Genomic DNA, 57,671 nt, shown 5'->3' with positions numbered 1-57,671 from the left:
TCCGGCCGCGGCGAGCGGTACGAGTTCTGGCGCACCGGGCGTCGTGGAAGCCATTCGCGCCGAAGGACTTCGGGTTTTGCCCCTGGATAGCGGGGTCGCCCGGAAGAGACTGCTTGGTTGACGTTCGGTGTACGCCTGTGCACAATCGGCCGAGTTGGTTTACGGGGGGTGGAGGTTTGGCATGCGCACGAAAATAGATATTCACTTCACCGTCGATGCGACACCGGCGCATGTGTTCGAAGCATTGGCGAACGTCGAGATGCTGCCCGAATGGTCGTCGTACCAGGACGCGCGCGTGGCCACCCGGGACAAAGATCGCCGGCCGACCAAGATCTACGTGACCGCCGACGTCCACGGCAGCTCCGACCTGCAGGCTCTGGAGTGGCGCTGGACCGAGGACCGGGTCACCTGGCAGATCGTCGACAGCTCGCGCGGGATCCGCGGCGGCGGCTGGTTCGAGGTCACCGAGGGCGACGGGGAGACACAGGTCTGGTACCACGCGGAACTACAGACCAAGATCCCGCTGCCCGGGCTGCTGATGAAGCGCACCCAGCAGCGCTGGCACGAAACCATTGTGGAGAACTTCATCGAGTTCGCCGAAAGCTACCCCGAGGCCGACACCTACGGGGCCTATCTGGACCCGGTCTACACCGACCAGGGCTAGCCGTAACGCCGTGAGCGAAATCGCTCCGGCCGCAACATCTCCGGAGCGCACGCAGCACGACGAAGTGCGACGATAGGCGCCATGATCGGTAGCAAGCGCGTTCGGTTCCAGCCGATGGCCGAAGGCAGCTCGGTAACCCAGCTGGAATTGTTCTTCGACCTGGTCCTGGTATTCGCCTTCACCATGGTCACCGCGATCGCCGCGAAACCGACCAGCGCACAGAACATGTTGCGGGCACTGCTGGTGCTCGCGGTGATGTGGTGGGTGTGGATCGCCTACTCCTGGCTGGCCAACACGGTGCGCGCCGACGAGGGACTCACCCGGCTCGCGATGTTCGTGGCCATGGGCGGCGGGTTCATCGCCGCGCTCACCATCCCCGAGGCCTTCCAGGACGCGCCCGGCGGCTGGAGCGGCCCGCTCGTCTTCGCCATCGCCTACCTGGTGGTGCGGGTGGTCCATCTGAGCGTGTACATCATGGGCACCGCGGACGATCCGACCCTGCGCGCACAGGTGACCAAGTGGGGAATCGGGTCCATCGCCATCGGCACCACCCTGCTGATCATCGCGGCGATGACCTCCGGCACCGTGCAGATCTGCCTGTGGATCGGCGCCATCGCCGGTGACATGATCTGGACCAGGCTGGCCGGGCTGGAGTGGCGGGTGCGCTCGGCGCGGCACTTCTCCGAGCGCTACGGGCTGATCATCATCGTGGCTCTGGGCGAATCCATCGTCTCGATCGGCATCGGGGTGGCCGGGCAGCCGATCTCGTGGCCGATCACGGTGGGGTCGATGCTCGGGCTGGCCGTGTGCGGGCTGCTGTGGTGGAGCTACTTCGATACGGCGGCGCTGTCGGCCGAGCACGCGCTCGCGCATTCCGACAAGGAGCGACAGGTCCGGATCGCGCAGGACGGCTACACCTACTGGCATTTCCCGATGATCGTCGGCATCATCGGGCTCTCGCTCGGACTCAAGAAGGTTCTGTCGTATGTCAGCGACGCCTCGCATCATTCGCTCACCGACGCGCTCTACGGGATTCCGCTGTTCGCGCTCTACGGCGGTGTCGTGCTGTACCTGACCGGGCTGGTCGGCTTCAAATACGCCGCGACCGGGCATGTCACGCTGTCCAACGTGGTCGCGGTCGCGGTACTGCTCGCGCTGATCGCGCCCGCCACGGCACTGCCCGCGCTGGCTTCGCTCGGGCTGCTGTGCCTCGTGCTGGTCTGCCTGGTCGGCTGGGAAACGGTGCGCAACGCGCAACCGCGCCAGCAGATCCGGCACGCGCACGGGGCGTGAGTCAGGCGTTCCGCAGGATGTGCGCCACCGTGTGTTCGGTGGCGGTCGGGCCGTAGGCGGAAGGTGCCACCCGCACGCCGGCGTGCACCGCGTCGCGGATCTGATCGACGTTCTCGCGGATGGCGTCGGAGACCAGTTCATCGGTGCGCGGATCGGCGAGGACGCCGAACAGAATGCGGAAGACCGTGTCGGCGACGAGCCGCAGGATGTCGTCGTGGAACGGGATGTAGCGGACCTTGCCCGCCTGCGGATCGCTCTTGATCAACTCGACGATCATCGCGTCCATCTCGGCGCGGTTCTCCGCCAGCGCCGCGGCGATATTGCGGGTGTAGTGACCTGTGCGCAGGACATGGGCCACCTCGTCCATCACCGCGATCGTCATCGGGCGCCTGGTCAGCTCGATGATGGTCGGCAGGAATCGGTTCACCACCGCCGTCACGACCGGTTCGGCGAAAGCCCGATCCGCGGCCCGCACCAGCCGGGCAAGGATGACCGCGATCCGCAGCAGACGGAAACCACGCAGCCAGGGGCTGGTCACCGGGACCAGGCCCAGCACGTCGTACCAATAGAGGAACGGGTACGTCCACCGCCAGCCCGCCCGGCCCCAGCGCCAGCCGAACTCGATCGCGAACACCGCGCAGATCGCGAAATCGACGGAAACGACCGTGCGCCGGGTGTTCTCGTCGACGGACCAGAACGTTATCCAGACCAGCAGCGAGACGGAAACCACGGCCAGCGCCAGCATGAGGACATCGGCCCACAGCGGCAGTGGCTTACGCGGGTAGACAACACGAGCACCCACAGAAGGATCCCTTCAACGCCGAACGGTCCCGCTGAGCCTAATCCGCACTCCCCCGTTCGCGCCGGATCCTCAGCGCCCTGCGCGAATGATCGCCTCGATGTTGCGTTCCGCCAGCGCGGTAATGGTCAAAGACGGGTTGACGGTGCCGGTGCTGCCGGGGATGGCCGCGCCGTCCATCACGTAGAGACCCGGGTGACCGTGCACCCGGCCGTAGCCGTCGGTGGCCCGGCCCAAGACCGCACCGCCCAGCGGGTGGGCGGTGAAAAGGGCGTTGGCGTCGTAGCCGAGGGCGCTGTATTCGACCATGGCGCCGGCCTTTTCGGCGATGCGACGGTCGACGGCGCGGGCCACGCCGACCACCTCGTCGCGGTTGCGCGTGGACCAGGTCAGGCCGACCGAGTTGGCGGCCTTGTTGTAGCCGAAGCGGGTCCGGGTGGAGTCGAGGACCATGCCGAGCGAGGCGAGCGCGCCGGTTTCGAACGGGATGCCGGGGATGTACCAGCTCTCCAACGTGATCGGCAGGCCCGATTCGTCGAAGATGCGGCTGGCGCTCGGCACCCCCTGGCCGAGACCGGCCAAATGGCTTGCGCCACGGGCGAGTACGACGTCACCGTTGGTGCCCCAGCCGTCGCCGACATGTTCGTTGAGGTTCGGCAGTGCGCCGGTGCCCTGGGCCCGGACCAGCAGCTCGGAGGTGCCGACCGAGCCCGCGCCGAGGAAGAGTTTGTCGCAGGTGAGGGTGCGGGTGCCGAGGACGTTGCCGGTGGGAGCCAGCTTGCTGACGGTGACGACGAAGCGGCCGGATGCTTCCTGCGCGATCGCGTCGACGCGATGGCCGGGGTAGACCCCCGACCTTCCGGTCTCCTGCGCGTATCTCAGGTAGTTCTGGTTCAGGTCGAACTTGGCGCCGTTGGAGTTGCCCAGGTTGCTGCGCGCGGCGGTCGCCGAAGGTCGTGCGCCGCCGGACAATTCGGCGCGCAGCACATCCCAGTTGAAGATGGAGTCGTTGGCCTGTGGCTGGAAGCCGGCCTTGCGCACCTGATCGTCCCAGGCCCGCGAATGCGTGAACGGCGAGGAATTGTAGATGTCGGCCGGAATCGGGCTGAGCCGCAACATCTCTCGCACCCGCGGGTAGTAGACGCGGTCCAGCTCGCCGTAGTCGACGACGCCGCCGAAGACGTGATCGAAGAACCGCTGCTCCGGGGCCACCATGGCGCCGGTGAAGATCACCGACCCGCCGCCCACCGCCGCCGCGCGCCAGACATCGATGCCCGGATAGTTCGTGCAGTCCAGCACGCCACCGAATTTGGTGAACGCCATCGGAACCTTGGTGACACCGGTGAAGCTGGTGCGATGCCAGAAACCGCGGCCGTCGGGCAGATCGTCGCCGGTGAAGATCTCCCGCCAGGGATCGCTGGGCCACCGGGAGCCGCGCTCCAGCACGGTGTTGGCGATACCCGCCTGGGCTAGTCGCAGCGCCGTGACGGCGGCGCCGAAGCCGGAACCGACCACGATGGCCTCGGTGTGCTCCGGCGGATCCGCCAGGGGCGCAAAGATTTCCGGCACCCACTGCTGGAACTGCCCAGGCCCGGACGGGTTTGCGGCCCGCGCCGTGCCCGCACTCAGCGTCGGCCCGGCGGCACCCAGTACCGCGGCAACACCCGCCGCCTTGAACAGCGCACGTCTACGCACCAGGCCACCTCCCTCATCACGCATGGCCGAGCGCAGATTACCTGGAAGACATGGCCCGCCCCAACCGCTCGGCCCGCCAATTTCGGGCGGGCTCCCCGGCCGCTGCCAGAAATCAGTCGACGAACGGCTGGGTCTTCACCTCGCAGGTCGCGCCGGGGGCCGGAAGTTGCAGGTCGACGAGGTAACGCTCATGCAGGCGGCTGACACAGTCGCCGCCGGGTTCGTGGCCGTATCCGTCGGTGACGACGACCAGGCGGGCGTTCACCATTTCCTGCTGCGCCCGCTGCGCGAACACCAGCGGGGTGACGGGGTCGTAGCGGTTGTTGATCAACAGCGCCGGTTTGTCGGAGCTCAGGGTCCACGGGCCGGTGTACCGCTGGGGGTAGCCCTCGGCCGACGCGGGCCAGGCCGCACACGGCTGATGCTGGTACAGCCAGAACGGGCCGTACATCGCTGCGGCGCCGGTGAATTCGCGGGCGATGGCCGGCCACTGCTCCGGCTGCCGCAACATGCTGTTGTCCGCGCAGGTGATCGCGGTGTAGGAGTCGAGGAAGTCCCAGTCGACGCCGCTGGCGAGGATCGCCCGCACCGTCTCGGAGTTGCCGCCCGCGCCCCGCTCCAGTTCGGTCAGCAGCTGCGCCAGTGCGGGCCAGCCCTCTTCGGAGTCGTAGAGCAGCAGCGAGCGCGCCTGCATGACCTCGGTGTGGTGGACCTGAATCGCGCGTTCCCGCTCCCCGACCGTGATCGGGCCCTTGACGAGCTGGTCCATCAGCGCCGAATCCCGCTGCTGCAAAGCCTTTTTCGCTTCCAGCGCCGGACTGGGGGTGGTCGGGTTACCGGTGGCCGGCGCGCTGGTGCCCACCTCGGTCGGCTGCGCACTGCCCTGACCCCGGCGTTCCTCGGTCCGATCCGGCCCACCCGCGAAGCTGCAACGCAACCGGCCGGCCTCGGCGCACAGGCGCAGGAATTCGCCGAACACCTCCTCGGTGCCCACCGCGGTATCGGTGACCTGCCGGCGGGTGTCCCCGGTGTAGACCTCCGGATCGATCATCGAACCGAGCAGCAGCGCCCGCACTCGATCACCGAACAACGCGCCGTAGACCTGCCCCAAATAGCTTGCGTAAGAGCCCCCGGCGTAGGAAATCTTGTCCTCGCCGAGGGCCCGGCGCAGCAGATCCATGTCCCGGGCGGCGTCCACGGTGGTCAAGTGCGGCAACAGGTCGGCGCTGTGGGCCGCACAGCCCGCCGCGAGCGTGCGGCTGGCGCGCTCGGTGGCCGCCTCCTGCTCCGGATTCACCGGCGGGATGGTGGCGGCCAGCCAGAACCGTTCCTGCTCTTGGGCATTGGGGAAACAGCGCACCTGCGCGCTGCGCCCGATCCCGCGCTGGTCGAAGGTGATCACGTCGAACCGGCGGCTGATCTCCCCGGAATACATCTCGCCCTTGCGGGCCCAGTTCAGCCCCGACCCACCCGGCCCGCCCGCCGCGGTGAACAGCGTGCCGATCCGACGTTCGGGGTCGGTGGCGAGCTGGCGCACCAGCGCCAACTCGAGCACCGGCCCGTGCGGCTGCTTGTAATCGCGCGGCACCTTGGCCACCGCGCAGTGGAATCGGCGCAATTCGGCGTCGGCGCACGGCGCCCAATCCAGTTGCGGCGCCGGTGCGGCGTCGGCCTCGGCGACCAATCCGGTCACCGCCGAATCCCGCTGTGCCGACAGCCCGCAGCCACTCAGCACGGGCAGCGCGACCGCGAGCACTCCCAGGACCACCAGCTTGCTTGCACGCATACGGATCATGGTGTGCCCCACGGCCCTTGGGCGTCATCATCCTTAATGACGAGATCCTCCTGAACGCACCCCTAGACCTTTCTCCTTCAGGACATCAGCAATCGCACCACGGCGATGGTGCCGACCACCACGATGACGCCGCGCAGCACGTTCGCCGGCATCTTGCGGCCCACGGTCGCCCCGAGCTGGCCGCCGATGATCGAGCCGACGGCGATCAGCGCCGCGGCCCGCCAGTCGACCGTGGCGATCACGATGAAGATGACCGCGGAGACCGCGTTCACGATCAGGCCGAGCACGTTCTTCACGCCGTTGAGACGCTGGATGTCCTCGTGTACGAAGACGCCGAGCAGACCCATCAGCAGCACGCCCTGCGCCGCGCCGAAGTATCCGCCGTAGACGCCCGCCGCGAAAATACCGGCGAGCAGGATCGGGCCGCCGTGCGCGGGCGGGGCGACATTGTTGCTCTCCCGCCGCTGCTTGACCCAGCGGGCCAGGCGCGGCTGCACCATCACCAGGATCAGGGCGGCGATGATCAGCACGGGCACGATCGCCTTGAACGCGTCCGCGGGTAACCGCAGCAGCAGGATCGCGCCGGTGATGCCGCCGATCAGCGACGCGGACCCGAGTTTCAGCAGCCGGGCGCGCTGCCCGGCCAATTCCTTCCGGTAACCGATGGCGCCGCTGACGCCGCCCGGCACCAGGCCGATGGTGTTGGACACGTTCGCGGTCACCGGCGGCAAACCGAGAGCGAGCAGAACCGGGAAGGTGATCAGGGTTCCCGAACCCACGATGGTGTTGATGCAGCCCGCGGCGATTCCCGCGCCGAAGACGGCAAACATTTCTAGCCAGGTCATTTGACGTTTCCTCACGTCCCGTCGGGGCTGGGCCCCGTACAAGCGTTCGTTTCGTGAGCGACGCTATCCTTTTGCCCGCTTGCGGGCAGCAACCGGGACCGGCCTTTCCCGGTCCGGTCACCGCACGGTAAACTCCTGATCATCATGCAGCGGACGCTTCTTCTCGACCGCCGCGACGGGGTCTGATCAGACCGGCCCCCCGTCGCGGGGTTTCGCCGCGTCGGTCGACTCCATAACGCGCTCCCTCAATTGGATGCAGCCACCACACCCTGGAGAAAATCGCATGTCTTCCGCTGACGCCTTCGTATCGGGCAACGCGCGCACCATCACCGCGCCGTCCAAGCCCGCCCCCGCCGACCAGCCCGCCTGGAACACCCAGAAGAACTCCTCGATGCCGGCCTTCCGGTACCGGCCCTACGCCGAAGAGGTCGAGCCCATCACGGTGCCCGACCGCACCTGGCCGGACAAGATCATCGACAAGGCCCCGGGCTGGTGCGCGGTCGACCTGCGCGACGGCAACCAGGCCCTGATCGACCCGATGAGCCCGGCCCGCAAGCGCCGCATGTTCGACCTGCTGGTCCGCATGGGCTACAAGGAGATCGAGGTCGGCTTCCCCGCCGCCAGCCAGACCGACTTCGACTTCGTCCGCGAGATCATCGAAGACGGCGCCATCCCGGCCGACGTCACCATCCAGGTGCTCACCCAGTGCCGCGCCGAACTGATCGAGCGCACCTTCGAGGCCTGTGCCGGCGCCGCGAACGTGATCGTGCACTTCTACAACTCCACCTCCATCCTGCAGCGCAAGGTGGTCTTCCGCGCCGACCGCGACGCCGTGAAGAAGATCGCCACCGACGCCGCGAAGCTGTGCCTGGAGATCGAGAAGAAGTACCCGGACACCGACTGGCGCTACGAGTACAGCCCGGAGTCCTACACCGGCACCGAGCTGGACTACGCCAAGGACGTCTGCGACGCGGTCACCGAGATCATCGCCCCGACCCCGGCCAAGCCGATGATCATCAACCTGCCCGCCACCGTCGAGATGGCCACTCCGAACGTCTACGCCGACTCGATCGAGTGGATGAGCCGCAACCTGGCCCGCCGCGAGTCCATCGTGCTGTCGCTGCATCCCCACAACGACCGCGGCACCGCAGTCGCTGCCGCCGAACTGGGTTATCAGGCCGGCGCGGACCGCATCGAGGGCTGCCTGTTCGGCAACGGTGAGCGCACCGGCAACGTCTGCCTGGTCACCCTGGGCATGAACCTGTTCTCCCGCGGTATCGATCCGCAGATCAACTTCTCCGATATCGACGAGATCCGCCGCACCGTCGAATACTGCAACCAGCTGCCGGTGGCCGAGCGCCACCCGTACGGCGGCGACCTGGTCTACACCGCGTTCTCCGGTTCGCATCAGGACGCCATCAACAAGGGCCTGGACGCCATGAAAGCCGCTGCGGACGCCTCGGATTCCGATGTCGACGACATCACCTGGGAGGTCCCGTACCTGCCGATCGACCCGAAGGACGTGGGCCGCACCTACGAGGCCGTGATCCGGGTCAACTCGCAGTCCGGCAAGGGCGGCGTCGCCTACATCATGAAGACCGATCACGGGCTGGTGCTGCCGCGCCGGTTGCAGATCGAGTTCTCCCAGGCGATCCAGCGGATCACCGACGGCGAGGGCGGCGAGGTCACCCCGAAGGAGATGTGGGACGTCTTCTCCGACGAGTACCTGTCGCCGATCCGGCCGCTGGAACGGATCCGGCAGAAGGTCACCGCGTCCGAGACCGACGGCGGGGTGGACTCCATCAGCGCGGTGGTGAAGGTCGACGGTGTCGAGCAGGAGATCACGGGTGCGGGCAACGGCCCGCTCGCCGCGTTCGTCGACGCCATCGCGAATGTCGGCTACGAGGTAAGGGTGCTGGATTACTCCGAGCACGCCATGTCCGCCGGTGACGACGCGCAGGCCGCGGCCTACGTCGAGTGCGCGATCGGCGACAAGGTGGTGTGGGGCGTCGGTATCGCCACCTCGATCACCACCGCCTCGCTGCGGGCCGTGGTGTCCGCGGTCAACCGCGCTTCTTAAGGGACAGTAAAGGCCCGGGTGTTCGGGGCATTCGGGCCTTTCCTTTTCCGCATATACCACCGTCAATACCTCGGCGCGGGCGAATGAACCGCGTGCTAGCGTGGATTCGCACTCAAAGCGCCGAGCTCTCTGCTCGATTTCCGAGCAGATGGGGGAACTGTGACAAACAACGACCACAACCCGACCTCTCCGCCCTGGCTGCAGAGTCCGGCGGCTGGGCCTGCCACAGACATGGCGGAAGAGACCAGCGAGTCGCACGCGGCGCCGGAGGAGATCTCCGAGCCGGCCGCCGACACCGCATCCGAGGCGAGCAGCGCCGAATCGGCGGTCGAGCCGTCGTCCGAGATCTCCGAAGCCGAGCCCGAACTCGCGGCGCAGCCGGAGGCCGGGCAGTTCGCCGGGTTCGCGGCCGGGCCGTCGGACCAGACCCAGGTCTACGGGGGCGGAGCGCCCCAAAGCTATGGGCCGCCGGACGGTTTCGCGCCTCCGCCGCCGCCCGAGGGTTTCGCGCCACCGCCGCCGCCCGAAGGCTTCGCGCCGCCGGAGCAGCCGCAGTTCAACACCGGGCAGTTCGCGCCGCCCAACCCGTACCAGCCCGTCGCACAGCAGGTTCCGGATACCCATCAGGGTCCGCGTTACGGCGACGAGTACCGCCAGGAGATCGGGCCCGACGGCCTGGTCCGCCGGGTGCCGCAGGACAGCGGTCCGCCGGAAAACAGTGCGCCGCAGGAGCCTTCGGACGGCCCGATCTACAGCTGGGCGCCACCGCCGCCCCCGCCGATGCAGCAGCCGTCGTTCCAGCAGCAGCCGCCGCCGGGCATGGGCGATCCGAACGGCCCCGGCCAGTCCTGGCAGGGCGGGCCGCCCCCGCAGCAACAGCAGATGTTCCAGCAACCGCCGGGTCCGAACGGTCCGGGTGGATTCTCGGCTCCCGATGGTCCGGGTGGATTCAATCCCCAGGGTCCGGGTGGATTCTCCGGTCCGGAAGGCCCGGGCGGGTTTTCGGGTGGCCCCGGCCAGCCCTGGCAGGGCGGCCCGCCGCCCGCACAGAATCAGCCGTTCCAGCCGCAGCACATGACGCAGCCGGGTCAGCCCGGACACTCGGTCAACGACCTCAACCTGCTCAAGCGCGCGCGTAAGGCGCCGCGCGGCGGCTGGCGGCGTGCGGTGCACAAGGTCTCCGGTGGCGTGATCAACCCGGGTGAGTCCGCGGCCGACGTGGTGCACCGGGACCTCGTCGAACGGGTGAACCAGCCGGTGCGCGGCGACTACCGGATCGCGATCCTCTCGCTCAAGGGCGGCGTCGGAAAGACCACCACCACGGTCGGTCTCGGCTCCACCTTCTCCTCGCTGCGCGGTGACCGCGTCATCGCCATCGACGCCAACCCCGACCTCGGTACGCTCGCGCACCGAGTGCCGCGGCAGACCCGCTCCACCGTGCGCAACCTGCTCGAAGACGACCACATCTCCCGGTACTCCGACGTGCGAGCGCACACCTCGCAGGCCCCGAGCCGCCTGGAAGTGCTTGCCTCCGAACAGGATCCGGCGGTCTCCGAGGCGTTCAGCGAGGCCGATTACCGCAAGGCGATCGGCATCCTGCAGTCGTTCTACAACATCATCCTGACCGACTGCGGCACCGGCCTGATGCACTCGGCCATGTCCGGTGTCCTGGATATGGCCAGCTCCCTGGTGCTGGTCACCTCCCCCGCCATCGACGGCGCCCGCTCCGCATCGGCCACCCTGGACTGGCTCGACCATCACGGCTACGGCAAGCTCGTCGAGCGAACCGTGGTGGTGGTCAACGCTTCCCGCCGCGGCGCCTCCACCGTCGACCTGGACCAGCTGCGCAAACTGTTCCTGGACCGCACTCGCGCGGTACAGGTGGTCCCCTTCGACGATCATCTGGCCGAGGGTGCGGAAATCGACCTGGAGCTGGTCAGCAAGCCGACCCGCCGGGCACTGCTGGAACTCGCGGCCATGGTGGCCGATGACTTCGGTTACGTCGGGCAGCAGTACCGGCCGGGTCCGCCCATGGGTCGGCACTGACACCTGACGAAATATGAAGCGCGGCTCGGCGATCCACTGCCGGGCCGCGCTTCGTTCGTTCGCCCGGGCTCCTGGAGTCAGTGGGCGGTGATCTTCGCGGCGGCGTGTTCGAAGGCGGCGAGGACGGTGGCGATGGCGGGGCTTTTGTCGGCGTGGGGGCGGGTGGCGAGCTCGTACAGGCGGGCGGCGCGGACACCGGCGAGCGGGAGCATGACCAAGTCCGGGTGGGCGACGGCGAAGCGGGGCATCAGGGCGATGCCGTAGCCGGAGAGCACCAGGGTTTCGATGACGCGGAAGTCGTTGAGGCGCTGGGCGATCCGGGGTTGCACGCCGGTGAGGGTGGCGATGGAGCGGAGTACGTCGTCGACGGGGAAGCCGCCGCGGACGCTGATCCAGGTTTCGTCGGACAGTTCCGCGGGCGTCACCTCGGTGCGGTGCGCGAGCGGATGATCCGGCGCGACAAGGACATCCGTGGGTTCGCGCATGAGCAGCCGGGTGGTGACGCGGGGGCCCGCCAGCGCCGGGGCACGTTCGTCGCGGTGGGTGAGGACCACGTCGTAGTCGGCGAGCAAGCGCGAGACCTCGCTCGGCGGAGCGTCCTCGTCGGCCGCCATCACCTCGACGCCGCTGTCGGCCAGCGCGGGCAGCACATGCGGCAGCAGGAGCGCGGCGCCGGAGGGAAACAGGGCGACGCGCACTCGTCCGCGCGGCGAGGCCCGGTAGTGCGACATCTCGGCGATGGCGCGGTCCATCGCGGCGAGCACCTCGTCGGCGCGCACGACCAGTGCGTGGCCCGCGTCGGTGAGCCGGATCCGGCGGCCGTCGGGTTCCAGCAGGGCCACCCCGGCCTCCTTGGCCAGCACCTTCAGCTGCTGGGAAACCGCGGACGGAGTCATCGACAGCGCGTCGGCGACCCCGCCGATGGTGCCGCGGTCGGCGAATTCGCGCAGCACCCGCAGGCGATCCACCGACATCTGCGACATGACAGACCTCACTCTCAGCTTCCTCTTATGCTTCCTACCTGCGCTGTGAAGCATAGCTACATTGATAGTCCAGATTAATTCGATTGTTCTGAAGGTTCACGAATCAGACGATTGGTGCGTGACCAACCGCGACCGCCTGATCGGCCTCTCCGTCGTCCTGCTCTGGGGCGTGAACTTCATCGCCATCCGAGTGGGCCTCGACCACTTCCCGCCGTTCTTCTTCGCGGGCCTGCGCTTCGCGGTGCTGGCGATTCCGGTCGTGCTGTTCGTGCCGCGGCCGCAGGTGCCGCTGAAGTGGCTGCTGCTGTACGGCTTCGGCTTCGGCACGCTGCAGTTCGCGTTCCTGTTCAGCGCCATGCGAGCGGGTATGCCGACCGGGCTGGCGTCGCTGGTGTTGCAGTCCTCGGCGCCGTTCACGGTGGTGCTGGGCGCGATCTTCCTGCGGGAACGGCTGCGGCCGATCCAGCTGGCCGGTCTCGGGGTCGCGGTGGCGGGCATGGTCGTGATCGGCGTCGACCGCGCCCAATCGGCCGCGCTGTTGCCGCTGCTGCTCACCCTGGCCGGCGGCTTGGGCTGGGCGTTCGGCAATCTGGGCTCCCGCAAGGCCGCCGCTGGGGGCGGGGTGAACACGATGCACCTGACGCTGTGGATGGCTGTGGTGCCGCCGCTGCCGCTGTTCGCGCTGTCCGCCTTCGCCGAAGGGCCGACCGCGGGCCTGCACGCGCTGACCGACTTCTCGAACGCGAGCTGGTGGCACGCGCTGATCGCGGTCGCCTACATCGCGGTGCTGGCCACCGTGGTGGGCTCGGGCATGTGGACCTATCTGATGAGCCGCTACCCCGCGGGCACCGTCGCTCCGCTGACGCTGCTGGTTCCGATCGTCGGAATGGGTGCGGCCTGGGCTGTACTGGGCGAGACGCCCTCGGCCTGGGAGGTGATCGGCGGCCTGATCGTCATCGTGGGCGCGTTCACCGCGACCACCGCCGGGGCCCGGGCGAAAGCCGTGCCGCCGGAACAGGTCGCGGCGCTGGACCCGACCCCCGCCGCGGATGTCGAAGCGAGTCCGGCGCTCGCCAAAGCCTGACCTTTCAGCCCCGCCGACCGTTCGGCCAGCGGGGCAACCGGGCGAAACGGTCATAGCGGATTAGCATGGCGCGGTGCTGGAACAAACCCTGTCCGCCCGAACCTTCGTCGGCACCGCCACCACGCTCCTGGTCGCGGCGACCGTCGGGTGCGCGGAAGCCGAACGCGTGCAGGACAATCCGATGCCCCCCGAGATCGTCCGGTTCGCACAGTCGGAGCAGCCTCCACAGAAGATCGGCGAGCCGCCGATCGGGAAAGGCGCCACTCCTGGCAGCTACGCCCTGTACCGGATGGGTGACCAGCCACTGACCGACGTCACCTTCGGCGTTCGCATCAGCACGGATCCCGGACTCGGAAATGTGTTCTGGTCCAATAAATTCGGGTTCACCACGCACGGCGGGTACGTCGGTCTGCAAGCGAATGCCGACGGCGGCGGAATGTTCCTCTATTCGATGTGGGGCGCCGAGGACGCCCGGCCCGGCGACAACGGCGCGCACTGCATCGGCGACATCGACGGATCGCCGGGTCGAAGCTGTCGCATCGACAAGCGATTCGTGCCCGGCCATCAGTACCTCTTTCACCTCCGGCCCGATGGCGAGGGCTGGTACCAGGCACAGGTCGAGGACACCACCGACCGCAAGACCATGACCATCGGCAGCATCGAAGTCGGCGCGGGCGCGACAATCAAGCCCGACGGAATGGTGAGCTGGGTCGAGTACTGGGACTGGAACAACCGCGCGGCGACTTGCCTCGACGAGCCCTACTCGGTGGCCCGATTCGAGGTGCCGCGGGCCAACGCGGGCGGCGTCACGGGCACCGTCGCCAGCACCGAGATCGGGGGCGCCTGCCCGAAACAGGTGGAGGTCACCGTCGGCTCGGACGACCGCGGACAGGCCAGCATCCACCGGCTCGCGATCGGCAACTCGGTCGGCGGGCGCCTCACCGTCCCAAGCGGCAAATGCCTCACGGCCAGCGCCTCGACCCACGAGATCCGCGTCCAAGGCTGCGAGAAGAAGCGCAACCAGGCCTGGGTCGCCGCGGCGGACAAGACTTTGCGTTCCGACTTCACCTGCCTGACCGCAGCAGGCTCGGCCGAAGTGGAGGCCGACACCTGCGACGGCTCCCCCGCCCAGGAATGGAACCGCGTCCCCAACGGACCGATCACCAACAAAGCCACAGAGCGCTGCCTCACCGCGCTAGGCGAATTCGCCGCCCTCCGCCCGTGCGACGGATCTGCTACCCAGCAGTGGAAAGGCCCGGGCGACAAAGGCTGACGGCAGCCAGGTGTTGTGCGTGTCGCCCGGTGGGCCCTGTCCGGTATGCCATGAATCGACTCACCCGCGCGGTTGATCCCGGTAGGGTCGGTCGCCGTACACCTGGAACGGCTGGAGCGCTGTATTCACCCACCCCGTCGGCTGGCGCCTCCTGCCATCCCCCCGGCGGCCGGGTGCGGCGGAGCGGGAGGGTGGGTCCCGGAGCTTCGGAATCGCCGCTTTACAGTGGTGCGTCGGGGGATGTAGTGACGCGGCGAGGCTAGGCAGCAAAGAGGCTCATGGCAGAACAGCGTTGGACCGTTTCGCGGCGTTCGGTGCTGCGTGGGGCGGCGGCAGTGGGAGTTGCTACGGCTACCGGCGCGGTGGGCGCCGCAGGCGCGGGGGCGAATCCGAATGGGCCGCGCGTCGCGGTGCTCGGTGGTGGCGTGGCCGGTTTGACCGCGGCGCACGAACTGGCCGAGCGCGGGTTCCAGGTCACCGTCTATGAGCGGCGGGCGCTCGGCGGGAAGGCGCGCAGCATCCCGGTGCCGGGCACCGGGTCCGGCGGACGGCCGGACCTGCCCGGCGAGCACGGCTTCCGTTTCTTTCCCGGCTTCTACCAGCACATTCCGGACACCATGCGCCGGATTCCGGTCGCGGGCAACGCGGATGGCGTCTGGAACAACCTGATCAACGTTTCCGAGGCCCGCTTCGCCCGCCGCGACGGCGACGACTTCCGGCTACCGCTGGGGCGGCGCGCCAAGATCGAGCCCACGCCGGAGGCCTTCCAGGAAACGGTCGGCGCCGCGCTCGCCACCGCGCTGAAAATGCCTGCCGCCGAAGGGTTGTACTTCGCCAACCGGCTGCTCGTGTACTACACCAGCTCCGACGCCCGCCGGTTCGGGCAGTGGGAGCACATGTCCTGGTTCGACTATGTCGGCGGGCACAAGCGGTCCCACGAATTCCGCGCCCTGCTCTCGCGCGCGCTGACCAGCATCATGGTCGCCGCGAAGGAAGACGTGGCGAGCGTGCGCACCATCGGCAATATGGGTGAGCAGTTCCTGGGCAATCCCTTCGAGGTCGGCAACGACGGCGCGCTGGACCGCGTACTGAACGGGCCCACCAATGCCGCCTGGATCGATCCGTGGACACACCGATTGACCGATCTCGGCGTGCGATTCGCACTCGGCGCGGAAGTCCGCGGACTCGAAGTACGGGACCGGCGGATCAGCGCGGCCCGGATCGTCGAGAACGGCGTGCAGCGCACCATCGACGCCGACTATTTCGTGGTGGCGCTGGCCGCCGAGCAGGCGCGCGCCCTCTGGTCGCCCGACGTGCTCGCCGTCCAGCCCGAATTGGCCGCGATGGACCGGCTTTTCGTCGATTGGATGGCGGGCATCCAGTTCTATCTGCGCACGCCCTCGAATATCTCGCGCGGCCACACCGCCTACGTGGACGCGCCGTGGTCGCTGACCTCGATCAGCCAGAACCAGTTGTGGACTTCGAAACTCACCGCATTCGGTGACGGTTCGGTGCAGGACTGCCTTTCGGTGGATATCTCCGATTGGAACACCCCCGGGGTGCTGTACGGGAAAACCGCCAAGGAATGCACGCATCAGGAAATCGCGCGCGAGGTGTGGGCGCAAATGCGTGCGCACGTCGGCGACGCGCTGCGCGATGACGCGCTGCACTCCTGGTTCCTGGATCCCGGCATCAGCCGGCAAGGTAACCGCAATGCCAATGCCGACCCGCTGCTGATCAACACCGCCGGTTCCTGGGAGTGCCGTCCCGAACCGCACGGTGCGCTCGAAAATCTCTTCCTCGCAGGCGATTACGTGCGAACCAACGTGGACCTGGCGACCATGGAGGGCGCCAACGAATCGGCCCGGTCCGCGGTGAACGCCCTGTTGGATGTCGCGGGTTCGAACGCGGAACGCTGCCGGAAGTACACGCTGTTCCGGGCGGCGGAACTAGAGCCACTGCGGTTGCTGGACGCGGGCCGATACGCGGCGGGTCAGCCGAACATGTTCGACACGCGAATGTAAGGAATCACCTATGCGCGAGCTCACCGACACGAACGAGATCACCGACCCGGCGGACCTGCGCCGCCTGCTCGGGGATCCGGTCCCCCGCGCGATCACCAAAGAGCGTGTCGCCCTGCACCCCAGGGACCGCGACTGGATCGCCACCTGCCCGTTCCTGATCCTCGCCACCAGCGACGCCGACGGCAATTGCGACGCCTCCCCGAAGGGCGACCCGGCGGGATTCGTGCACGTCCTCGACGACCGCACCCTCGCCATTCCGGAACGCCCCGGCAACCGCCGCGCCGACGGGTACCTCAATATCCTCGCCAATCCCCATGTCGGCCTCATCTTCCTGGTCCCCGGCCGCCGGGAAACCCTGCGCATCAACGGTCGCGCCCGCCTGGTGCGTGACGCACCGTATTTCGACGAGATGGTGGTCCGCGGCCACCGCCCGATCCTGGCCGTGGAAGTCGAAATCGAGCAGATTTTCTTCCACTGCGCCAAAGCCTTTATGCGCAGCCACCTCTGGGAACCGGAGAAGTGGCCGGTCAGCTCGCTGCCGTCGCCCGCCCAGCTGGTGAAGGAGCTGCAGCCGGAGGTCACCGAATCCGTCGAAGAACTCGAGCGCTACTACCGCCCGGAGAATTACGAGCCCAAGCTCTACCAGGGTTGACCCGCCGCGCCACGGCGGCGGAATTCGATACCTCCTAGACTCGCCCCCGTGGCAGAGATAACGGTACGTGGGCGGATCGCCCTGCGAGCTGCGGCGGCCGCGTCGTGGGCATCGCAGAAGGCCGGTCGTGGCAAGGGCTCGATGATCGGCGGTTTGATCGCGCTGAAAATCGATCCGACGATCATGGATCAGCTCGGCCGGGACCGGCGGACGGTGCTGGTCACCGGCACCAACGGCAAGTCCACCACCACCCGGATGACGACGGCCGCGCTGGGCACCCTGGGCAAGGTCGCCACCCAGGCCGACGGCGCCAATATGGATGCCGGCATCGTCGCGGCGCTCAGCGTGCACCAGGGTGTGGCGCTGGCCGCGATCGAGGTCGACGAGCTGCATCTGCCGCACGTCACCGATTCTTTGAACCCCGCCGTCGTCGTGCTGCTGAACCTGAGCCGCGACCAGCTGGACCGGGTCGGCGAGATCAACATGATCGAGCGCAAGCTGCGCGCGGGCCTGGCCCGGCACCCCGACACCGTGGTCATCGCCAACTGCGACGACGTGCTGATCACCTCCATCGCCTACGACCACCCGAATGTGGTCTGGGTGGCGGCGGGTAGCGGCTGGGCCATGGACGCCACCAGCTGCCCGCGCAGCGGCGAGCCGATCCTCTGGGAAGGCGAACACTGGCGCAGCACCGGGACCGACTTCCAACGGCCGCAACCGGACTGGTGGCTGGAAGGCGATGACCTGCTGGGCCCCGACGGTGTCCGCCTGCCGCTGACGCTCGCGCTGCCCGGCCGCGCGAACCGCGGCAATGCCGCCCAGGCCGTCGCCGCCGCCGTCGCGCTCGGCGCCGAGCCCGCGAAGGCCGCCGAAGCCACCGGCACCGTGCGCGAAATCGCGGGCCGCTACCGCACCGTCCAGGTCGGCGACCACGATGCCCGCCTGCTGCTGGCCAAGAACCCGGCCGGCTGGCAGGAAGCGCTGTCCATGATCGAACCCACCTCGGCGGGCCTGGTGATCGCGGTGAACGGGCAGGTGCCCGACGGCGAGGATCTGTCCTGGCTCTGGGATGTGCGCTTCGAGCACTTCGAGGGCGTCCAGGTGGTGGCCGCCGGGGAACGCGCCACCGACCTCGCGGTCCGCCTGACCTATGCCGGTGTCGAGCACACCACGGTGCCGGATCCGTTGCGCGCCATCGCCTCCTGCCCCGCCGGGCACGTCGAGGTGCTGGCCAATTACACCGCGTTCCGCGACCTGAACCGCGATCTGGAGGCGCGCAAATGAGCGCTGCGACAGCCAACGACTCGACCGTGCGCATCGGCCTGGTGCTGCCGGATGTGATGGGCACCTACGGCGACGGCGGCAATGCGCTGGTGCTGCGCCAGCGGTTGCGCATGCGCGGCTACAAAGCCGAGATCGTCGAAATCACGCTGGCAGACCCGGTTCCCGACTCCCTGGACATCTATACCCTGGGCGGCGCGGAGGATTCGGCGCAGCGCCTGGCCACCCGCCATCTGCAGCGCTACCCCGGCCTGCAGCAGGCGGCCGCGAAAGGCGCTCCGGTGCTGGCGATCTGCGCCGCCATCCAGGTGCTCGGCCACTGGTACGAGACCTCCACCGGGGAGCGCGTCGACGGCGTCGGCATGATCGACGTCACCACCGCGCCGCAGACCGACCGCGCCATCGGCGAGGTGACCACCACGCCGCGACTGCCCGGTCTGACCGCCGCGCTCACCGGCTTCGAAAACCATCGCGGCGGAACCACACTCGGTTCCGATGCGACCGGGCTGGCCCGCGTCACCCGCGGCGTCGGCAATGGCGTCGGCGACGGATTGGAAGGCGTGGTGCAGGGTTCGGTGATCGGCACCTATATGCACGGTCCGGCGCTGGCCCGTAATCCGGAATTGGCGGATTTGCTGCTGGCGCGCGCATTGGGTGTGCAAGACCTGGAACCGTTGCGACTTCCCGAAGTTGAGCAACTTCGTCGCGAACGGTTGCGCGCCTGACGAAATAATCGCCGAAATCTCATTACCCTCATCGTTTATGACGACGAGCACAGATGAGCGAGCAACCGCGAACAGTGAGCAACTCGTTACACCGAGTCGTCAGCGGTTGTTGAATCGGCTATGGGATTTCCGGTTGCGCCCGCTGCACGCCTCGGCAGCCGTTTCAGCTGTCGTGGCGTACAAGGCATTCGAGATGTCCTTCGCGGCACTGCACAATCTCGCGGTACACAACCTGGTGGAACCGCGCCTGGCATCGAATGTCCCCTTGGCGATCGACGGTTTGATGGTCGGCGCCATTGTGGCCACCGCATCGTTCCGCAAGAACAGCCTCGGATGGTGGTACGCGACAATCTTGTTCGCGCTGTCCACGCTGGTGTCGGTGGCCGGCAATATCCAATACGCCCGCGAGATCGGCGGCGGCGTAGTGGCTGTGGCGATTTACGCGGGCATGCCGTTGACGATGCTTTTCGCCGTCCACCTCACCCTGCTGCTGTGGTCGCGGAGCCGAGAGGCGAAACTGGACGCGGCCGCCGCGCTGAATGCGGTGCCCGAAACCGCAGTGCCGGAAATGACCACCGATCAGCGACTGGCCGCCTGGGTGGAAACCAATACCGGCGAAATGCGGTTCGATGAGGCTTTCGAGGCCGAACACGCGGCGCTGGCGGCAGCCGTCGTGCCCAGTATTCCGGTGGGAATCAGCCCGTTGGCGGCGGCCGCACGGCAGTCGGCGGCGGGTACCAATCCCACTGCGCACAAATTGGTTACGGCCGCCGGGCCCCGGTAATTCACCCTGGACACACCCCCGCATGGGCGCTGACCTGCGGCTTCGCCCGCTAGAATCGTCGGCGCCGCTTCACCTCTCACGCTTGTCGCTTCGCCCACTTCAGCCACGCTCACATACTTCGATGGAGAAGCACGATGGCGCATACAGTTTGGCAAGATCAGGGTTTCGATCAATTCCGCGATGTCGCACGGCGGCTGGCGTCGGTAATTCAGTGCAGCGACGACCGATCCGGCGCCCTGAACCAATTCACCGAGGGGACCCGAAGCGGAGAAGCCTTCACCGAGCTGCTGATCGAATGGTCCGGCCGGTGGTTCAACGAATCCGGCGGCCAGCAGATCCTGGTCGGCCCGGAACTGTTCTGGCTGCTGTCGGAACCGGACCCGCGCAAAGCGATTCGCTCGCAGCTCCCGGGTGGCGACGGACGCGCGGAAACCGAACCGACACCAGGGCAGCGCGGGCGCAAATTACTGCTGGTCTGCGTCCTCGAAACCTTGGCCCAGACCCAGTGGCAGCAACCGGAGCCGGTAGAGGAGAAGATTCCCGTCCTCAACGGTGTCGGTATCAACGGAATCGTCTGACCTTCGAATCCCGGTGCGCGGCTCGGTACTCCACCGAGCCGCGCACCTTTCTTTCCGCCCGGAATTCGGCCAAGATCACAGGATGCCAGCCGAGCTCACCGGACCTACCCGCGCCACCCACATCGACGAAATCGCCGCGGCGGACATCGGCCCCGGCATCCAGGTCCGGGAGTTGCCCGGCACCATCGGCATTCGCCCCTGGGTCATCGATCTCGCGCCCGGCGCCGAATGGCCCGATATCGACGTGCACACCACCTATGGCGAGGCCTATTACGTCATCGAGGGCACCGTCCGCGACGGCGACAAGGACTACGGCCCAGGCTCCTATCTGTTCTTCGAACCCGGCACCAGCCACCGCCCCAGCACCGAAACCGGCGCTCGCGCCTTCGGCTTCAACTACGACCAGCCGAAAGTTCCCTGAACAGGCACTTTCCCGACACGCAGCTGATGTCCCACCCCTGCGGCGTACCTGGTGATAGACCCGTAGGAACACCCGATCTCGCTCAGGAGGTCAGAAATGCGACTATCGCCTTGCCATTCCTGTGAATCCGCGATCGACCACTGCCACGGCACCCTCATCGTGCACCTGGCCCGGCGGCCCGAATGCACCGAAGATATCTGCCTCGATTTCGACCACACCCGCCACACCTTCATCGTCGACTGCGTCGATCTGGCCGGCGGTTGCCCCTGCGCCCACGCGACCTCCTCCTCCCGCACAGCCGAACTCCCGTAGCCTGGCGCGAGTGAACTACGACCTTCTCTTGGTGCCGTCGGGGGCCGCGACCATCGCCGATGTCGATGACTACCTCGGTGCGCAGCAGGGGCTGGCCGAGGCCCCGGTGGTCGCGGAGATCGCGGCGGAGTTGAACAAACGCAATGCCGAGCTGCCCGAGGCGGACACCTTCCTCGGGACCGAATCCGTGGGCGGGGCGCCGACCGGCGCGGTGCTGCACGTGTCGTGCCCGTACGACGCGATCGGATTCGTGCGCAATCTGCTGTTCGAGCTGGCGACGCCGCGCGGCTACGCGGTCTACGACCCGCAGTTGGCGTGGCTGATCGATCCGACGGACCGGGTCGATGTCACCGTGACACACGGCGGTGCGGGCGAGTTCCCGTATCTGACGAAAACTCTTGTGGAGCAATGGGTTCCGGAGCTCGCCGAGCCCAGCCCGTTTCTCATCGCGGAACGTGGGCCGGAGCAGTACATCCAGACCTACCGGGCCGGGGACGACGGTTACATCGTCGAATACCGGGACGGCTCCGCCAAGAGGCACTTCCGGCTCGAGACCACCGACCCCGCCCAGGTCGCCGAGCTGATCTGGGCCTGGGCAACCGGCGCACCGAACACCGCGACCTGGACCCGCGTCAAGTTCTGACCTACTGGTTCTGCACGGCCAGCCGCCCGGCCAGGGCGATGAAGGACGCCCCGAAGACGCGTCGCATCCAGGTGACCACCGCCGGCCGGGTGATGACATGGTTGCGGACCGCCGCCGCGCAGACGCCGTATACGGCGAACACCAGGAAGGTGGCGAGCATGAAGATGGCCGACAACTCCAGCATCCGGGCCAGCGCATTCGGAGAACCACTCGGCACGAACTGCGGCAGGAACGCGAAGAAGAAGATGGTCAGCTTCGGGTTCAGGATGTTCACCAGGACCGCCGAGGTGATCACCTTGCGCGCAGAAGGCGCCGGGCCCGCGTCCTCCGGCACGGCCAGCGCGCCCTTGTCGCGGAAAGTACTCCACGCCATGTACAGCAGGTAGAGCACGCCGAGGTACTTCAAGGTCTGAAAGGCGACCGCACTGGCGTTGAGCACCGCGGCCACGCCGGTGACAGCGGCGACGATGTGCGGAACGGTACCCAGCGTGCAGCCGAACGCGGCGATCAGGCTGGCGCGGGTGCCCCGGGCCAGGCCTGCCGCCAAGGTGAACAACGCACCGGTGCCCGGGGTCGCGCAGATGACGAGCGTGGTCAGCAGGAATTCGATGCTCATCCCCCGCACAGTAACGCGCTCGGGACAGAGCGCAACCCCGTTAAAGCACGCGGCGCCCGGACAGGGCCCGGCCCAGGGTGAGCTCGTCGGCGAATTCCAGATCGCCGCCCATCGGCAGGCCCGACGCCAAGCGCGTGACGCTGAGCCCGGGGAAATCGCGGAGCATGCGCACCAAATAGGTGGCCGTCGCCTCGCCCTCGGTATTCGGGTCGGTCGCGATGATCACCTCGCTGACGTCGACGCCGTCCTGCTGATTGCCGATGCGCGTCAGCAGTTCCCGGATCCGCAGCTGGTCCGGCCCGACACCGCTGAGCGGGTCCAGCGCGCCACCGAGCACGTGATAGCGCCCGCGGAATTCGCGGGTGCGCTCGATCGCCTGCACGTCCTTGGGTTCCTCGACCACGCAGATCATGGTGCGGTCGCGGCGCGGGTCGGCACAGATGCGGCACAGCTCGTTATCGGAGACGGTGCCGCACACCACGCAGAACTGCACGCCGTCGCGCACCTTCTGCAGCGCGGCGGTGAGGCGATCGATGTCGGGCGGCTCCACCGACAGCAGGTGAAAGGCGATGCGCTGCGCGCTCTTCGGCCCGACGCCGGGCAGTTTGCCCAGTTCGTCGATCAGATCCTGGACCGGACCCTCGTACAACGGTTACCTCAGAATCCGGGGAGGCCGGGGAGGCCGCCGCCCATGCCGCCGGACAGCGGACCGAGCTTCTCGGCCGCCAGTTCCTGTGCGTTGGACATGGCGTCGTTGATCGCGCCGATCACCAGATCCTGCAGGCCCTCGACGTCCTCCGGGTCGACCACCTTCGGATCGATGGTCAGCGCGACCACCTCGCCGGTCGCCTTGATGGTGGCCTTGACCAGGCCGCCGCCGGCCTGCCCCTCCACCTCGGACGCCGCGATCTCGGCCTGGGCCTCCATCACCGCCTGCTGCATCTGCTGCGCCTGGGCGAGTAACTGCTGCATATCGAACTGACCACCGGGTTGCACGGCTTGTCCTTCGCGTCGAGGAAAATGTCTGCTGCCGAGCCTAGTCCTTCCGCTGATCGCGGTTGAGATCCCCTCCGGCGGGCATACCCTCCAAGCAATTCGGTGTTCGGTGCGGTTTTACGGAGTCAGGTATGAGATCAACCCGGGTATTTTCCCTTGGCGCGCTTGCGTTTTCGGTCGTTCTTCCATTGTCGGGCGGGGTGGCCGCGGCGGATTCCGATGCGACCGGGGTGATTCCGGCCGTGGATTACGGCGGGGGCTGTGTGCTGGACCCGGAGAACAAAACCGCGACCGTGAACGCGCTGCGCTTCCAGTGCTCACCCGAACAGCAGGACGCGATATATCGCGCCGCCGAGGCGGGAGCGGTGCCGCAGGGGGTTAAAAACGGCTGGGTGGTGCGACCCGCGTCGACGAGCGGGGCGGCCGCGGGCGTGTGGATCGGCAAGACCTTCTACACCGGGCCCGACGGTGGCTGGCTGATGAACCGGGTGACCGGTGCGGGGGTCGAAGCCTGGCGGGCCGATGTCTATCGCGCGCCCGCGTTCACCGATGGTCGCGAAACCTGGGCGCTGGACTACAACCCGTCCCCGACGCCGCCGGTCTACGACGAGATTCGCGAGGTAGCACCCGGTGTTTGGTACGGGTACTCCTGGTGGCGCGGGGCCCTGCAGACCGTCCTGCTGCTGGCGTTCGTCCTGTACTAACCGCGTTTCCTTGACTCTCCCGTCGCTGGAGGGTGTTCGCTAGAACGCATGACAGCGACCGTTTCGATCGGGGAGTTCTCGAGGCTCACCTATCTCAGCGTGAAAACGCTGCGCTACTACCACGACATCGAGCTACTGGAACCGGCAGCGGTGGATGCCGGATCGGGGTATCGGCGCTACTCCACCGAGCAGGTGGGGCAGGCGCACCTGATCCGGCGGCTGCGTCAGCTGGAAATGCCGCTGCCGGAGATCAAGGCCGTGCTCGACGCGGCGGACACCGACTCGCGCGACGCCGCGCTGCGGGCGCACCTGGAGCGCATGGAGGCGCAGCTGCAACGCACCCGCGATGTGGTGGCGTCGCTGCGGTCCCTGCTCACCCCGTCCGCACCGATCAGCGTCGAATATCGTTCCGTCCCAGCGTTTCCCGCGCTGGCCATCGCCGATCACGTCGGTCGCGACGGCATCAGCGCGTGGTGCGAGGAGTCGTTCGGCGCGCTGTATGGAACCCTCGCCGCCGCGGGCATCGGATTCGACGGCATCTCCGGGGCCACTTACGCCCTGGAATTCTTCGCCGAGGACCACGGGGAAGTGGTCGCGTTCGTCCCGGTCCCGCCGAACACCCGGCTCGACGTGCCGCCCGGCATGCAGCTCATCGAACTGCCCGCCCGCCGCTTCGCCATCGCCGTGCACACCGGCACCTTCCAGGACTTCGACCGCACCTACGGCGCGCTCGGCAGCTACGTCGCCGAACACGACGAGGCGCTGTCGGAACCCGTGCGCGAGCTCTACCTCACCTCACCCGCCGACACCGACGACACGACCGCTTACCGCACCGAAGTCTGCTGGCCGATCGGCCGGCTCTGAAAGGAATCCGCATGTCCATCAAGCTCGGCTACATCACCTTCGACGTCGACGACGCCGCCGCGCTCGCGCAGTTCTACGCGGAACTGCTCGGCAAGACCGTCGACCCCGAGGCCAACCGCCAATTCGCCACCGTCGGCGTGCAGGCCGGCGACTCCCCCGGCCTCATGTTCATCCGGGTACCGGACAAGACTCCCGGCAAGAACGTGGTGCACCTGGACCTGGCGTCACCGAACCGGCAGGAGGAGGTGCAACGCGCGGTCGGCCTGGGCGCCAAGCACATCGGCGATTTCGACGAGTTCGGCCAGCAGTGGAGCACGCTGGCCGACCCGGAGGGCAACCTGTTCGATATCGGCGCGGCCTAGCTAGCCGATCTCGCGCTTCAGGTTCGCCAGCACCTCGGCCTGGATCTTCTTCAGGCCGAGGGGCGCGAAGATCCCCTCGAAGATGCCCTTGACGCCGCCGGCGCCCTGCCAGGTGGTGCGCAGCGTGACCTGCGAGCCGGTGCCGTCCGGGGTGACCGTCCAGGTGTTGACCATCGACGAGTTCTTGTCCCGCTCGGTCACCATGGAGTCCGAAACCGAGACCACGGCCTGCACATTGCGTACCCGCGACTCGGTCGCCTGCAGCGTCCACTCGGCCACGGTGCCCGCGCCGGTACCGCCCTCGAGCACCTTGTAATCGCGGTAGTGCGAGCTGAGGATGCGCGGGCGCACCGTCTGGTAGTCCGCGATGGCATCGAGCACGCGCTGCGGATCCGCCGCCACGGCGATCGAACTGCTGGCGCTGACCTGTCCCACAATGAGCTCCTCTTGTCCGGTCTTCGATGTCTACGGCCTATCCTGCCCTGTCGGGCTGCCTACCCGACGCCCAGGGCGGCCCGCGAGGCGGGTTCGGTGAACCGGTGGGAAGTCGAAAACATTCCCGGTGCAACATATGCGTGACATTTCTTGCCCGTCGGCAGTTTTCCGTGGCTGTCCGGCCGTCGTGCGTACTAGCGTCGAAGGGTGGCAGTGAGTCTGAACGAATCGGGTTTCGCCGCGCATCAGGCGGGTGTGGATCGGCTGCTGGCCAGCTACCGAGCCATTCCCGCCGACGCCAACGTGCGGCTCGCCAAGAAAACATCGAACCTGTTCCGGGCGCGGGCCAAGAACCCCGCGCCGGGACTGGACGTTTCCGGTCTCGCCAAGGTCATCCAGGTGGATCCGGAGGCGAAAACCGCCGACGTCGCGGGGATGACGACCTATGAGGAGCTGGTAGCCGCCACGCTGCCCTACGGTTTGGCGCCGCTGGTGGTGCCGCAGCTGAAGACCATCACCCTCGGTGGCGCGGTTACCGGCCTGGGTATCGAGTCCACCTCGTTCCGCAACGGCCTGCCGCACGAATCGGTGCTGGAGATGGACGTGCTCACCGGCGCCGGCGAGATTCTCACCGCCACCCCGGACAACGAGCACGCCGACCTGTTCCGCGGCTTCCCGAACTCCTACGGCACGCTCGGCTACACGGTCCGGCTGAAGATCGAACTGGAAGCCGTGCAGCCCTTCGTCGCGTTGCGGCACTTGCGATTCCGCGATCTGCGCGAGTTGGAAGCCGTGCTGGCGCGGATCGTCACCGAGCAGACCTACGACGGCGAACGCGTCGACTACCTCGACGGTGTGGTGTTCACCGCCGCGGAGAGTTATCTGACGCTGGGCCGCCGGACCGACGAGCCCGGCCCGGTCAGCGACTACACCGGCATGGACATCTACTACCGCTCCATCCAGCACGACGGTCCGGGAATCAAGCGGGACCGCCTCACCATTCACGACTACCTGTGGCGCTGGGACACCGACTGGTTCTGGTGTTCCCGGGCTTTCGGCGCGCAGAATCCGAAGATCCGCAAATTCTGGCCGAAACGCTACCGTCGCAGCAGTTTCTACTGGAAACTGATCGCGCTCGATCACAAGTATCACATCGGCGACAAACTGGAAGCGCGCCAAGGGAACCCGCCCCGCGAGCGGGTGGTGCAGGACATCGAGGTCCCGGTCGAGCGCACCGCCGATTTCGTGGAGTGGTTCCTGAAGGACATCCCGATCGAACCACTCTGGTTGTGTCCCTTGCGTTTACGCGATGCCGCCCCGGAGGGGACCACGGCCCGCCCCTGGCCGCTCTACCCACTGGAACCCAACCGCACCTACGTCAACGCCGGGTTCTGGTCCGCCGTTCCCACGGTGCCCGGCCGGCCGGAGGGCGCCGCGAACCGGGCCATCGAACAGAAGGTCACCGAGTTCGACGGACATAAGTCGCTGTACTCCGATGCCTACTACGACAAAGATGAATTCGCGGCCCTGTACGGCGGCGAGCACTACACCGAACTGAAGAAACGCTACGACCCAGACCAGCGGCTGCTGGATTTGTATTCGAAGGCGGTGCAACGCAAATGACGACTTTCAAAGACCGTTCCGACGTCTTAGCGGACCTCGGAACCAAACTCAGCATTGCGGAAATCTTCGAGACTCTGATCGAAGGCCCGATGCCGATCAAGTTCACCGCCTACGACGGCAGCTCCACCGGCCCCGAGGATTCCCGGTATTCCCTCGAGGTCACCACCGCGCGCGGCATCAACTATCTGGCCACCGCGCCCGGCGATCTCGGCATGGCCCGCGCCTACATCTCCGGCGACATGATCGCGCACGGCGTGCACCCCGGCGATCCGTACGAAATCCTCAGGGCGCTGGACGGGCTGAAGTTCCATCGCCCCTCGGCGCTGGCGCTGGTCACGATCGCGCGCTCGCTGGGGTGGGAACGACTCAAACCGATCGCCCCACCCCCGCAGGAAACCCTGCCCCGCTGGCGCCGGATCGCGCTGGAAGGCCTGCGGCACTCCAAGACTCGCGACGCCGAGGCGATCCACCACCACTATGACGTCTCCAACACCTTCTACGAGTACGTCCTCGGCCCGTCCATGACTTACACCTGTGCGTGCTACGAGGACGAGAACTGGACCCTGGAGCAGGCGCAGGAGAACAAGTACCGCCTCGTCTTCGACAAATTGCGGCTGAAGGCCGGTGATCGGCTGCTCGATATCGGCTGCGGCTGGGGCGGCATGGTGCGCTACGCCGCCAAGCGCGGCGTCAAGGTGATCGGCGCGACGCTCTCCACGGAGCAGGCCGAATGGGCACAGCAGAAGATCGCCGAGGAGGGCCTGACCGAGCTGGCCGAGGTGCGGCACTCCGACTACCGCGATATCGCCGAATCCGAATTCGACGCGGTCTCCTCGATCGGGCTCACCGAGCACATCGGCGTGCACAACTATCCGTTCTATTTCGACTACATCAAGAGCAAGCTGCGCGACGGCGGCCTGTTCCTGAATCACTGCATCACCCGCCCCGACAATTCCCGCACCACCAAGGCGGGCGATTTCATCGACCGCTACGTGTTCCCGGACGGTGAGCTGATCGGGTCCGGGCGCATCATCTCCGAGATCCAGAACGTCGGGCTCGAGGTGATGCACGAGGAGAATCTGCGCGAGCACTACGCGCTCACGCTGCACGAATGGTGCAAGAACCTGGTCGAGAACTGGGACGCCTGCGTCGCCGAGGTCGGCGAGGGCACCGCGAAGGTGTGGGGCCTGTACATGGCCGGCTGCCGGCTCGGGTTCCAGCGCAACGTGATTCAGCTGCACCAGGTGCTCGGCGTGAAGCTCGGGCCGAACGGCGAATCGGGTCTCCCGCTGCGCCCGTGGTGGAACGCGTAACGCTCAGTCCAGAAGTTCGGCCAGGAACAACGCCGGGAGGGTGACCTCCTCGGAGTGGTTCGGCCCCTGGTGCATTTCGGTGCGCAGCACTCGCAGGATGGCGACGACGCTCGGCCCCGCGTCCAGCAGGGGCCGGGTCCAGCCGAGGTCCGCGCAGGTGGCGGCGGCGGGCAGCAGCAGGCCGGTCGCTTCGCCGACCCAGCCGGAGGCGGCCAGGCATTCGGCGAGCAGCAGCGCGGTGTCCAATTCCGCACGGGGACGGGCTTGTTCGTCCATGCGGCCGTGCAGGGCGCGAGCCCGGCGGACCGCGGTGTCGTCGGTGCGCAGCTGACGTTGGGCCAGCAGCCCCCGGATCGCGGCGATCTCCTCCGCCTCCGCGGTCAACGCCGCCGCACCGCGTAACCGGTGCGAGTGGTGGAAGACGCCCAGCCGATCCGGATGCTGCGCATCACCGTCGCCCGCCGCGGTGGCGGGCAACCCGAGCCGCAGCCGCTCGGCCCGGATGTGCGCGGCCAGCCGGGGCAGCCTGCCGTCGGCGGCGATGCGCGCGCCTTCGTCCAAACGCGCTGCGGCGGTGTACAAATCGCCGCGCACCGCCTTCACCCGCGCCCCGATGACGAAGGTGGCGATCAGGAAATCGACCGGACCGACCCGGGTGACCAGCTCGTGACTCTCGTCGAGCAGCCGATCGGCCGCATCCAGATCCCCACGGCGATAGTTCAATTCACCGAGCAGCGCCGCCGCCACCCGCACCGCGTGTGAGCGCGGGCCCGCCTGCTCGCGTGCGGTATCCCACGCCTGCTGGAACCGATCCATGGCGGTCGGGATATCGAGTTGTTCGTAGGCGGCGGCGCCTTGGGAGCACAGCCCGAAGACCGCGCCGAGCGGATCCTTGGACTGCGCGTGATACGGCTCGGCCCACTGCTGGATTTCCCGGGCGCCGTCGAAATCGAAATGGGTGAGCCGCACGAACGCGGTCAGGTTCGCGGCGGTCGACACCGTCCAGGCGGGCAGCTCATCGGGCCGTTCCAGGCAGTCCGCGACCTGGTCCAGCACGCCCTCGGTGTGATCACTCGCGATCTGATCGGCCGCGGACAGCACGGCGGCTTCGCAGCGCTGCTGCGCCACCTCCGCATCGGTCGCCGACCCGCGCGCCAGCAGGCTGGACAGCCGCCCCAGCGCCGTGCGCGCCGCACCGGACTGCTGCAGGTTCACATTCGCGCGCGCCACCGCCATCAGCAGTTTCGACCGCGAAGACACCTGCTGCACCGGCAGTTTCGACACGGTGCCGAGCAAGGTCGCCAGCCGGGACCCGTCGATGAGGTCCATACCGCCGCCCTCGAGCAGGTCCAGCGCCAGCTTCAGATCGGTCGCCGCGAGCGCGTGATCCACCGATTTCCGCAGCTGCTGATGCTCGGCGAACCAGCGGGAGGCCTTGCGGTGCAAGGCTTTCAGCTTGGCCGGATCGGACTGCTCCAACCGGCCGCGCAGATGTTCGGCGAACAGCGGTTGCATCCGGAACCACTCCGGGTCGTGCTCGATCCGGTGCAGGAACAGCTCCCGCTGCTCGGCCTGGGCCAGCAGCAGCTCCCCTTCGCTGTCCTCCGACAGCGCCGAAGCCAGTGAACCGCAGATTTTCTCGGATACCGAGATGGCGGTGAGGAAGTCCAGCATGCGCGGCTCGAGGGTATTGAGCACGTTCTCCGCGAGGTACTCCCGAATGCCGTGCGTCCCTTCGCACAGCGTCCCGATCAGCTGATCGGCCGCGGCGTTGCCGCGCAGTGCGAGACTGACCAGTTGGATGGCGGCGGGCCAGCCGTCGGTGGCGGTCTGGATCTGCTCGATCTGGGTGTCGCCGAGGTCGAAGTTGTGGCGCTCCACCAGGACTTCCCGGGTTTCCTCCAGGGTCAGGCGCAACGCCGTCGATCCGATCTCGACCAGTTCGTCGTGCACCCGCATCCGGCTGGTCGGCAGGCCCGACTGCTCCCGGCTGGTCACCACGAACCGCAGATGGTGGCATCCGTTGTCCAGCAACGACTCCATCACCCGGTGCGCGCCCGGATCATCGAGGCGATGCCAGTCGTCGACGACGACCACGATGGTTTCGCCGCCGCTGTGGATCTCGTCGATGAGGGTGGCGATCACATAGGCGACGGCGTCGGCGGGCCGTTCCTCCAGCACCCGGTCCAGCCCCATTCCGATATCGGGGCGGACCCGGCGGATCGCCTCGATCAGGTGTGCGAGGAACCAGACCTCGTTGTCGTCGTCGTGGCCCACACCCAGCCAGGCGACCGGGACACCGCCCGCGACCAATTCGGCCCGCCACTGGGCAGCCACCGTCGACTTGCCGAAGCCGGCGGGCGCGTGGATCACCGCGAGCCGGCGTCGGCCCCCGGCGCGCAACGTGTCCAGCAGCCGGGGCCGCAGCATCGGTTCCCGGGCCGGGGTCGGCGGCCGGAACTTGGTCGCCGCAGTCGGCGGCAGCGTCGGGGCGGCGGCGCCGGTGGGATGCTGGGACACCATCGGCCGCAAGGTCAGCGGCCAGCTGCGGCGGGTGATCCCGGGCCGCGTACCCGTCGACTCCGGCAGGTTCCCCGAGGGCTCCCCGGTCGCGAGGTCGATCTCGTCGGGCAGGGCCGCCGGATCCAGCAGCGCCATCTCGTCGGGCACCATTCCGTGCGCCAGTTGGACGTCGCGCAGCAGCTCGCCGAAGGCGTAGGCCGACTCCGGGCGCTCCCGCGGATCGCCCGACATAGCCGCCTCGATGACCGCCGCCACGTCGGTGGGGATGTCCTGATCCCGCAGGTCAGGGACCGGCTGGGTGGTGATCCGGAGGAACTGGGCGACTACCTTTTCCCCGGCCTGTCGCTCGAAGGCCGCGTGCCCGGTGAGCAGCGCGAACAGGGTGGCGCCGAGGCTGTAGATATCCGAGCGGACGGTCGGTTCGTCGCCTTTGAGCACCTCCGGCGCGGTGAACGCCGGCGAGCCCGTGATGAGGCTGCTGGAGGTACGGAAACCACCGGGGATCCGGGCGATCCCGAAATCGGTGAGCTGCGGTTCGCCGTAGGCGCTGAGCAGTACATTGGCCGGCTTCACATCGCGGTGCAGGATCCCCGCCCGGTGTGCGCTCTCGATGGCGCCCGCCAATTTCACACCGGCTCGCATCGAATCCGACCAGGTCAGCGGGCCCTGGTCGCGGATCAGCTGTTCGAAGGAGCCGTGTGTGCAGTACGGCATCACGATGATCGGCATACCGCTGGCGGTGACATCGACCTGCAGGATGTCGACGATATTCGGATGCCCGGACAGCCGGCCCATGGCCTGCTCCTCGCGCAGGAACCGCTCCCGGCTCTCGTCATCGATCTCCGAGGACAGGACCTTGACAGCGACCACGCGTTCCAGCGCGACCTGCAGGCACCGGTACACCACACCGAATCCGCCCCGCCCGATCTCCACCGCCCCGGACAAGCCCATGGCCGCCAATTCGTCGGCCACGGCGATCGGCTCCATACGCTGGGTGTCGGTGTGCGGGCGGGATTTCGGATCGGCGGTCTCCGCCTCGGGCTCCCCAGAGCTCGCCCGCGCCACCGCCGGCTTCCGCCCCCCAGGGCCCGAACGCGTCTGTGGATTCATGTGCCCACCTCGAACTAACATCGAATCGGCGACGTCGGCGATCGTGGTACGCACCGACATCGGACTCATCGCAGGCGCTGCGGGGTATCCGTATTGTCTGCGCTTACTCCAACGTAGCGCGGTAACGGGGCGTGCGGGTGAGGATTCGAAGCAGCGCCGTTACCGCCGGGAAAGCCCGCCCCCGCAGACGTGGGGCGGGCTTTCGCTCGGGGTCAGCGGGAGATCAGGTCCGCTGCCACAGTGCCGGGGTGTTGGGCGGTGTCCAGTTCGGATCGTGGACGGTGTGCGCCTGCCGGCACTGGTACTTCGCACCCTGGTAGGTCACCTGGTCGCCGACCTGGTAGGTGGCGTGCGGCCGCCAAGCCGTACCGCCCGGGTCCGGCCGGGTAGTGGTCGGTCTCGGGGGCGTGGTCGTCGGGTCGGTGGGCCTCGGGGTGGTGGTCGGTGGCGTGCTGGGCCGGGTCGTGGTCGGGTCGGTCGGTCTCGGCGTCGTCGGCGTCGAGGTGGTGGGCCGCGGCGTAGTCGTCGGCGTGGAGTTACCGCCGATGTTCAGGTCGACGCAGGAGTAGAAGGCATTGCTGGTATCACCGATGTTCCAGATGGCCAGCAACTTCTGCTTACCGCTGAACCCGGATAGGTCGACCTTGTGTGCCTGGGTGTTCGAGGACGGGACGGCGTTGTCCATGTCGACGTAACCCACACGCGTGCCGCCGATGTAGTACTCGTAGCTCGCGGTGCGGTGCAGTGCGGTCAGCGTCCAGGTGAAATCGACTGTGCCGCGGACATTGTGGACGGTCCACGGTTTGCCGTCGTCGTCGAGCTCCCGGAAATTCGCCAGTCCCGCGCTGCAATTGCGCTGACCCTTGGGGCCTTCCACGCTTTGCGGCTCGTATTGCACCGGACCGCACGAGACGGTCCGGGCGGCGCACTGGGCTTGGCGACTGGCCGGACCCGACACGTAACCGTGCGCGGAGGCGGTCCCGGGCGGCAGGACCGCGATTAGAAACGGCGCTGTACCCAGGGCAACGCCGACGGTAGACAGGGCACGAATACCCACTCTTGTTCTCCTCATCAATGTGGATGGATCGATGAACAGCAAGGGGCCGGCGTTACTGTCCTGTTATCAAACGCGTTGTGAACCATATGCTTTCACCATTGAAGCGTCAAGGACTTTTGATAACTAGGCGGAAACTGTTGGCGTGTCGCAGATCTCATCCAAAGGATCTGTAGGAACCGCCAAAAACATTGCGACCAGCCGGGTTTGCTTCCCATCGCAATAGATAGATCAAATGGCCCTCAGCTCGAGAGGCTGCTGACGCGGTTCACCGCAAGCCATCAGCAAGTTCTCTCCCGGGAAACGAAAAGCCCGCCCCCACAACGTGGGAGCGGGCTCAGCGTTCGGATCAGCCGTCGATCAGATCGACTGCCACAGTGCCGGAGTGTTCGCCGGCGTCCAGTTCGGGTCGTGCGCGGTGTGCGCCTGCAGGCACTTGTACTTCTTGCCCTGGTAGATCACTTCGTCACCGACCTTGAAGGAAGCGTGCGGCTCCCAGACCGTGCCCGCCGGGTTCGGCTGGGTGGTCACCGGAGTGCTCGGTGGCGCCGTCGTGGTCGGCGCGGGCGCGGTGGTGGTCGGCGCGGGCGCACCGGTGGTGGGCGCGGGGGCCGAGGTGGTCGGCCCGGTGGTCGGCGTCGATCCCCCGCCACCGATGTTCAGGTCGACGCAGGAGTAGAAGGCGTTGACGGTGTCGCCGATGTTCCAGATCGCCAGCAGCTTCTGCTTCCCGCTGAAGCCGCTCAGGTCGATCTTGTGCGTCTGGGTCTTCGAGTCCGGCACCTCGTTACCCTCGTCGACGAACCCGACGCGCTTGTCGCCGATGTAGTACTCATAGCTGGCGGTGCGGTGCAGCGCGGTCAGCGTCCAGGTGAAATCGACAGTGCCGCTGACATCGTGGACTGCCCACGGCTTGCTGTCGTCGTCCAGTTCCTTGAAGTTCGCCAGACCGGCGCTGCAATTCTTCTGACCCTTGGGGCCTTCGACGCTTTGCGGCTCATACGACACCGGTCCGCAGGAAACACTGCCCGCGGCGCATTGGGCCTGACGACTGGCCGGGCCGGACAGATAGCCGTGCGCGGACGCGGTTCCGGCCGGCATGACCGCGAGCGCGATACCCAGGGCAGCACCAGCGGTAGAAAGGGCACGAATACCCACTCTTGTTCTCCCTCATCAGTATGGACGAACAGCAAGGGGCCGGCGTTACTGTCCTGTTATAAAGCGCGTTGTGAACCATATGCGTTCACCATTGAGGGCGTCAAGAAATTCCGATAGCTGCGTGAAAACTGTTGAATTGCTACAAGTCTCATTCGCGGTACCGGCGAGTAATTGGCGAAAACGTTGTGACCCAACAGGTAAACATGAAGATCTCATGAAGAATGACAAAGCCCGCCACCACAATTCGTGGTGGCGGGCTCCGCCGTTGGTGCTACTGCAGACTTACTTGCGCAGCGAGGCCGGCACCTGGAAACGCTCGCCGTACTTCGCGGCCAGCTCGTCGGCCCGGGCCACGAAGCCCTCCTGGCCGCCCGGGTAACCGACGATGAACTGGTGCACGCCACCGGTCCACGCCGGGTAGCCGATACCGAAGATCGAGCCGATGTTGGCGTCGGCGGTCGTGGTCAGCACGCCCTCGTCGAAGCACTTCTGGGTCTCGATCGCCTCGATGAACAGCATGCGGTCGATCAGATCCTGGATCGGCACACCGAAACCGGCGACGGTCTTGAAGTGCTCACGCAGGCCCGGCCACAGACCGGTGCGCTTGCCCGCCTCGTCGTACTCGTAGAAGCCAGCCTTCTCCAGGCGGCCCGGACGACCCTCGTTCACCAGGTACTCGATCACGTCGATCGCCGGGTGCCGCTTGCGGCCCATGGTCGCGTCGCCCTTGGCGATCGCTTCCTCGGTCTCCTTGGCGATCTTCAGCATGAGCTTCATGTTCAGCTCATCCGAGAGCTGCAGCGGCGCGGCCGGGTAGCCCGCCTGCAGACCGGCCTGCTCGATGGTCGAGGGGTCGATGCCCTCGGTGAGCATGGCGATCGCCTCGTTGACGAAGGTGCCGATGACGCGCGAGGTGAAGAAGCCACGGCTGTCGTTGACCACGATCGGGGTCTTCTTGATCGCGAGGGTGTAGTCGAACACCCGGGCCAGCGCCTCGTCGGAGGTCTTCTCACCGCGGATGATCTCCACCAGCGGCATCTTGTCGACCGGCGAGAAGAAGTGGATGCCGATGAAGTCTTCCTGGCGCTTCACGCCGGCCGCGAGACCGGTGATCGGCAGGGTCGAGGTGTTGGAGCCCAGCAGGGCGTCCGCGTCCACGATGTCCTCGATCTCCTGGAACACCTTGTGCTTGAGCTCGGTGTTCTCGAAGACGGCCTCGATGACGAAATCGACGCCGGCGAAGGCCTCGGGATCCGCGGCCGGGGTGATCAGGTCGAGCAGCGCCTTGGACTTCTCCTCGGTGGTCTTGCCACGCGAGAGGGCCTTGGCCTCGATCTTCTCGGAGTAGTTCTTGCCGCGCTCGGCCGCCTCGATGGTGACGTCCTTGAGCACGACCTGGTAGCCGGCCTTGGCCGAGACGTAGGCGATGCCCGCGCCCATCATGCCCGCGCCCAGCACGCCGATCTTCTTGATGTCCTTCTTCGGGACATCGTTCGGACGGGAGCCGCCGTTGTTGATCGACTGCAGGTCGAAGAAGAACGCCTGGATCATGTTCTTCGCGACCGGGCCGGTCAGCAGGCCGACGAAGTAGCGGGACTCGATCAGCGACGCGTTGTCGAAATCGACCTGCGCGCCCTCGACCGCGGCGGACATGATGGCCCGCGGGGCCGGCATGTTCGCGCCCTTGAGCTGCTTGCGCAGGTTGGCCGGGAACGCGGGCAGGTTCGCCGCGAAGGCCGGGGTGGACGGGGTGCCGCCGGGGATCTTGTAGCCCTTGACGTCCCAGGGCTGCACGCCCTTGTCCGGGTTGGCCTTGATCCACGCCTTGGCCGCGGGGACCAGTTCCTCGATGGAGCCGACGACCTCGTTGACCAGGCCGACTTCCTTGGCCTTGGTGGCGTTGAACTCGTTGCCCTGCAGCAGGATCTGCATCAGCGCGTTCTGCAGACCGAACATGCGCACGGTGCGGGTGACGCCGCCGCCGGCGGGCAGCAGGCCCAGCTTGACCTCGGGCAGGCCGATCTTCAGGCCGCGCACGTCGGCCGCGATGCGGTAGTGCGTCGCCAGACAGATCTCCAGCCCGCCGCCGAGCGCGGCGCCGTTGATGGCGGCCACGACCGGCTTGCCCAGCTGCTCCAGGCGGCGCAGCGCGCCCTTGATGTTGGCGAGCTCGTCCATCAGGCCCTGGCCGTCTTCCGGGCCGACCTTCATCATGTTCTTGAGGTCGCCGCCGGCGAAGAAGGTCTTCTTCGCGGAGGTCAGGACGACACCGGTGATGCTGTCCTTCTCGGCCTCGAGGCGCTCGACCGTGGCGGTCATCGAGTTCTTGTAGAGCTCGTTCATCGTGTTGGCGCCCTGGTTCGGGTCGTCCATCGTCAAAACGACGATGCCGTCCGAATCCTGCTCCCAACCGATCATGTTGTTTTCGGTCACTGCTTTGTTTCTCCTCGTGAAAGTCTGCGTCGGTTGGGGATTAGACGCGTTCGATGATGGTCGCGACGCCCATGCCGCCGCCGATGCACAGGGTGATCAGCGCGTAGCGACCGTTGCGGCGCTCCAGCTCGTCGACCATGGTGCCGGTGATCATCGCGCCGGTGGCGCCCAGCGGGTGGCCCATCGCGATGGCGCCGCCGTTGACGTTCAGCTTCTCGTCCGGGACGTTCATGTCCTTCTGGAACTTCAGCACGACGGAGGCGAAGGCCTCGTTGATCTCGACCAGGTCCATGTCCTCGATGGACAGGCCGGCCTTGGCGAGCGCCTTCTTGGCGGCCGGGGTCGGGCCGGTCAGCATGATGGTGGAGTCGGCGCCGGAGGTCGCGGTCGCGACGACGCGGGCACGGGGGGTCAGGCCCGAGGCCTTGCCGGCCTCTTCCGAACCGATCAGCACGAGCGCGGCGCCGTCGACGATGCCGGAGCTGTTGCCGCCGTGGTGCACGTGGTTGATCTTCTCCACGAAGTGGTACTTCTGCAGCGCCACCGCGTCGAAGCCACCCATTTCGCCGACCATGGCGAAGGACGGGTTCAGCTTGCCCAGGTCCGCGGCAGTGGTGCCGGGACGCATGTGCTCGTCGCTGTCCAGCACGATCAGGCCGTTCTGGTCCTTGACCGGCACGATCGACTTGGCGAAGTAGCCGCCGGTGGTGGCCTTGGCGGCCAGGTCCTGCGAGCGCACGGCGTAGGCGTCGACGTCATCGCGGGAGAAGCCCTCGATGGTCGCGATCAGGTCGGCCGAGACACCCTGCGGGACGAAGTAGGTGTCGTAGTTGGTGGCCGGGTCCAGGGCCCAGGCGCCACCGTCGGAGCCCATGGCCACGCGGGACATCGACTCGACGCCACCGGCGATGACCAGGTCGTCGAAGCCGGAGCGCACCTTCTGCGCGGCCAGGTTGACGGCCTCGAGGCCGGAGGCACAGAAGCGGTTCAGCTGGAAGCCGCCGACGGTGTCGGGCAGGCCGGCCACGGTGACAGCGGTGCGGGCGATATCCATGCCCTGATCGCCGACCGGGCTCACCACACCGAGAATGAGGTCCGAGATCTGGTCCTCATCGAGGTTCGGGAAACGGTTCCGCAGCTCCTGGATCAGACCCACGGTCAGGTCGATCGGCTTGACCGAGTGCAGCGAACCGTTCTTCTTGCCGCGTCCGCGCGGGGTGCGGATGGCCTCGTAAATGTAGGCCTCTGTGGTCATGTGGAGTGTTTCCTTCCTTGGGGTGCGGCGGCCGGGAGTTCACCCGTCCGAGCGCTCTGTGCACCGACCGGCGCTACGACCGACCGTCTGTATTCAATTGGCGACGCTTGCCGAGCCCTGCGCTTGGTAAAACGCTCCAGGCTCGTCGTTCGTGCCGCATAACGCTGTACAAATCCGGGCACGCAACTGCTCACGATAGAGGCTCGGCATACCAGAGTCGACGGCCACCCGTTCATAGTACGCGCTGTGCGAACTCCGGTTAACTTAACGTCCTAGCGGCGGTGCTTGTCAACCATGTGGGTATGTGGCCCACGGCTCACAGCACCGCCGGTATCAGCCGTCGATGCGCGTGGCACCCAATTCGGAGCGGAGCAATTCCAGGGCGACCTCGTCCGGGTCGCGCCGATCTTCCGGGGCGACCGGCTTGGCGGCTTCGGCGAGCAACTCCTGCTCCTCCTCCGGCGTCAGGTCGCGGGGCACCGCGTTCTGGATCGATTCCCCGCCCAGCTCGGCGGGCGGGGAATCAAAAGGGCCCGGGTCGTCCGGTAGATCCGGGAAGTCCGGTGGCGGGATGTCGTCGTCACCCGGGAACGACTTGGGCTCCGGCCCCGACCGCTGCCCCGGCGGGCCGCCCGCCTGCGCGTTCTTGGCCTGGCTAGGCCGGGAAAACCGGGGCGGGGCCGCCGCACCGCCGGCAGTCCCCGCACCCCGCGCCGCCTGACCGGGCTGAGCGGCGGCCCGCGCGGCCTTGGCCACGACCTGCGCCGCCTGCGGACGCGCCACCGCGGCGCCCGCCTCCCAGCGGATGTCGTGATCCCGCCCGAGCACGGCACGCACCGCCGACCGGACCGCCTCGATATTGCGCGGCTCCGACAGCCGCTTCGCCAACGGCGCGTGCTGATGCGCGAAGACGATGACATCACCTTCGATCCGAGCCACCGAGGCACCGGACAGCAACGCCTGCACCGCAGCGCCGAACTCACGAACCTTCGCCCGGATATCCGCCCAGGCGGCTTCCACAGAACGCAACAGCTCGTCCGACCCCGGGACCGCAGCAGCCGCCGGGCTCGCCGCCGGCGCGGGAGCCGACTCCGGCGCGGCCTCGCGCACCGCGGCCGAATCACCGGTCGCTTGCGGCTGCACCACCGAGTTCACCTGTGCCGCTTCAGATTCCACCGTGGATGACGGAGATGCCACGGCAACTCGCTTCGCCTCCCGAGCGGAGGCCGCGGCCGGTTCGTAGCCCGAGTCGGGACGCGGCACGTCGGCCACCGGCCCCCGCGGATCCACACCCTCCGGCCGGTCCTGCGCTGACTCGACGCTGTTCGAAACCGCACCGCCAGCCGAATCGGTCGAGTTCGGCGGGGCGACCACGGGCGTCTCAGCTGCGCGGGCGGAAACAGCCGACGCGTCAGCAGCGACGGAAGCCTGCGGAGCGGAACCCGAGGCAGGAGCAGCCGCCTGAGAGGCAGGAGCCCGACCCGACGCTTGCGGAGCCGGGGCCTGCGCCTGGGTTGGCTGGCCATGGGCCTGTGAAGTCGGGGCGGGAGGCTGCGGAGCCGGGCCTGCGGTCTGGGCCGTCTGACCTTGGGCCTGCGAAGCCGAGGCCGGAGCCTGCGAAGCGGGGCCTGAGGCGTGGGGCGTCTGGCCATGGGCCTGCGAAGAGGCTGGAGCCTGGGCATGGGGCTGTGGAACCGGGGCTGGAGCGTGCGAGGGCGGAGCCGAAGGCTGCTGGGCCTGCGGAGCCTGGGTCGGCTGAGCCGAAACCTGCTGCGCCTGGGTCAGCTGGGCCGAAACCTGTGGGGCCGGTTCTGAGGACGCGGGAGCGGAGGCCTGCTGGGTCGCCCCGGCGGCGTGCTGGGTCGGAGCGGAGGTCTGGGAGGCCGACGGTTCAGCGCTGGAGGTGGGGTCGCCCGGAGGTGGTCCCTCCTGCTTGGCGCGCAGGGCGGCCAGCGCTTCGGCGCCGCGCCTGCGGCCGGGGTCGGCGGCGGCGGGGCGGGCCGGGGCGGATTCGGGCCGGGCGCCGGGGGCCGAATTCGGCGCAGCCGGGGCGGTGGCGCCGGTGGGGACGCCGCCGCGTTCGAGACGTTCCAGGCGCTGCAAGGTGGCCGACTCGGCGTCGGAGACCGAGGGCAACAGCATTCGGGCGCAGACGATTTCGAGGAGCAGGCGCGGGGCGGTGGCGCCGCGCATTTCACCGAGGCCCTCGTGCAGCAGTTCGGCGTAGCGGGCCAGGGTGGCCGCGCCGATGCGCTGGGCCTGATCGCCCATCCGCTCCAGTACGTCGCCGGGGCCGGTGACCAGGTTGCGCTCGACGGCGTCGGGGACGGCGCGCATGAGGATCAGGTCGCGGAAGCGTTCCAGCAGGTCGACGGCGAAGCGGCGGGGGTCGTGCCCGGCTTCCATGACTCGGTCGACGGTGCCGAACAGGGCCGCGCCGTCGTCGGCCGCCAGGGCTTCGACGGCGTCGTCGATCAGGGCGACGTCGGTGACGCCGAGCAGGGACACCGCGCGGTTGTAGGTGACGCCCTCGGGTCCGGCGCCGGCCAGCAGCTGGTCGAGCACGCTGAGGCTGTCGCGCGGCGAGCCGCCGCCCGCGCGAATCACCAACGGGTACACGGCTTCTTCGACCTCGACGCTCTCCTGGTCGCAGATCTTGCCGAGCAGGCCGCGCATGGTGGCCGGGGGCAGCAGGCGGAACGGGTAGTGGTGGGTGCGCGAGCGGATGGTGGGCAGCACCTTGTCCGGCTCGGTGGTGGCGAAGATGAAGATCAGGTGCGCGGGCGGCTCCTCGACGATCTTGAGCAGCGCGTTGAAGCCCGCGGTGGTGACCATGTGCGCCTCGTCCACGATGAAGACGCGGTAGCGGGATTCGGCGGGCGCGTAGAAGGCGCGGTCGCGCAGCTCGCGGGTGTCGTCGACGCCGCCGTGGCTGGCCGCGTCGAGCTCGATGACGTCGAGGTTGCCCGGGCCGCCGGGACCCAGCGCCACACATGAGGAGCAGACGCCGCACGGGGTGGAAGTCGGGCCCTCCACACAGTTCAGCGAGCGCGCGAGGATGCGCGCCGAGGAGGTCTTGCCGCAGCCGCGTGGACCGGAGAACAGATAGGCATGACTGATCCGCCCAGTGTCCAGAGCGGTGCTGATCGGGTCGGTGACGTGCTCCTGACCCACTACCTCAGCGAACGTTGCCGGTCGGTACTTCCGGTACAGAGCCACGGCCAGAGGTTACCGGCGACCACCGACAAAAAGCACACTCACCGGAGAGTCCCGGAAAGCGGGAGGGCGAGTCGGCGGAAACGCCCTCAGATGTGACTTAGATCACAACCTACACGGCACCTTCTTCGGACCCGTTGATCAATCCGAGACATAGCAACGTGTGAGCAATCACAGAGTCCTGGGCAGTTGGACTCCGAGATACACCAGCCACTCCCCGGCGCGAGCAGCAATTATCCGAACTCACGCCCTGTTACTGCCGGAAATTTCGTAGGTAACGAATCCATCACCACACCTGACATCACGCAATCGGCTGGCTACCGTGGCATTCGGCAACTTCGGTAGCCAAACCTTCATCAGGTTGGTGGCCCCGGCCGGTCCCTCATCCCGGCCGGGGCACAACCTGGAATCGCGCTCTTCCCGATTCACCGAATCGTCCCCGGAGGAATCTCCCCCGTGCCGACCTGTGATGACATCGCCGCGGCCTGGCTTTCCAGCACCGAATTCGCCGGAGACCGCACCGCCGTCGACCTGCTCAGCCGAGCCATCCGCCCACAGGACTTCGCACTCAAGCGCGATTCGCTACCGGTTACCGCCGCCGCCGACCCCGCCACCGCCGCCGCCATCCTGGAACTCCTGGAACGCGGTCAGGTGCCGACCATGGCCGCGATCCGCACCCTCACCACCCAGAACGAGATGCGCCGCGAGGCCGAGCGCATCGAAAAGCTGGGCCGGCGCGCGCAACGCAGCATCGACGACTTCGGCAAGGTGCTGGCCCGGCTGGCGCACGAGCACTGGACCGCCAACGGCACCGGACCCACCCGCCGCGACGTGCTGTGCTCCGAGCCGGTCATGGCGCTCATCGCCGATCGGATCGGCGAGATCGCGCCCACCGCGGTGAAGCATCTGTGGCTGATCGAGCGGGCGCAGCGGGCCGGCTGGATCGCCTCCAACGCCAATCCCCAATCCCTGTGCGCCGCACGGCGCTTCCACGCCGCGAAATTCGGCAACCGGGTGTCGCTGCGGCCGGTCAACACCATCGGCACGATGGTCGCCGCGTTCCTGGTGGAGTACCAGAACGAGCACGGGCGCCCGCCGCGCTGGTCGACGCTGGCCCGGGAGTTGCGTGACGACCGCGGCCGCCGGCTGTTCCACGACACCGCCGACGCCCGGGCCCAGCAGTTGTGGCTCAGCACCGCGGAATGGATCGCCATCGACGAGGATCTGCCGATCCCCGGCAAGCGGGGCCTGCGCACTCTCGCCCGCAAAGCGCGGGCTTGATCGCACCCTTACCACCGCACAAATCGCCGCGACCACTGGCGAAACAACCGAACGTGACGCGGGTCGCACCGTGAGCATTAGGTAATTTCCTTGCAACGCATTCCTGCGTGAAGGGAGTTTCCGTGTCCTCGATCGATCCTGCGGCCACCGCCTGGCTGCTCATCAGCACCGCCCTGGTGTTGCTGATGACGCCTGCCCTGGCCATCTTCTACGGCGGAATGGTGCGCTCCACCGGCGTACTCAACATGCTGATGATGAGCTTCATCTCGATTCCGCTGGTGACGGTGGTCTGGCTGCTCGCCGGCTACACGCTGGCCTTCAGTGAGGACGCGGGCGGTGGCCTGATCGGCAATCTGGACCACTTCGCGCTGGCGGGCATCGACCCGAACACGGTGAAGGGCACGGTGCCGGAACTGCTGTTCGTCACCTTCCAGCTGACCTTCGCGGTCCTGACCGCGGCGCTGGTCTCCGGCGCGATCGCGGATCGGGCGAAGTTCGCCGGCTGGATGGCGTTCGTGCCGCTGTGGACGCTGGCGGTGTACGTGCCGATCGCGCACTGGGTGTGGGGTCCGGACGGCTGGCTGCTGAAGTTCGGCGCGCTCGACTACGCGGGCGGCCTGGTGGTCGAGATCGCCTCCGGCGCTTCGGCTTTGGCGCTGGCCATCGTGCTCGGGCCGCGCGTCGGCTTCAAGGTCGACGCGATGCGCCCGCACAACCTGCCGTTCGTGCTGCTCGGCGCCGGGCTGCTGTGGTTCGGCTGGTTCGGGTTCAACGCCGGTTCGGCGCTGTCGGCCAACGGCACCGCCGCGGCGGTATTCCTGAACACGCTGGTCGCGGGCTGTCTCGGCATGCTCGGCTGGCTCGCGGTGGAGCAGATCCGCGACGGCCGCCCGACCACCTTCGGCGCCGCCTCGGGTGTGGTGGCCGGTCTGGTCGCGATCACCCCGTCCTGCGGTTCGGTGAATACCCTGGGCGCGCTCGTCGTCGGCCTGGTGGCCGGCGTGGTGTGTTCCTTCGCGGTGGGCTGGAAGTTCAAGGCGGGCTACGACGATTCGCTCGACGTGGTCGGCGTGCACTTCGTCGGCGGCGTGGTCGGCACCCTCCTGATCGGCCTGCTCGCCAACCAGATCATGACCGGCGGCGTCGAGGGCCTGTTCTACGGCGGCGGCCTGGCCCAGCTCGGCAAGCAGCTGGTCGGCGTCCTCGCGGTCGCGGCCTTCGCCTTCACCGTCAGCTTCGTGCTCGGCAAGATCATCGACAAGACCATCGGCTTCCGCATCACCAAGGAAGACGAGACTGCGGGCATCGACTTCGCCCTGCACGCCGAAACCGCGTACGCCGAAGGCGTGCACGGGCCCTCCCGCCTCCCCGCGACTTCAGGCCAGACTTGAGTGCCTCGCCGGCCGCGTTGGCGGCCGGCGGTAGGGAGCCGGGCAAGTCGGCCCGTCCCCGACGAGTTACCCATGTACCCGCGAAATCAGTTGTTGGGCTGGCAATCCATTGCTCGGTGATCAGCCGACGGCGCCGGCCGGCGCGGTGAAGGTGTTGCAGTCGAAGGTGCGGTTCTTCTCGACGCCGAGTTCGAACCAGTTGCCGCTGTTCTCGGCCGTGCCGTGGTCGCGGGCGTCGGTGGGGCCGTCGCCGCGGCCGTTGGCGTCGCGCTTGGCCACGTTCATCTGGGCGTTCGACAGTGTGCCGCCCTTGTTGGACGAGCCCAGGTACATGCCGTTGAAGCATTGGGCCTGCAGTTCGACGCGGCGCGAGAGTTCCAGGCCGCGGGCGCTACGGACGCCCGCGTCGACGCGTTCGGCGTTGGCGCGGCGCAGGATTCCGGACATGGCCTGCACGTGGTGGCCGTATTCGTGCGCGAACACCGACAGGTAGACCACCCAGTTGTTCTTGAAGATCTCGGTCTGCAGCTGGCTGATCGGCATGTAGATGGTCTTGTTCGCCGGGCAGTAGAAGGCGGCGAAACTGCTGGTGGTGCCGGTACACGGGGTGGTGATGCCCTCGGTGCTGGCGCTGACGTTCAGCGTCGGCGCTTCGAAGGGCAGATTCTCCTGCTCCAGCAGCGGTTTCCACGCGCCCTCCAGGCAGGAGGCGGCGGTCTCGAAGAACGTGCGGGCGGTGCCGACCTCGGTGCTCCACGGGGTGTACGCGCACTTGGCCGGGAGCAGCGTGGCGTCCTGATCGGTGAGCAGCGGGTTGGTGCCGGCTTCGGCGGAACCCGGGTTCTCCTCGGACGCGACGGCCGGCTTCGAGTTGTCACCGCTGCGCACCGCCACCAGCACCAAACCGCCTGTCACCAGCACGATCACCGCGAGCAGCAGGGTGAACACGCCACCGCGACCACTCTTACGCGGCGGTCGCGGGGCTCCGCCGGAGGGACCGTAAGGCATCGGCGGCGGCATCGGAGGTCGTTGCGGTGGCGGCTGATTCGGGCGCAATACCGGGAAGCCTTGCGGCGGCCCGTATCCCGGAGGCGGCCGCTGCCCCGGCGCGGAACCGTAACCGGGCGGGTTGCGGTATCCCGGTGCGTGGCCCGGCGGCTGGGGCCGTTCGACGCGGTGCGTCGGAATAACACCCTCGTCGGCAGGCGCGGGACGATCGATGCGACGAGTCGGACCGTCGGCCGCAGGGTCGTAGGGCGGCTGCGGACGCTGCCCGGGCGCGGGAAACCGTTGCCCACCAGGTGGAATCGGCCCCTGACCGTACGGTGGCTGGTTCACTCCCCCGTACCCCCTCGTCTCAGTATCGTCGTCACGCTCCGCTGACGCAGGATAGCAACCTGTCTAAAGTGGGCGTCCATGCTGACATTTCGGGGGCTCCGAGCCGGGGCGCTACTGCTCACCGGCCTGGGGTTGATCGCGACCGCGCCCCTGGCGCACAGCCAGCCCGCGGCACCGGGTGCGACGATCGTGGCCGACCTGACCCTCACCCGCGATGGGGTGCTGCGCGTCGAGGAAACGATCACGGTCCCGGACGGCGGTGATTTCACCATGTCACTGCCCCTGCGCCTGCAGTTGAAGGACGACGTGGTGCGCACCTTCGAGGTCTCCGACATCACCACGACCGGCGCCGGCACCACCAAGATCGCGAACGGTCAATTCACGATCGACGCCGACCCGGGCGAGTCGAAGTTCAGCTACACGATTCACAACATGGTCACCGACGAGCCGGGCACCCAGGAGCTGCGCTGGCTCGGCGTGGTGAACAACGACATCGCCTCGATCAGTGTCGCGATGATCAGTCCCAGCTTCGAAATAGGCATCGTGGACTGCAAACTCGGCCCGCCCGGCGGCACCCGGCCGTGCGCGGACGTCAAAGTCGAGTTCGACGGCACGCTGTATCTGGAGCAGACCGACCTGCGCAAGGGCGACGCCATCGACCTCACGGTGCAGTTGCCGCCCGGCACCGTCGCGACCGCGGCCGGCGATACGAACCCCTTCGCCGTCACCAAGCCGGTCCTGCTCGCGCTGGGTGTGCTGCTGCTCGCGCTGGCCGGACTCGCCGCGTTCGCCGCCCGCGCCCGGCGCGAAAACGCTGCCGCCACAGCGGGTTCCGACGCCATCGATCCGCTCGGGCGGCACGGCGACCAAGTGCAGTTCACCTCCCCTGGCGGTCTGCTGCCCGGCGAGGCAGGCCTGGTCGTCGACGAGCACGCCGACCCGATCGATATCGCCGCCACCGTGGTCGATCTCGCGGTCCGCCGCTACATCTGGATCACGCCGATCGGCGCCGACTCCAACGATTGGCAGATCAGCCGGGTGAACACCCCCGACGATCAGCTGCGCGATTACGAAAAGGCCGTCTACACCGCGCTTTTGCCGGAGGGTACGGAATCGGTGCAGGTCAGCGAGCTGCGCGCGCCGGGCCGGGTGCCGGCCGCCGCGATCCGCAAGGCCATCATCGCCGACGCGGTGGACCGCGACGCGATCGTCGATCGCACCAGTCCCGGCCCGGCCACCTGGCTCGGTGGCGCGCTGATCCTCGCGGGCGCGGTGGTCACCCTCGCCCTCGCCCTCACCGCCGGGCACGCCTTGGTGGGTGTGGCGATCCTGCTCGCCGGCGTCGCCGTCGTGCTGCTGCCCAGGTACCTGCCCGCGCGCACCGCGCTCGGCCGGGAACTCGCCGGACAGGTTCGGGCACTGCAGCGCGGGCTGGATGCCATTCGCGCCGAACACATCCCGCCCGCCGATCAGGAGACGGTGTTCTCGCGGGCGCTGCCCTTCGCCGTGGTCGCCGGTCGCGCCGACAGCTGGGTCCGCACCTTCCGCGACCTCAACCCGGCCGCCGACTCGCAGCCCGGCATCTACTGGTTCGGCGGCTTCGATCACGATCGCGATCTGCTTCGTTTCGCGGGCCACTTCCCCTACTTCATCACCGCCATGGAAGCCCTGTTCGGCAAACAGGGCAGCTGAAAGGAGTTGAGCGCCGGAGGTACTCCCCGGCGCTCAGCTCGTCCTACACCGCGGCGGGCGCGGCCTCGGCGCGCGCGGCTTCGCGGGCCAGCAGCCGATCCCGCTGCTCCTCGAACCGGATCACGTCCTTCTGCAGCTTCGCCAGATAGGCGAGCAGCTCCTCGCGGGCCTGTTCGCCGCGGGCCGTGAAGTCGGTGCGGTCGAAGATGTTCCAGATCTTCAGCACCGGCATGACCACGTCGTCCAGGTGCTGGCGCAGGTCGTAGATGCCGTGCTTGACCATCAGCACGCCGTTGCGCCGCCAGTTCGGCATGCCGTGGCCCGGCATGGCGAAGTTCAGCACCACCTTGGTCACCGATTCCATCGCCTGATCCGGCGCCAGATCGAAGGCGGCGCCGGCGACGTTGCGGTAGAAGATCATGTGCATGTTCTCGTCCTGCGCGATGCGGGCCAGCATGCGATCGCAGATCGGGTCGCCACAGACGCGTCCGGTGCTCCGGTGACTGACGCGAGTCGCCAGCTCCTGGAACGTCACATAGGCGACCTGGTCGAGCACGCCGCTGAACTCCTCGGGCGCGTGCACACCCCTGGTCATATGCACCATGCGATCGTTCTCCAACGCCACCGGATCGACGCCGCGGGTGACGACCAGGTAGTCGCGCATGGCGATACCGTGCCGGTTCTCCTCGGCGGTCCAGCGCCCCACCCAGGTGCCCCACGCGCCGTCGGAGGAGAAGTGCTCCTCGATGGTGCGGTGGTAGGAGGGCAGGTTGTCCTCGGTGAGCAGGTTGGTGATCATCGCGACCTTGGCCACCTCCGACAGCCGCGACTGCTCCGGCGCCCAGTCCTCGCCACCCATAGCGGCGAAGTTGCGGCCCTCGTCCCACGGAATGTAGTCGTGCGGATTCCAATCTTTGACGGTGGCGAGATGCCGGTCGAGATTTTGAGCCACCACCGGCTCCAACTCCGACAAAAGCTGCAATTGGGTCAAATCCGTTGTCATGAACGCCTTTCGGTATCGATTAGATCAACCGGGCAGAACAAGAACTCAGATATCGCTGGGCAACCGTAGAGCACGGAAAAGGCCTTGATCAAGCGATCAGGTCTGGCCGGACACCGCGGCGGCGATCACCCGCAGGGTCGAGCGGGGCGGGCAACCGAGCAGCACCCGCAGATCGCTGTCGGTTCCGGCCAGAAATCCGGCGGCGATATTCGAGTACGTGGACACCACGATCGGGACCTGCCAGTCCGGAACGCCGAAACCCACCAGCGCCTTGCGGAGCTGATCCAAAGAGCCGGGTCGATAGGCGATATCCCGCCCGCTGGCTTCGGCGGCCGCGGCGGCGATATCGATGCCGCCGATGGCGTGTTCGCCGACCAGTTCGTAAACCTTGCCGCGGTGCGGGACCGGGTTGGCGAGCACCCTGGCGGTGACGTCCGCGAGGTCTTCCCGCGCGACCGCGGCGAGCCGGCCGTCGCCCAGTGGGCCGGTCAGGCTGCCGGTGGCCGCTGCGCCGACCGCCTCCGGAATGCTCATCTCGGCGTAGATGCCGTTGCGCAGGATCGTCCAGTCCGTGCGCCCCGCCATCAGGCGGCGCTCGGTCCACCGGTGCGCCAGTGCGAAGGCGAGATGATCTCCGGCGGCCGTGAGACTCGTGTAGACGATGTGCCGCACCCCCGCCTGCTCCGCGGCATCGATCGCCGCGCCGTGCCGGGCGACCACCACATCATCGTCGGCGTATCCCGCGGAAATCAGCAACATCGTGTCGACGCCGCGCATACCCTCCGCCAGCGTCGCCGGATCATCGAAGTCGATCCGGCGGACCGGCCCGTCCGAGGTCACCTGGTCCGGCGTCCTGCTCCCCACCACATGCTCGACTCCGGCCAATCGCTCCACTACGAGCCTCGCCAAACCACCCGAGCCGCCGGTCACCATGATCATCAAACTCTCCTCTACCGTGGGAATTTCGGCGAACCACGTGATTGTCGGCAAATGTGGACGCCGACATAAGGAGGCACTTTCATGTCGCTGAGGCACACCGCGGTAACCACCGCCCCGCCCGTCGAGGACAGCCAAGAGGCTTGCGACATCCGCGAAGTCGGCGACCGCATCGGCGACAAATGGTCGGTGCTCGTCATCGCCGAACTCACCACCCGCACCCACCGCTTCCGCGAACTCCAGCGCGCCATCCCCGGCATCTCCCAGCGCATGCTGACCCTGACCCTGCGCCGCCTGCAACGCGACGGTTTCGTCGAACGAACCGTCTACCCGGTAGTTCCAGCCCAGGTCGAATACGCCCTCACCGACACCGGCCGCAGCCTCACCGAACTACTGACCACGATCGCCGGCTGGGCCGAACAGCACCGCGACGGCATCATGTCCTCCCGCAGCCTTTGGGACACTACGAATCCCAGCCCCACCACGCGCTGAACCATCCAGCCGGGTTTGGCGGCGGCTGTCATCAGGGACAGACGGCACCGGTGATCGGACAGCGGTAAGGGTCGTAATCCGTGGTCAGACTGGAGATGAAGACGGCGGTTTCGCGGTGGTCAGGATCGAGCCAGCGGCCCACGACCATGATGCTGACCGCGCTCGCCCCGGCGGCGCTCAGCGCCAAGGCGGCGGACTGAGCGTGGGCGCCCGAGGTCCAGGTGTCGTCGAGGATCATGACGTGCCGTCCGCGCACGTCGAGGGCGGGCTCGACACGGAAATGGTCGTCCCGTAGTTGCCGGTCGTCCGCGGCTGCTGTCGGCAAAAGGGCAGGTTCGGCTCCGACAGCGCCAATTGCCTTGGCGATAGCAGCGAATGGGTGAATACCAGGTCGGCCGCGAGACGAAGGGACCGTCACTCTCCGATCAACACGTTGTCCGACAACCGCTTCCACGCATTGTTGATGCAGCCTGATGCCGGCGTAGAGAATTCTCGCCATCGTTTGCGCATATTTCTTGCGCCGTGGCTCGGAGATGTTGTCTTTGTAGTGCCGGAGCAAGACTCCGGTTTGCCCGCGCGCGACTCCGTAGATCAGCGGCGCGACGACCATGGCGGTGCCTTCAACGGCCGCGTGCTGGCGGCACTGGTAGCAGAGCTCGAAACCCTTGGCGGGACGTGCGCAGGCTAGACAATTGAGGCCTGGTTCTTTGACGGTGTTTCGGAGGTAGCCTCCGGCAGTTTCGACGAGCTGATCGATGGGGTCGATGGGGCTCAATCGCTGTCCCGCTCTCCCGCCGGGGTCGGGAGCATCGGCATCGAGTCGTCGGCGCTGGTCAGATGCTCGACCAGGCTCAGCATTTCGGCCAGGCTGGACGCAACGTAAACCCCTGGGCGGCTACGGAATTCACGGCCCCAGTCTGTCGAGTCGGCGACCAGATCGGTCAGCACAACTGGGCGGCCGTGCTCGATCGAGAGCCGAGCTTGGATTCGCGCACCGCTCTTCTCGCCGGCTTCGACTACGACCGTGGCCATTCCGAGGCCGGACATAGTGGCGTTGCGTGTCGGAAAATTCTGTTTCTGGGGAGGTGCGTCCGGGAGAAATTGGGAGACGAGCGCCCCCGTGGCTGCGACGCGGGCATGTAGATCGCGATTGGCTGCCGGATAGACATGATTGATGCCGGTTCCGATCACGCCGATCGGCCGACCACCCGCCTCGATCGTCGCGGCGTGCGCTGCGGCGTCTATCCCCTTGGCCAACCCGGACAGGACAGCGATATTCCGGTTTACCAAGCCACGTGCGACATCACCGGCTATGCGTAGACCCCGCTCACTCGCGGCCCGCGAACCCACGATCGACACAGCGGTCTCGTCGGGCAATAGTTTGCCCCGGATAAACAGGATCGGCGGCATTTGGTGGATTCCGCTGAGTTTCACCGGATACTCGGAGTCGAGAATCGTCACCAGATCGAAGTCTTGGTCGCTCCAGTTCTTCAGCATGTCGCGGGCGCGGCGCAGCGAATCGGCGTCCGTATCCACCAGCTGAGGCGGATGGACGGAGTCCCAGACCTCGACTGCCGAGCCCCGTACGGCGATTTCCGATGCGAGCGCGGACCAGGACATCCCCTGCGGGCGCTCCATCAACAGGGCTACCAGCGCCACACGTTCGCTGTCCATGCCCGACAGCCTAGAGGCGGGCACCGATCGACCGAGTGCGTCGATGCGTCTGTGTTCAAGGTTGTGGATAGTCACAGAGCCTCCGCATGATCTCGAAGCTATGTTCGATTCTAGCGCTGGATCCCCCGGATAGATCACTGGCCGGGCCCGTAGAAACGGACCCGGCCAGTGAATCATGGCGGAGGATAGGGGATTTGAACCCCTGAGGGCTGTTAACCCAACCCGCGTTCCAGGCGAGCGCCATAGGCCACTAGGCGAATCCTCCGTCGAGCAGCTTACCGGGTTGACCCCGGTCAGTACCAAATGCGCCTGTCAGGGGCTACTTCTTGAGGCCGGCGAGGGCTTTGCGGACCTGTTCCTTGGCCACCGTGGCGACTTCCTCCTTGTTGAAGGAGTCGCCGTCGGCGCGGTCGATGCTGATCTCGACCTTGACCGAGACGTTGCTGTCCTGCACCGCGACTGTGTAATCGGTCACGGCGGAGCTGGAGTAGTCGCGCACCTCGGAGTGCCAGTAGCCCTGTTCGCCGAGGCCGGTCACGTCGCCGGAAGTGCGGCCGGAGCCGGTGGTGCCGGTGTCGTACTGCTTCCACGAGTCGTAGTCGTGGTCGGCGAAGGAGCTGTCGCCCAGGAAGGACACCTCGAGACGGATATCGGCGGTGTTGGTGTGGTATTTGCTGCTGGAGCTGGATTCCTTGTACTTGGCGCTGCACTTGAGTTCGCCGCCGGTGTAGCTCTTGGGCTGGGTCTCGGTGTGCTCCGGGACGCCCGCGGGCGTCTTCGCCCACTTGGTGACCGATGACGTGTCGATCAAGCTGCAGGCGTCGGTGATGCCGGCCATGGAGTAGTTGCCCTCGGCATTGCCGCCACCACTGTCCAGGCTGTCCTTGGCGGAGTTCACCAGCGCGACGCAGCCGGCGAAGAGGCCGAGCACCAGGACCAGGGCGACGCCACCGGCGATGAGCCACGGGGCCTTGCTCGACTTGGGCCGCTGATACGGCGGCGGCTGCTGCGGGAAACCCTGCGGACCGGAGTACTGCTGCGGCGGCGCCGTGTAGGGCTGCGGCGGCGGTTGCGGTGCGGCGTACGGCTGCGGCGGCGGGGTGTACTGGCCGTAGCCCCCGAAAGGTGTTGTGGGAGCACCGATCATGGTGGGGTCGGACCGGGCCGGGTCGGGTGCGCCCGAGGCCGCGGTCGGCTGTTCCCACCAGTGCGCGGTCGGGTCGGCCTGACTCGCGCCCTCCGGTGTCGAATCGCCGTTGGGTGGATTCTTCTCAGTCACGCGACCGATCCCCTCGTGCCTCTTTTGGGAAAGCCCCTCCGATGTTGCGACCGATCGTAGCCACTATGCCCGATTTCAGGGCACCCGATATTGCGCCGCGATCGTCCGCTACACTCGTCAACGGATCCCGCGCGGCGCGCATCCTGTGAACTCCCCCAGGGCCGGAAGGCAGCAAGGGTCAACGGGCTCTGCCGGGTGCGCGGGGTCCCCTTAAATTTCCCTCCACTTCGGAGCAGCTCCCGGGTAACGTGAGTCCGCGGTCCACCCTGGCAAGTCCAGGACCGCCAATACATGCCCCTTCGCTGCTTCGAAAGGCTGCACAGGATGCCCCGGCAAACGCAGATCGGTTTGATGAGCCACGAGGAGCTCGTGTCCGAACACGAGTCCCAGACCGCGAATTACGCGACGCTCCAGACCGAGAAGCTCACGCTGGACCTGACCCGGGGAAAACCTTCGCCGGAACAACTCGACCTCTCCGCAGGCCTGCTCTCGCTGCCCGGCGCGGGCGATTTCAAGGACGGCAAAGGCACCGACTGCCGCAACTACGGTGGCCTGCACGGTCTTCCGGAACTGCGCGCCATCTTCGGTGAACTGCTCGGCATCCCGGTGTCGAACCTGCTGGCCGGCAACAACGCCAGCCTCGAGCTCATGCACGACAGCATCGTTTTCGCGATGCTCTACGGCACCAACGATTCCGAACGCCGCTGGGCCGCCGAAGAGACCATCGAGTGGCTCTGTCCCGCCCCCGGCTACGACCGGCATTTCGCGATCACCGAGGCGCTCGGCTTCGAGATGATCCCGATCCCGATGAACCACAACGGCCCCGACACCCACGCCATCGCCGAACTGCTGGCGAACGATCCGCAGATCAAGGGCATGTGGGCGGTGCCGAACTATTCCAACCCGACCGGCCTCACCTTCTCCGAAGACGTTGTACGGGAACTGGTTTCGATGCCCGCCGCGGCGCCGGACTTCCGCCTGTTCTGGGACAACGCGTACGCGGTGCACCCGCTCACCGACACCGCCGAACCGGTGATCGACGTGCTCGGCCTGGCCGCCGCGGCCGGAAACCCGAACCGCCCCTTGGTGTTCGCCTCCACCTCGAAGATCACCTTCGCGGGCGCGGGCGTCAGCTTCCTCGGCGCGTCCACCGCGAACCTGGACTGGTACCTCTCGCACGCCGGGAAGAAGAGCATCGGCCCGGACAAGATCAACCAGCTGCGCCACCTGCGGTTCTTCACCGACGCCGACGGCGTGCGCGCGCACATGCAGAAGCACCGGGAGCTCCTGGAGCCGAAATTCAAACTGGTGCTGAAGATCCTGGAGGAGCGCCTCGGTGCGTCCAAGGTGGCGTCCTGGACCGAACCCAAGGGCGGCTACTTCATCAGCCTCGACGTGCTCGAGGGCACGGCGGCCCGGGTGATCGCGCTGGCCAAGGACGCGGGTATCGCGCTGACCGCCGCCGGTTCGGCCTTCCCGTACCGGAATGATCCGGAGGACAAGAACATTCGGATCGCACCCAGCTTCCCGCAGCTGCCGGAGCTGGAAAAGGCGATGGACGGCCTGGCCACCTGCGTGCTGCTCGCGGCGACCGAAAAGCTGCTGGACAAGTAAGACAACGAAAACGGCGGGTGTCCATGGACACCCGCCGTTTTCGTTGGATCATTCCGGCTTGTGCGCCAAGACCGCGAACATCGTCACCGACAGATGGATGTCACCGTTCTCGGCCCCACGCTCCAGATCGGCGAGCAGCTGATCGCGCTGCGTCTCGCTGATCGAGCCGCGCGCCACCGCCATCGCCGAAATCCGGTGCACCAGTGAGCCCGCGCCGACGGTGCGGTCCTGAATCAATGCGTGCGAACCGATCTCGTCGATGACCAGGCCCGCCTTGGTGAGCAGCCCCGGCAGCCGACGCCCGGAGAACGGGTTCGTGGTGGCGGCGACCAGCGTGTCGATAACGCCCCGCACCGATTCCAGGTCACCGGGATGCACGATCGCGGTGCCCCAGTCGACGTCGACCACTACCGCGCGACCGCCGGGGCGCAGCACCCGGGCGATCTCGGTGGCGGCGCGCGCGGGCGCGGTCAGATGCTGGAACACCCGCTCGCACAGCGCGGCGTCGAAGCTGTCCGCGCCGAACGGCAGGCCGTAGGCGTCGCCGGTATGGAATTTGGCGCGCGAACCCGCGTCCTTGGCGCGGCGTTCGGCGGAGGCGAGCAGCTGCGGGTCGGGTTCGACGCCGATCGCGGTGCCGGTCGGGCCGACCGCGTTCGCGAACGCCATCACTTCGGAGCCGGTGCCGGAGCCGATGTCGAGCGCGTGCTCCCCCGCCTGCAGCGCGAGCGCGTCGTGCGCCCACTTCCGCAGCCGGTGGATGCCGGGCAGTGCTGCTTGCAGGTCACGCACGTCGACCAGTTGGTCCTGGCCGGCGCGGTCGAAGCGATCCGGACGGGGTGCGTAGGTATCGCTGAGTCGGTCCGAGGATGAGGACGTCGTCTGAGGCATGGCGGGGAGCATACGCCCAGCTGTGATGTAGCGCACTTGGATCTTCCGCCAGACCGTAGTGCGATGATCGATGCATGACCGTCAAGCTGTGTCTCGCCCAGGAACCGGAGGCGGATCGACTGCTCTCCGATGATCCCTTCGCACTGCTCACCGGCATGCTGCTGGATCAGCAGTACCCGCTCGAACACGCCTTCCGCGGCCCGAAGAAGATCGCCGACCGGATGGACGGGTTCGATATCCACAAGATCGCCGCCGCCGACCCGGAAGCCTTCGAGGAACTCTGCTCGACGCCGCCGGCCATCCACCGCTACGGCCGCTCGATGGCCCGCCGGACCCTGGACCTGGCTCGGTACGTGCTCGAGCATTACGACGGCAACACCGCGGCGATCTGGACCGAAGGCGACCCGGACGGCAAAGAGGTGCTGCGCCGCCTCAAAGATCTGCCCGGCTACGGCGATCAGAAGGCGCGAATCTTCCTGGCGCTGTTGGGCAAACAGCTCGGCGTGCAGCCCAAGGGATGGGAGAAGGCGGCCGGCGCCTACTCCGAGCAGAACTCGCGCCGCTCGGCCGCCGACATCGTGGATCAGGAGTCGCTGCTCGAGGTGCGCGCCTTCAAGAAGGAAGCGAAGGCCGCCGCCAAAGCCGCTGGTAAGTAAGAATCGTCCTGCGTTTTTCCCTGGTCACCAGTGGTTTGCTCGGTGAAGCTTGGCCCTTGATCAAGCACCACCGAGATGAGGGATTGCAGTACATGAGGATGAGGAAGCTGGCCGTCGTGGCCGCATTGGTGACGGTGGCGACCGGAGTTGCCGCGGGCAGCTCCGGCGCGGCGCCCGAAGCCGACGGTGGGGTTATCAATTTCCGTGCCCAGCAGACCGAGACGTCCGCGATCGTGAGTACCGATGCCGGTTCGATCGTGGTCGAGGACGAGGCGCTGAAGATCAAGGCGGCCGACGGCACCACCGTCGCGGGCACCCCGCTGAAGTTCAAGCTGGACGACTTCGAACTCCCGATCGCCGCCGAGATCACCGGCCGCACCGCAACTTTGACGCCGCAGCTGGACGCGAGCAAGGCGGTCTACAAGCCGGTCGCCCTACCGTTCGAAGACAAGGCGCCGTGGAAGACCGAGTACGAGCGTGAGCAGGCCGCCTGGTCCCGCCTGACCTCCACCATCTCCATGGGCGCCACCATCGGCACCCTGGTCGGCGGCCTCGGCGGCGCGGCTGTCGGCTGCGTCCTCGGTGGCGTGCTGGGCGGCGTCATCGTCGGCGGCACCGTCGTCGGCCTGTTCGGCCCGTTCATCCCGGCCGCGCTCGCCGGCTGCCTCGGCGGCATCGCCATCGTCGGCGCCCTGGGCACCGTCGCCGGCCAGATCTTCGTGACCGCCCCGGTCGCGATCGGCGCGGTGATCCAGTACTTCGCCACCATCAACCAGCCCTTCGTGGCACCCGCGCCGGCCAAGTAGCCAGCCCCGGAAACCAGCCCCGCCCAGCAACTTTCGCTGGGCGGGGCTTTTGGTGCGTCGCGGGCGTATTCGCCACCCGGATTACGCGCTGACCTGCGGAGTTAACTGTGGCGTGCGGCACCTCCGGAGGCGGGGGCTTGGTCGGAGGTCCGGTTCGGTGTTAACTTCGTTAGGTGTCTACCAGTCCCTCCACCGCGTTGCGGGTCACCTATGTGACTGCCGCTCTGGGGTTGCGGCTGCCGTTGACGCGGGAGCTGTGTTGTTCCCGCTGTCGCGGCTGAGTTCCTTCGAATCGGCCGCCTCGTCGCCGACCCCGTAGACACGTCCCGCCCTTGGCCGGGACTCGAAGCTTGGACTCTTCACATGGCTCTCACCACCCTCGAGCGGCCCGGTTCCCGGGTTGCCACCACCGGTCGTCCCCGCGTTCAGCGCCCCGTCGTCGCGCCGGAGTTCCGGATCGGCGACAACCCCGCGGCCGGCGTGCTGCGCTCGGCGACCAGCGGGCCGGTCTCGCGTGACAATGCCGCTCGCGCAACGGGTTCCAGCATCGCGACGGTGAACCGTCAGGTGTCGGCGCTGCTCGCCGCCGGGCTGCTGCGCGAGCGCCCCGACCTGGCCACCTCGGGCGCAGTGGGCCGTCCCCGGGTGCCGTTCGAGATCGACAACGATGCGTATCTGACCCTCGGCATCCACATCGGCGCCGCCGCCACCAAGATCGTGGTCGCCGACCTGCGCGGGCGGATCCTCGGCGGCCTCGCCATCGCCACCCCGCAGACCGGCCAGGATTTCGCGACCACCACCGTGGCCCGCAGCGCGAAGGCCTTCCTGCAGCGCTGGCACCGGCGAAAACCACTCTGGGCCGGCGCCGCCATCGGTGGCCGCGTGGACCCGGCCACCGGCCTGGTCGACCACCCGAAACTCGGCTGGCAGGGCGCCGCGCTGGGCGCCGTTCTCGGCGATGTGCTGGAACTGCCGGTGT

The 57,671-nt window shown here is 67.5% G+C and carries 50 protein-coding genes, 1 tRNA gene and 1 other RNA gene (1 of these 52 only partly in view); 29 read left to right on the top strand and 23 right to left on the bottom strand.

Translation table 11 applies throughout. The annotated features are described in order from the left end of the window. Nucleotides 1-181 precede the first annotated feature (181 nt). Nucleotides 182-664 carry an SRPBCC family protein gene (locus IBX22_RS19015; RefSeq protein WP_194816875.1) on the top strand — a complete coding sequence of 161 codons (483 nt, stop codon included), beginning with the start codon at nucleotides 182-184 and terminating at the stop codon, nucleotides 662-664. Between the two features lie 81 nt (nucleotides 665-745). Further along, nucleotides 746-1,957: a low temperature requirement protein A gene (locus IBX22_RS19010; RefSeq protein ID WP_194816874.1), complete on the top strand. Its 1,212-nt coding sequence runs from the start codon at nucleotides 746-748 to the stop codon at nucleotides 1,955-1,957. Nucleotide 1,958: 1 nt separating this feature from the next. Here the strand turns inward: IBX22_RS19010 and IBX22_RS19005 are convergent, their stop codons facing one another. From IBX22_RS19005 to IBX22_RS18990, 4 genes are all read right to left on the bottom strand, one after another. After that, nucleotides 1,959-2,759 carry an ion transporter gene (locus IBX22_RS19005; RefSeq protein WP_194816873.1) on the bottom strand — a complete coding sequence of 267 codons (801 nt, stop codon included), beginning with the start codon at nucleotides 2,757-2,759 and terminating at the stop codon, nucleotides 1,959-1,961. Nucleotides 2,760-2,828: 69 nt separating this feature from the next. Beyond that, entirely contained in the window at nucleotides 2,829-4,451 is a 1,623-nt protein-coding gene (locus IBX22_RS19000; RefSeq protein ID WP_194816872.1) for a GMC oxidoreductase, read from the bottom strand. A gap of 112 nt (nucleotides 4,452-4,563) precedes the next feature. Beyond that, complete coding sequence (locus IBX22_RS18995; RefSeq protein ID WP_194816871.1) at nucleotides 4,564-6,237, bottom strand: alpha/beta hydrolase; 1,674 nt, start codon at nucleotides 6,235-6,237, stop codon at nucleotides 4,564-4,566. 86 nt (nucleotides 6,238-6,323) lie between these two features. Continuing rightward, nucleotides 6,324-7,091: a sulfite exporter TauE/SafE family protein gene (locus IBX22_RS18990; protein ID WP_194816870.1), complete on the bottom strand. Its 768-nt coding sequence runs from the start codon at nucleotides 7,089-7,091 to the stop codon at nucleotides 6,324-6,326. A 283-nt stretch (nucleotides 7,092-7,374) separates the two neighbouring features. Here IBX22_RS18990 and leuA point away from each other — a divergent pair, with 283 nt between their 5' ends. Both leuA and IBX22_RS18980 read left to right on the top strand, forming a co-directional pair. Then, entirely contained in the window at nucleotides 7,375-9,171 is a 1,797-nt protein-coding gene (gene leuA, locus IBX22_RS18985; protein ID WP_194816869.1) for a 2-isopropylmalate synthase, read from the top strand. Between the two features lie 159 nt (nucleotides 9,172-9,330). Then, nucleotides 9,331-11,217, top strand: a complete 1,887-nt coding sequence (locus IBX22_RS18980; RefSeq protein WP_375540254.1) for a MinD/ParA family protein — start codon at nucleotides 9,331-9,333, stop codon at nucleotides 11,215-11,217. A 77-nt stretch (nucleotides 11,218-11,294) separates the two neighbouring features. On the opposite strand, the gene IBX22_RS18975 is transcribed toward IBX22_RS18980, so the two are convergent. Next, nucleotides 11,295-12,191: a LysR family transcriptional regulator gene (locus IBX22_RS18975; protein ID WP_194817793.1), complete on the bottom strand. Its 897-nt coding sequence runs from the start codon at nucleotides 12,189-12,191 to the stop codon at nucleotides 11,295-11,297. A 127-nt stretch (nucleotides 12,192-12,318) separates the two neighbouring features. Between IBX22_RS18975 and IBX22_RS18970 the strand changes: the two genes are divergently transcribed. The 11 genes from IBX22_RS18970 to IBX22_RS18920 all read left to right on the top strand — a co-directional run bounded on the left by IBX22_RS18970 (nucleotide 12,319) and on the right by IBX22_RS18920 (nucleotide 21,977). After that, nucleotides 12,319-13,284 (top strand): EamA family transporter, encoded by a 966-nt coding sequence (locus IBX22_RS18970; protein WP_194816868.1) that lies wholly within the window; start codon nucleotides 12,319-12,321, stop codon nucleotides 13,282-13,284. A 73-nt stretch (nucleotides 13,285-13,357) separates the two neighbouring features. Further along, nucleotides 13,358-14,557: an RICIN domain-containing protein gene (locus IBX22_RS18965; RefSeq protein WP_194816867.1), complete on the top strand. Its 1,200-nt coding sequence runs from the start codon at nucleotides 13,358-13,360 to the stop codon at nucleotides 14,555-14,557. A 278-nt stretch (nucleotides 14,558-14,835) separates the two neighbouring features. Beyond that, the gene (locus IBX22_RS18960) at nucleotides 14,836-16,581 is read left to right on the top strand and encodes an FAD-dependent oxidoreductase (protein ID WP_194816866.1); all 1,746 of its coding nucleotides are present in this window, start codon (nucleotides 14,836-14,838) and stop codon (nucleotides 16,579-16,581) included. 10 nt (nucleotides 16,582-16,591) lie between these two features. Next, entirely contained in the window at nucleotides 16,592-17,233 is a 642-nt protein-coding gene (locus IBX22_RS18955) for a pyridoxamine 5'-phosphate oxidase family protein (RefSeq protein ID WP_194816865.1), read from the top strand. 48 nt (nucleotides 17,234-17,281) lie between these two features. After that, nucleotides 17,282-18,517, top strand: a complete 1,236-nt coding sequence (locus IBX22_RS18950) for a Mur ligase family protein (RefSeq protein WP_194816864.1) — start codon at nucleotides 17,282-17,284, stop codon at nucleotides 18,515-18,517. Continuing rightward, the gene (locus IBX22_RS18945; RefSeq protein WP_194816863.1) at nucleotides 18,514-19,239 is read left to right on the top strand and encodes a type 1 glutamine amidotransferase; all 726 of its coding nucleotides are present in this window, start codon (nucleotides 18,514-18,516) and stop codon (nucleotides 19,237-19,239) included. The genes IBX22_RS18950 and IBX22_RS18945 overlap by 4 nt, the downstream gene beginning before the upstream one ends. A gap of 37 nt (nucleotides 19,240-19,276) precedes the next feature. Further along, nucleotides 19,277-20,023, top strand: a complete 747-nt coding sequence (locus tag IBX22_RS18940; RefSeq protein ID WP_194816862.1) for a DUF2637 domain-containing protein — start codon at nucleotides 19,277-19,279, stop codon at nucleotides 20,021-20,023. 134 nt (nucleotides 20,024-20,157) lie between these two features. After that, nucleotides 20,158-20,601: a hypothetical protein gene (locus IBX22_RS18935; RefSeq protein ID WP_194816861.1), complete on the top strand. Its 444-nt coding sequence runs from the start codon at nucleotides 20,158-20,160 to the stop codon at nucleotides 20,599-20,601. Between the two features lie 82 nt (nucleotides 20,602-20,683). Further along, complete coding sequence (locus IBX22_RS18930) at nucleotides 20,684-21,022, top strand: cupin domain-containing protein (RefSeq protein WP_194816860.1); 339 nt, start codon at nucleotides 20,684-20,686, stop codon at nucleotides 21,020-21,022. 96 nt (nucleotides 21,023-21,118) lie between these two features. Next, nucleotides 21,119-21,334: a hypothetical protein gene (locus tag IBX22_RS18925; RefSeq protein WP_194816859.1), complete on the top strand. Its 216-nt coding sequence runs from the start codon at nucleotides 21,119-21,121 to the stop codon at nucleotides 21,332-21,334. A gap of 10 nt (nucleotides 21,335-21,344) precedes the next feature. Further along, entirely contained in the window at nucleotides 21,345-21,977 is a 633-nt protein-coding gene (locus tag IBX22_RS18920; protein WP_194816858.1) for a hypothetical protein, read from the top strand. Nucleotide 21,978: 1 nt separating this feature from the next. Here the strand turns inward: IBX22_RS18920 and IBX22_RS18915 are convergent, their stop codons facing one another. Genes IBX22_RS18915 through IBX22_RS18905 form a run of 3 tightly spaced genes read right to left on the bottom strand, consistent with a single transcriptional unit; the run spans nucleotide 21,979 to nucleotide 23,589 of the window. Beyond that, nucleotides 21,979-22,593, bottom strand: coding sequence for a LysE family translocator (locus tag IBX22_RS18915; RefSeq protein ID WP_194816857.1), 615 nt, complete (start codon nucleotides 22,591-22,593; stop codon nucleotides 21,979-21,981). A 40-nt stretch (nucleotides 22,594-22,633) separates the two neighbouring features. Continuing rightward, nucleotides 22,634-23,242, bottom strand: a complete 609-nt coding sequence (recR, locus tag IBX22_RS18910; RefSeq protein WP_194816856.1) for a recombination mediator RecR — start codon at nucleotides 23,240-23,242, stop codon at nucleotides 22,634-22,636. Nucleotides 23,243-23,250: 8 nt separating this feature from the next. Continuing rightward, a complete protein-coding gene (locus IBX22_RS18905; RefSeq protein ID WP_194816855.1) occupies nucleotides 23,251-23,589 on the bottom strand; it encodes a YbaB/EbfC family nucleoid-associated protein in 339 nt (112 codons plus the stop codon). A 200-nt stretch (nucleotides 23,590-23,789) separates the two neighbouring features. Between IBX22_RS18905 and IBX22_RS18900 the strand changes: the two genes are divergently transcribed. Genes IBX22_RS18900 through IBX22_RS18890 form a run of 3 tightly spaced genes read left to right on the top strand, consistent with a single transcriptional unit; the run spans nucleotide 23,790 to nucleotide 25,519 of the window. Beyond that, nucleotides 23,790-24,293, top strand: a complete 504-nt coding sequence (locus IBX22_RS18900; RefSeq protein WP_309234677.1) for a hypothetical protein — start codon at nucleotides 23,790-23,792, stop codon at nucleotides 24,291-24,293. A 48-nt stretch (nucleotides 24,294-24,341) separates the two neighbouring features. Further along, nucleotides 24,342-25,157, top strand: coding sequence for a MerR family transcriptional regulator (locus IBX22_RS18895; protein ID WP_194816853.1), 816 nt, complete (start codon nucleotides 24,342-24,344; stop codon nucleotides 25,155-25,157). Between the two features lie 11 nt (nucleotides 25,158-25,168). Further along, nucleotides 25,169-25,519, top strand: a complete 351-nt coding sequence (locus IBX22_RS18890; protein ID WP_194816852.1) for a VOC family protein — start codon at nucleotides 25,169-25,171, stop codon at nucleotides 25,517-25,519. Here the strand turns inward: IBX22_RS18890 and IBX22_RS18885 are convergent, their stop codons facing one another. Next, a complete protein-coding gene (locus IBX22_RS18885; RefSeq protein ID WP_194816851.1) occupies nucleotides 25,520-25,954 on the bottom strand; it encodes an SRPBCC family protein in 435 nt (144 codons plus the stop codon). A gap of 207 nt (nucleotides 25,955-26,161) precedes the next feature. Here IBX22_RS18885 and IBX22_RS18880 point away from each other — a divergent pair, with 207 nt between their 5' ends. Further along, entirely contained in the window at nucleotides 26,162-27,577 is a 1,416-nt protein-coding gene (locus IBX22_RS18880; protein WP_194816850.1) for an FAD-binding oxidoreductase, read from the top strand. Further along, nucleotides 27,574-28,890: a class I SAM-dependent methyltransferase gene (locus tag IBX22_RS18875; RefSeq protein WP_194816849.1), complete on the top strand. Its 1,317-nt coding sequence runs from the start codon at nucleotides 27,574-27,576 to the stop codon at nucleotides 28,888-28,890. Before IBX22_RS18880 ends, IBX22_RS18875 begins: the two co-directional genes overlap by 4 nt. 3 nt (nucleotides 28,891-28,893) lie before the next feature. Here IBX22_RS18875 and IBX22_RS18870 read toward each other — a convergent pair whose 3' ends face one another. From IBX22_RS18870 to IBX22_RS18845, 6 genes are all read right to left on the bottom strand, one after another. Beyond that, nucleotides 28,894-32,523 carry a serine/threonine-protein kinase gene (locus IBX22_RS18870; RefSeq protein WP_194816848.1) on the bottom strand — a complete coding sequence of 1,210 codons (3,630 nt, stop codon included), beginning with the start codon at nucleotides 32,521-32,523 and terminating at the stop codon, nucleotides 28,894-28,896. A gap of 223 nt (nucleotides 32,524-32,746) precedes the next feature. Further along, complete coding sequence (locus tag IBX22_RS18865; RefSeq protein ID WP_309234676.1) at nucleotides 32,747-33,580, bottom strand: lytic polysaccharide monooxygenase; 834 nt, start codon at nucleotides 33,578-33,580, stop codon at nucleotides 32,747-32,749. Nucleotides 33,581-33,937: 357 nt separating this feature from the next. Beyond that, nucleotides 33,938-34,735, bottom strand: coding sequence for a lytic polysaccharide monooxygenase (locus IBX22_RS18860; protein WP_309234675.1), 798 nt, complete (start codon nucleotides 34,733-34,735; stop codon nucleotides 33,938-33,940). Between the two features lie 282 nt (nucleotides 34,736-35,017). Then, the gene (locus tag IBX22_RS18855) at nucleotides 35,018-37,168 is read right to left on the bottom strand and encodes a 3-hydroxyacyl-CoA dehydrogenase NAD-binding domain-containing protein (RefSeq protein WP_309234673.1); all 2,151 of its coding nucleotides are present in this window, start codon (nucleotides 37,166-37,168) and stop codon (nucleotides 35,018-35,020) included. Between the two features lie 40 nt (nucleotides 37,169-37,208). Then, the gene (locus tag IBX22_RS18850) at nucleotides 37,209-38,423 is read right to left on the bottom strand and encodes an acetyl-CoA C-acetyltransferase (protein WP_194816846.1); all 1,215 of its coding nucleotides are present in this window, start codon (nucleotides 38,421-38,423) and stop codon (nucleotides 37,209-37,211) included. 333 nt (nucleotides 38,424-38,756) lie between these two features. Then, a complete protein-coding gene (locus tag IBX22_RS18845; RefSeq protein ID WP_194816845.1) occupies nucleotides 38,757-41,642 on the bottom strand; it encodes a DNA polymerase III subunit gamma and tau in 2,886 nt (961 codons plus the stop codon). Between the two features lie 453 nt (nucleotides 41,643-42,095). On the opposite strand from IBX22_RS18845, the gene IBX22_RS18840 reads away from it, so the two are divergent. Both IBX22_RS18840 and IBX22_RS18835 read left to right on the top strand, forming a co-directional pair. After that, on the top strand, nucleotides 42,096-42,920 hold the full coding sequence (locus tag IBX22_RS18840) for a hypothetical protein (RefSeq protein ID WP_194816844.1): 825 nt from the start codon (nucleotides 42,096-42,098) through the stop codon (nucleotides 42,918-42,920). Nucleotides 42,921-43,042: 122 nt separating this feature from the next. Then, entirely contained in the window at nucleotides 43,043-44,311 is a 1,269-nt protein-coding gene (locus tag IBX22_RS18835; protein WP_194816843.1) for an ammonium transporter, read from the top strand. 120 nt (nucleotides 44,312-44,431) lie between these two features. Here the strand turns inward: IBX22_RS18835 and IBX22_RS18830 are convergent, their stop codons facing one another. Continuing rightward, the gene (locus IBX22_RS18830) at nucleotides 44,432-45,319 is read right to left on the bottom strand and encodes a neutral zinc metallopeptidase (protein WP_194816842.1); all 888 of its coding nucleotides are present in this window, start codon (nucleotides 45,317-45,319) and stop codon (nucleotides 44,432-44,434) included. 408 nt (nucleotides 45,320-45,727) lie between these two features. Here IBX22_RS18830 and IBX22_RS18825 point away from each other — a divergent pair, with 408 nt between their 5' ends. Further along, nucleotides 45,728-47,341 carry a DUF2207 family protein gene (locus tag IBX22_RS18825; RefSeq protein WP_194816841.1) on the top strand — a complete coding sequence of 538 codons (1,614 nt, stop codon included), beginning with the start codon at nucleotides 45,728-45,730 and terminating at the stop codon, nucleotides 47,339-47,341. Nucleotides 47,342-47,384: 43 nt separating this feature from the next. On the opposite strand, the gene IBX22_RS18820 is transcribed toward IBX22_RS18825, so the two are convergent. Together IBX22_RS18820 and IBX22_RS18815 are read right to left on the bottom strand one after the other, a co-directional pair. Further along, entirely contained in the window at nucleotides 47,385-48,344 is a 960-nt protein-coding gene (locus tag IBX22_RS18820) for an acyl-ACP desaturase (protein ID WP_194816840.1), read from the bottom strand. A 96-nt stretch (nucleotides 48,345-48,440) separates the two neighbouring features. Continuing rightward, on the bottom strand, nucleotides 48,441-49,283 hold the full coding sequence (locus tag IBX22_RS18815) for an NAD(P)H-binding protein (RefSeq protein ID WP_194816839.1): 843 nt from the start codon (nucleotides 49,281-49,283) through the stop codon (nucleotides 48,441-48,443). 81 nt (nucleotides 49,284-49,364) lie between these two features. Here IBX22_RS18815 and IBX22_RS18810 point away from each other — a divergent pair, with 81 nt between their 5' ends. Then, on the top strand, nucleotides 49,365-49,772 hold the full coding sequence (locus IBX22_RS18810) for a helix-turn-helix domain-containing protein (protein WP_194816838.1): 408 nt from the start codon (nucleotides 49,365-49,367) through the stop codon (nucleotides 49,770-49,772). Nucleotides 49,773-49,803: 31 nt separating this feature from the next. Here the strand turns inward: IBX22_RS18810 and IBX22_RS18805 are convergent, their stop codons facing one another. The 4 genes from IBX22_RS18805 to IBX22_RS18790 form a co-directional block, all read right to left on the bottom strand. Then, on the bottom strand, nucleotides 49,804-50,547 hold the full coding sequence (locus tag IBX22_RS18805; protein ID WP_194816837.1) for an amidophosphoribosyltransferase: 744 nt from the start codon (nucleotides 50,545-50,547) through the stop codon (nucleotides 49,804-49,806). Beyond that, nucleotides 50,544-51,521: a DNA-processing protein DprA gene (locus tag IBX22_RS18800; protein ID WP_194816836.1), complete on the bottom strand. Its 978-nt coding sequence runs from the start codon at nucleotides 51,519-51,521 to the stop codon at nucleotides 50,544-50,546. The genes IBX22_RS18805 and IBX22_RS18800 overlap by 4 nt, the downstream gene beginning before the upstream one ends. A gap of 101 nt (nucleotides 51,522-51,622) precedes the next feature. Continuing rightward, nucleotides 51,623-51,711, bottom strand: a tRNA-Ser gene (locus IBX22_RS18795). Nucleotides 51,712-51,765: 54 nt separating this feature from the next. Beyond that, on the bottom strand, nucleotides 51,766-52,725 hold the full coding sequence (locus IBX22_RS18790) for a hypothetical protein (protein ID WP_194816835.1): 960 nt from the start codon (nucleotides 52,723-52,725) through the stop codon (nucleotides 51,766-51,768). A gap of 119 nt (nucleotides 52,726-52,844) precedes the next feature. On the opposite strand from IBX22_RS18790, the gene ffs reads away from it, so the two are divergent. Together ffs and IBX22_RS18780 are read left to right on the top strand one after the other, a co-directional pair. Next, nucleotides 52,845-52,939, top strand: an RNA gene (gene ffs / locus IBX22_RS18785) — signal recognition particle sRNA small type. Nucleotides 52,940-53,049: 110 nt separating this feature from the next. Beyond that, nucleotides 53,050-54,339, top strand: coding sequence for an aminotransferase class I/II-fold pyridoxal phosphate-dependent enzyme (locus IBX22_RS18780; RefSeq protein ID WP_194816834.1), 1,290 nt, complete (start codon nucleotides 53,050-53,052; stop codon nucleotides 54,337-54,339). Nucleotides 54,340-54,387: 48 nt separating this feature from the next. Here the strand turns inward: IBX22_RS18780 and IBX22_RS18775 are convergent, their stop codons facing one another. Continuing rightward, nucleotides 54,388-55,230, bottom strand: coding sequence for a methyltransferase domain-containing protein (locus IBX22_RS18775; RefSeq protein ID WP_194816833.1), 843 nt, complete (start codon nucleotides 55,228-55,230; stop codon nucleotides 54,388-54,390). Between the two features lie 74 nt (nucleotides 55,231-55,304). Between IBX22_RS18775 and IBX22_RS18770 the strand changes: the two genes are divergently transcribed. The 3 genes from IBX22_RS18770 to IBX22_RS18760 form a co-directional block, all read left to right on the top strand. Beyond that, on the top strand, nucleotides 55,305-55,886 hold the full coding sequence (locus tag IBX22_RS18770; protein WP_194816832.1) for an HhH-GPD-type base excision DNA repair protein: 582 nt from the start codon (nucleotides 55,305-55,307) through the stop codon (nucleotides 55,884-55,886). A 92-nt stretch (nucleotides 55,887-55,978) separates the two neighbouring features. Beyond that, nucleotides 55,979-56,692, top strand: a complete 714-nt coding sequence (locus tag IBX22_RS18765; protein WP_194816831.1) for a hypothetical protein — start codon at nucleotides 55,979-55,981, stop codon at nucleotides 56,690-56,692. Nucleotides 56,693-57,055: 363 nt separating this feature from the next. Further along, nucleotides 57,056-57,671: the 5' portion of an ROK family protein gene (locus IBX22_RS18760; protein ID WP_194816830.1), read on the top strand. It continues 656 nt past the right edge of the window; 616 of the gene's 1,272 nt are visible here — the first part of the coding sequence; its start codon is at nucleotides 57,056-57,058; its stop codon lies off the right edge, out of view.

The organism is Nocardia sp. XZ_19_385, from assembly GCF_015355755.1.
Classification (GTDB): Bacteria; Actinomycetota; Actinomycetes; order Mycobacteriales; family Mycobacteriaceae; genus Nocardia.
This window is presented reverse-complemented; position numbering and strand designations above follow the sequence as displayed.

Bases quoted from the DNA above. Each gene is read 5' to 3' on its own strand.
- IBX22_RS18830 (WP_194816842.1), bottom strand. From the start codon at position 45,319: ATGCCTTACGGTCCCTCCGGCGGAGCCCCGCGACCGCCGCGTAAGAGT.
- IBX22_RS18850 (WP_194816846.1), bottom strand. From the start codon at position 38,423: ATGACCACAGAGGCCTACATTTACGAGGCCATCCGCACCCCGCGCGGA.
- IBX22_RS18870 (WP_194816848.1), bottom strand. From the start codon at position 32,523: ATGAATCCACAGACGCGTTCGGGCCCTGGGGGGCGGAAGCCGGCGGTG.
- IBX22_RS18780 (WP_194816834.1), top strand. From the start codon at position 53,050: ATGCCCCGGCAAACGCAGATCGGTTTGATGAGCCACGAGGAGCTCGTG.
- IBX22_RS18815 (WP_194816839.1), bottom strand. From the start codon at position 49,283: ATGATCATGGTGACCGGCGGCTCGGGTGGTTTGGCGAGGCTCGTAGTG.
- IBX22_RS18975 (WP_194817793.1), bottom strand. From the start codon at position 12,191: ATGTCGGTGGATCGCCTGCGGGTGCTGCGCGAATTCGCCGACCGCGGC.
- IBX22_RS18890 (WP_194816852.1), top strand. From the start codon at position 25,169: ATGTCCATCAAGCTCGGCTACATCACCTTCGACGTCGACGACGCCGCC.
- IBX22_RS18990 (WP_194816870.1), bottom strand. From the start codon at position 7,091: ATGACCTGGCTAGAAATGTTTGCCGTCTTCGGCGCGGGAATCGCCGCG.
- IBX22_RS18930 (WP_194816860.1), top strand. From the start codon at position 20,684: ATGCCAGCCGAGCTCACCGGACCTACCCGCGCCACCCACATCGACGAA.
- IBX22_RS18895 (WP_194816853.1), top strand. From the start codon at position 24,342: ATGACAGCGACCGTTTCGATCGGGGAGTTCTCGAGGCTCACCTATCTC.
- IBX22_RS18765 (WP_194816831.1), top strand. From the start codon at position 55,979: ATGAGGATGAGGAAGCTGGCCGTCGTGGCCGCATTGGTGACGGTGGCG.
- IBX22_RS18995 (WP_194816871.1), bottom strand. From the start codon at position 6,237: ATGCGTGCAAGCAAGCTGGTGGTCCTGGGAGTGCTCGCGGTCGCGCTG.
- leuA (WP_194816869.1), top strand. From the start codon at position 7,375: ATGTCTTCCGCTGACGCCTTCGTATCGGGCAACGCGCGCACCATCACC.
- IBX22_RS18820 (WP_194816840.1), bottom strand. From the start codon at position 48,344: ATGACAACGGATTTGACCCAATTGCAGCTTTTGTCGGAGTTGGAGCCG.
- IBX22_RS19015 (WP_194816875.1), top strand. From the start codon at position 182: ATGCGCACGAAAATAGATATTCACTTCACCGTCGATGCGACACCGGCG.
- IBX22_RS18915 (WP_194816857.1), bottom strand. From the start codon at position 22,593: ATGAGCATCGAATTCCTGCTGACCACGCTCGTCATCTGCGCGACCCCG.
- IBX22_RS19010 (WP_194816874.1), top strand. From the start codon at position 746: ATGATCGGTAGCAAGCGCGTTCGGTTCCAGCCGATGGCCGAAGGCAGC.
- IBX22_RS18825 (WP_194816841.1), top strand. From the start codon at position 45,728: ATGCTGACATTTCGGGGGCTCCGAGCCGGGGCGCTACTGCTCACCGGC.
- IBX22_RS18875 (WP_194816849.1), top strand. From the start codon at position 27,574: ATGACGACTTTCAAAGACCGTTCCGACGTCTTAGCGGACCTCGGAACC.
- IBX22_RS18955 (WP_194816865.1), top strand. From the start codon at position 16,592: ATGCGCGAGCTCACCGACACGAACGAGATCACCGACCCGGCGGACCTG.
- IBX22_RS18925 (WP_194816859.1), top strand. From the start codon at position 21,119: ATGCGACTATCGCCTTGCCATTCCTGTGAATCCGCGATCGACCACTGC.
- IBX22_RS18810 (WP_194816838.1), top strand. From the start codon at position 49,365: ATGTCGCTGAGGCACACCGCGGTAACCACCGCCCCGCCCGTCGAGGAC.
- IBX22_RS18945 (WP_194816863.1), top strand. From the start codon at position 18,514: ATGAGCGCTGCGACAGCCAACGACTCGACCGTGCGCATCGGCCTGGTG.
- IBX22_RS18960 (WP_194816866.1), top strand. From the start codon at position 14,836: ATGGCAGAACAGCGTTGGACCGTTTCGCGGCGTTCGGTGCTGCGTGGG.
- IBX22_RS18775 (WP_194816833.1), bottom strand. From the start codon at position 55,230: ATGCCTCAGACGACGTCCTCATCCTCGGACCGACTCAGCGATACCTAC.
- IBX22_RS18935 (WP_194816861.1), top strand. From the start codon at position 20,158: ATGGCGCATACAGTTTGGCAAGATCAGGGTTTCGATCAATTCCGCGAT.
- IBX22_RS18940 (WP_194816862.1), top strand. From the start codon at position 19,277: ATGACGACGAGCACAGATGAGCGAGCAACCGCGAACAGTGAGCAACTC.
- IBX22_RS18770 (WP_194816832.1), top strand. From the start codon at position 55,305: ATGACCGTCAAGCTGTGTCTCGCCCAGGAACCGGAGGCGGATCGACTG.